Raw genomic sequence first — 57,671 nt, 5'->3', positions numbered from 1 at the left:
CGGTTTCGTCCGCTCTCTGTCGCCCACCAGCTTCTACCCCCTGCTGTGCGGCGCGGCGACCGCCGGTCAGGCGGAACATCTGCTGCGCCATCTCGGCGACGAAAGCACCTTTGCCGGCCCGTTCGGCCTGCCGAATGCGACCCGCGACGATCCCGCCTTTGCCGACAACGTCTACTGGCGAGGCCGCATCTGGCCGAATGTCAACTACATGGTCTGGCTTGGCCTGCGCCGCTACGGCTTCTTCGAACAGGCGAGCGCCCTTGCCCGGCAGAGCTACGATCTCTTCATGAAATCCTGGCGCACCGGGCGCATCGCGGCGGAAAACTACAATGCCGTCACCGGCGAGGCGATGGACCAGGGGGATACCGATCCCTTCTACATCTGGGCCGCGCTGTTGCCGATGATGGCGGTCGGCGAAATCTGCGATTTCGACCCTTGGCGCGGATGGAGCATAAGCAATTCCGGCGACGATGTCTCGCTGGGACCAATCCTCACCCCGGCGGGCGCCGCAACCGTGACCATACGGGACGGGCTGCTGACGCTGGCCCTCGACGGGAAGGATTTTCTGCGCACGCGCCTGCGCGGAAGATTGTCCGACATCGTCGTCGAAAAGGGCAGCGTCAGTCTCACACTATTGCCCGAGGCGGCGGGAGAGGGCGCGATAGAGCTGCCGTCGATCCCGGTTTCGGCCCTTGTCGCGAGCCGTCTGGGAGAGGCCGAACTGGCGGCAACCGACTGCCCGACGGGCGGCATTCGGTTTGAATTTGCCACGCAGGCGTCCGCCACCCGTCTCAGCGTGCATTTTTCAAATAAATCGGTCGAATCTTCGGGGATCCACCCGTTGACTTCCTGAAAGTCGCGCGCATAATAATTCGTACACAAACAATAATAAAAAACCGACCTGAGATCTGGGAACACGAAGGAGAATGAACCGAAAGTGTTGGCTGTTGCGTCCTCGCGCGGATATTGCGCGAGGGAGCCCCGTCATTTTCCTTCGATAAGCCAGTCGCGCCATGGGTTCGCACTCGCTGTAAAGACAAATGATGGATGAGCCGATTTTCTTTCGAAATGGAACATTCCTCATTCTCAAGCGACGGCGCTGGTCTCGCATAAAATAGTTTGTCTACAAATGAATATCTGGGTTCAAAAAACAGGAGGGTAACGCATGACCGATTTCACGAGGCGCGAAACATTTCGCCTGATATCCGCCGGGCTGATCGCCGGTGCCGGGCTTTCGATGCTGCCGCGCCAGGCCTTCTCGGCCGGCAAGATCACTGTTCTCAACTGGCAGGGTTACGGCACGGACGAGGCCTGGGCGGTGAAGGCCTTCACCGAAAAGACCGGCATCGAGGTGGTCCATGACTACTTCAGCTCCGAACCGGAGATGCTGACGAAGCTGAGGACCAATCCGGGCGCATATGACGTCGTCCTGATCAACAGCGCCCGCACGCAGCAGGCGGCCGTCGAGGGGCTGATCGCGCCGATCGACTTCTCCACAATCCCGAATGCCGCGGGGCTGTCGCCGGAATTGAAGGAGCATCCCAATCTCCTGTCGGATGGCAAGCCCTATGGCGCGGCCTGGGTATGGGGCATCACCTCGCTGGCGATTTCGGAAGGCTCGGCAAAGCCGGACAGCTATGCGGTGCTTGCGGATGCGGCCCACAAGGGCCGACTGGCTCTCTTCGACGACGCGGTGACCAACGTCGCGATCGGCGCATTGCTGTCGGGCCAGGACATCAACAATCCGACCGATCTCGCCGTCGTCACGGAAAAGCTCAAGGCGTTCAAGGAGAACGTCAAGCTGCTGTGGTCGAGCGAGGACCAGTGGAACAAGGCTTTCGCGGCCAAGGAATTCGACCTTTCGGTCTATTGGTCGGGTGCCGCGGTACGTTCCAAGCGCAACGCGAAGCTTCCGGTCGAGTTCGTCGTGCCGAAGGAGGGCGGCATCGGCTGGCTGGACAACCTGACGATCCCGAGCACCAGCACCAATCCCGAGGGCGGCCTTGCCTTCATCAACTACATGATCGATCCGGAATTCTATGTCGAATGGGCGACCAAGGTCGGCGCGCCGGCCTCGGCCAACGGAGCGGCCATGGAGAAATTGCCGGCTGACGACCTCAACCGCCTGGTGCACAAGCCCGAATATCTCAAGACCATGTCGTTCCAGTCCGCGCTGCCGGATGATCGGCGCGAGGCGTTCAACAACCTCTGGCAGGAGGTCAAGGCTTTCTATGCCGAATGACCAGACCATGAACCATGCAGTGCGCGGACCTTCGGGTCCGCGCGCAGGCTGGACGCCGCCGCAATGGGTCGCCACGATCGCCCTGCTGATGCCGACCTATGCGTGGCTCACGCTCGCGGTGCTCCTGCCTTTGCTGACCATGTTCTGCTTCAGCTTCCTGTCGGCGACGCCGATGGGCAAGGCGCCGCTGGTCTTCACCCTGAAGCAGTATCGCGCATTCATCGATCAGCCCTATCTGCTCAATATCGGCTGGACCTCACTGGTCATCGGCTTCTGGACGACGCTGCTCTGCGCCGTTTTCGGGTTCCTCGCGGCCGTGGCCCTTGCGAGGGCAACGTTTGGCCGCATGCGCGAGACTTTGCTCATCCTAATCCTGCTGCCGTTCTGGACCAACGGTCTTGTGCGCGTCTTCTCCTGGACGATGGTCTTGCGCGAGAACGGTTTTCTCGACAACCTTCTTCACCTGGTTGCGCCGGATGCAGGATCGATCTCCTTTCTCTACACGCGCTATGCGGTCGTGCTCGGTCTGGTGCACGGCTACCTGCCCTACATGATCCTGACCTGCTATATCGCCCTGATCACCATCGACGACGCGATCATCGAGGCGGCGGTCAGCCTTGGCGCGCGCTGGTGGACTGTACTGTTCAAGATCCTCATTCCGATGGCGGCGCCGGGCCTGATCTCGGGCTGCGTTCTGATCTTCGTTCCGGTGATCGGCTCGTTCATGGAGCCGCGCATTCTCGGCGGAAAGGTCGGCGTCACCATGGGCACGGTGATCGAGGATCAGTTTACCCAGGCCTTCAATTGGCCGCTGGGCGCTGCCCTGTCCTTCACCCTGCTTGCCGTCGTGCTTGCAATTTTCGCAACCTTTTCCGGCGTCCTGAAGCGCGGCGCCGCGGCGTGAGGGGGAGACAGACATGACGCATCTCGGACGCATCTATCTCTTTGTCATGCTTCTCTTCCTGTACACTCCGATCGTGGTGATGATGGCGATGGGCTTCAACGAATCCTCACTCTACGAGATGCCCTTCTCATTCTCGACGCGTTGGTACAAGGCGCTCTACGACAACACACCGCTGCTGACATCCGGCCTGAACAGCATCATCATCGCCGTGATCACGGCTGTGATCGCCACCAGTCTCGGCACGATGGCGGCGGTTGCGCTGGAGCGGCGCACGTTTCGCGGCAAAAGCCTGCTGCAGTTGCTGCTGCTGCCGCCGATCGCCATTCCATGGCTGATCACGGGCACGGCGATGCTGGTGTTCTTCTACTGGTCGGGTATCGGGCGGGGCATGCATGCCTTGCTGATCGGGCACGTGGCGCTGGCAATCCCCTATGTGGTGCTCGTCGTCGGCACGGGGTTCAAGACCATCCGCGTCGATCTGGAAGAGGCGGCGATGAGCCTCGGCTCGACTCCGGTGCATGCGTTCTTTTCCGTGACGCTGCCTCTGCTCTATCCCAGCATCATCGGCGCGGCGCTATTTGCCTTTGCCGTGTCGCTCGACCAGTTCGTCATCTCCTATTTCCTCGCGACGCCCGGCTACACGACGTTGCCCGTGCAGATCTATTCCGCCATCCGCAAGGGCTTCACGCCCGAAATCAACGCGATATCAACGCTGCTTCTTCTGGGGTCCATGGCTGCCATCCTGATATTCGCGCGGTTCGCTAAACCTGGAGACGTCAGTGACAAACGTTAATGTGAATTCAGTTGCAAAGACTTACGGCAGCGTTTCGGTCTTGCGCGATATCACGACGGAATTTCCGGAAGGTTCGTTCACCAGTCTTCTGGGGCCGTCCGGCTCCGGCAAGACGACCCTCCTGAGGATCGTCGCCGGCTTCATCAAGCCGGACGAGGGGGTGGTGATGATCGGCAATTCTGATGTGACCAACGTTCCCGTCTGGGGGCGCAACATCGGCATGATGTTCCAGTCCTACGCGCTTTTCCCGCATATGACCGTGGAACAGAACGTTGCTTTCGGGCTGGAACGCCGGGGCATCAAGGGTGCAGAGGCCAGAAAGCAGGCCAATCAGGCGCTGGAGATGGTTCACCTTCCGGACTTCGGCAAGCGTTATCCAAAACAGCTTTCAGGCGGGCAGCAGCAGCGCGTCGCGCTTGCCCGCGCGATGGTCATCAAGCCGAGCGTCCTGCTTTTGGATGAGCCGCTGTCGGCGCTGGACAGGCGTCTGCGCCAGGAAATGCAGGTCGAGCTTCTGCGCATCCAGCGCGAAAGCGGCCTGACGACGATCTTCGTCACGCATGACCAGGAGGAGGCGCTGACGCTCTCCGACAAGATCGCGATTCTGGACAAGGGTCGCATCGTCCAGATCGGCAAACCCGGCGAGGTTTACGAAAGGCCGCTGACACGCTTTGCGGCCGAGTTCCTCGGGGATTCGAACTTCCTGCATGGCAAGGTCGAGGGCGGCGCGGTCCGGCTGGCCGATGGTGCCGTGATCCGTGCTGCCGGTGCTCTTCCCGCCGATGGCGCGGACGTCACGCTGGCGGTCAGGCCCGAGAAAATGTCGGTCGTCTCCGCTCCCGATGCAGCGTCCAACAGCATTACGGCGCGGATAACCACGGTCATCTATGCGGGCCAAGCGCTTTCCTATCTGCTCGTCACGCCCGGCGGCCTGAACCTCAAGCTGTTTGCCCAGAACAGGGACGGGCGTGTGCTGAGCGAGGGCGAGGTCGTTACGCTGGCCTGGTCGCCCGACCATACCATTGCCGTTTCGGAATGATCCGATGCGTTTGGCCCCGCTCTCCCTAAATACGCTCCATGTGGTCATCGACATGCAGCGCATCTTTGCCGAGGAAACGGTCTGGCATACGCCCGTCATCGCCGGGATCGTCCCCAACGTCATCTCGCTCTGCGAAGCGCTGCCCGAAAGCACGCTCTTTGCGAAATTCATGCTCCCGCAATCGGCGGATGCTGCAAGCGGCTGCTGGAAGACCTATTACAAGCGTTGGACGGCGATGACACTGGATGTCATGCCCGCCGAAATGCAGGACGTGATCGACCCGTTGAAACGCTTCGCCAACGGTGGAAACGAATTCGAAAAGTTCACCTATTCCGCGTTCGGCTCTTCCTGGTTCGTAGCATATCTGAAAGAGCACGCGATCGACACGATCGTCTTCAGCGGGGTCGAGACCGATGTCTGCGTCTATGCCAGCGTGCTTGATGCCGTCGATGCCGGCTATCGTGTCGTCATCGCCGCCGATGCGGTCGGCAGCTCCGACATGGCGGCGCATCACGCGACCATGACCCACCTTGCTCCCCGCCTTTCCGATCAGGTCGATATTGTGCCGACTGCAAGCATCGTCAACGCATGGACGGAAGGCCGGAGAGAGCTCTAGAACATGACTAAGGACCCCGACAAGACAAATAGCTTATCTCCAGAAGAAGACGGGCCGCGTCGAGCGTCGGCCCAATATGCGCTGGGGGATCAGGTCGGCTTCTTTCTGCGGCAGGCAAACCAGCGTCACGTCGCCATATTCTCGAATCTGATCTCCGAAAAGCTGACGACAACCCAATGGGCAGCGCTGGCCAAGCTCAAAGACCTGCAGCCCTGCTCGCAAGGCAATCTGGGGCGCGAAATCGCGATGGATATGGCCACTATCAAGGGCGTCGTCGATCGTCTGGTCAAGCGCGGCCTCGTTCATAGCGAAGCGGATCCGGCCGACGGCCGCCGCCTGGTGTTGACGCTGACGGAATCCGGTCATGAAACAATTGAAAGAAATCTGCCGGCCGCTCTTAGCGTCTCGGAAGAGACTCTGAGCCCGCTGACTGTGGGCGAACGCATGATGCTGATGGAACTGTTACGGAAGATTTCCTGATCTGCGACCGCCAACATCGATTTTCGCGCCCAGCAGGCTATTTGTCTGAAACAGGATTGGTGAACCGACCGTGCTGAAAAATATCGATCCGGCTCTCAATGCCGATGTGCTGCACGCACTGCGCTCCATGGGGCATGGCGATACGCTCGTCATTTCGGACACGAATTTCCCCTCCGACTCCATTGCGCGGCATACATCCGTCGGGAAAGTTCTCAGGATCGATAATGTGCCGGCCGCAAGGGCGGTCAAGGCCATCCTATCGGTGATGCCGCTCGACACACCCCTCCAATCCTCCGCAGGCAGGATGGAATTGATGGGTGCACCTGGCGAAATACCGGCCGTTCAAAAGGAAGTCCAAGCGGAGATAGATCGCGCCAACGGCACGGTTGTTCCGATGTATGGAATAGAGCGCTTTGCGTTTTACGAGGAGGCGAAACGAGCCTACTGCGTTGTGACGACGGGAGAGACTCGTTTTTATGGGTGTTTCCTGTTCAGAAAGGGTGTCATCCCCCCAAATGATGACGACGCCCATTGAATGGCGGGAGCCGTTTTTCGATACTTGATATCGTCGTTGGAGATGTGGTGTTTCTTGCTGCGCATGCCAAATCGTGCCGAGGCGGTAAAGGGCAGTGGCTTTTCGATTGGTCCCGGCGGCAAGAGGTCGAACCAGGCCGCTGCGGCGGCAAGGGCCGGCGCAGATTTCGTACATTACCCCGCTCGGCCGAATGCCTTCTCCGACATGGCTGCGGGCACTCAAAGAAGAAGGCATTCACCTATTGTCACTCGGATGGAAAACTTTCTGAGAGGCGCGGCCTGCATCGTCGTCAACGACCGCGCGGGTAAAAACGCTATCATCGTTTGTCCCGGCGCGGGAGATGCGTTTGCGGGCGGGTGTGCCGCTGCGATGTTGAAGGGTGAAACCCCTCTGGACGCCGCTCATTTTGCTTGCGCAACCGCTCGCGTTGCGGTCGCGGACGCGGCACTCTCGCGACGATCCGCTCGTTTCCCGCCGGTTTCTTCGCGCACATCCTTCTGCCAAATGCCGTATGGCGCACCTGTCAGGTATGATGGGGTGGTATTTTAACGCACTCTCCGACGGAGCAGATATGCCCTGGGCGAAGCGATTGGTCGATGCGCTTGACCAACTATATGGCGATTCCGATGGAGCAGCAGTTTAATTCAGATATTGCCGTGCGGGATTTGACGGACGAAGAATTCGGTTCATTAATGGATGAGTTCGATACTCCATCGGGAGTCGAACGGGGAGGTGCGTCCACAAGGATCGCCGCCCTTTTTCGGCTTTTGGCGAAAGCCGAGCGCCAGTCTTCGAGTGGGCGTGAGGGTCGGCGACGGTTTTGTCCCACTGGAAAATGCCGGGCTTGAGCGGGTGCCGGCAGACGGATCGATCAACGTCGTGTTGAACCGCTTTCATTTGCGGAATCTGCCAAGTCAGCAGTGCCTTGCCCAATTGACATGGACAACTCCGACTGGTTCTCAAATTCAAGAAAGGAGCAGGTGTCGCACGCGACGGCTTGCCGTGCAGGAGAGCTCGGTACCGTGTCGGCCGTTGGCCTTCCCGTGTTCGGGAACCTTCGGACCAAGGATGGTATCGAACTCAGCATTGGCGTCTATGTGATGGCCAAGGAGAAGTAAGCATTCCGATATATTGCAAGTTCGCGTGGGAAGGCGGAGCACTATGAGATATACGAATGTGCCTATAAATCGGTTGAAACTCGGTTAGTTCACACCGCAATCAGATTCACGGACAGTGCCCATCACTTGTACAGTCTATAGCCGTAGTGCGGCGCGCTTTATAGCCTTTGTCGCAAATGACATCTTGCCTGTTGCCTGCACCTTGAAGCGATAAGCTCTCGCGGCACAACCGAAATGAAAGCTGCGACTAGTTCTGGGCAAAAGGCGGGATCTAAGATCTTTAATAACAGGTCCATCGTCCGCGCCGCTGCGCGAGATGCGACAATCGCTACTGCTCCTGCGTGGCCTCTCCGCCGAGGCGCTTTCGGATGGTTTCGAGTGCGGCAGCTGGGATCGATTCGGAATAGGCGAACTTGCCGCGCTTTTCCTGCCACATGCCGGCATAGCTCATGCCGATCACTTTTCCCGTCAAGAGATCGACGAAGGGCCCGCCGCCGGTGCCCGCCGTGGTGCTGATGTCGCTCGTGAATATCGATCGTCCTCCGAATGCCAGGATGCGTCCCGGCATCACACGCTTGACCCCGCCCACGTTCTGCAGGAGGCGGAAATTGAATTCGGCGGGCATGCGGAAATCAATGGCGGGATATCCCACGACGTAGGCATAACGGCCAATCACCGTGTTTGGCTCGATCGCCGTATCGGCGATTGGAACCGGCACGATCAGCGCGGGATCGTGCGCGCGAAGTTCGACCAGGGCCACGTTGGATCCATCGGAGCTGCCATCATAGACGATCTTTTCCATCGCCAGACTGTCCGCGCAGCGATCGTCAGCAAAACCCATGCATAGTTTCAGAACACCGGCCGGAGGCTCTTCTCCATCCTTCCCGATCATCGGGTCCAAGACATGTCTGGTCGTCACCATCAATCCGGGAGCAACAATGAAGCCGGTCGCAACATGTTTTCCGTCTGCATCGACGACCATTCCTGTCGCGGCCGAGATCGCAGCAATATCGGGCGATCGACGTACGAGCAGGCTGGTCCAGTTGGGCGGTACGTCGTGCGGTTTGCCGTCTTCCAGTCTGATTGCGGGCCTGGCCAGGGCAAGGGCGGCGATCCGTCTTTCTTCTTCAGGAAGCGTGCGCAGGGTTGGGCTCAGCATCGCGTAGCGCAGACGATCTTCCTGAGCATCGACAAGTTCTCCAGGCACCCGCTTCTCCTCCGGCAGGAGATCGAGCAGATCCGCGCGTAGGCGATAGATGTCAGGCAGCACTGTCTTGTCGGCATAATGCGATCGCAACACGGCGGCGTGACGGCGCACGATATTCGTCTGCGGATCGCCAAGCCCATCGACACTTGAGGCCATCTCTTCGAGCGCATAGAGATCGCCGAGCGCGGCCATGAAGTCGCAAAATTGCGCCCGTGGCGAAAGCTTCGCCAGGCCTTGTGGCTCTTGCGTCGCCTTTGCGAGTCTTCCATTGATCCACGAGCCCGCCAGCGCAAACGGACCCGTCCCGTCGCTACTTGCTCTTGCCCATGTGATGGAACAGGCGATATGGGCCGCGACGGCCTGTGCATTTCCGCGGTTCGGGGTGAGGAATCTTGCAATAGCCCCGTTGTCGCCGGCGATGTCGGGAGCGCCGGGCCAGTTCACCAGCGCCATGACGGACGACTCCTGTTGCGTGACCGAGCCGGTTATTTCATTCGGAGCAAGAAAGGCGCGGCGCACCGCTGTCAGAACTTGGCGCACATTGATTTCCTGGACCGTGATATCGATGCCACCCATCACCTCCGGCGGAAGCTGAAGTGGCGCGATGCCATCGACCCGGTAGGTCGTGTCGCTCAGAGCATCTCGTCGCGTTCCGTAATCCGTCAATTGCTGTACAAGAATGCTCTGCTGGGCAACGATCCGTTTCGCGAAGGCGTCGCTCTCTGCATCATCCTTGCCAAGCCCGGTGATCACGTCGAAGCGGCCGATGTAGACGCGCTTATCGAGCCAGACGAACCAGAGTTCACGAATCGCGACGGAGGTGATCCCGAGGAGCAGAACCGTGTAGATCACTTTGAAGAGCAAGCTCATTTTTCGTCTCCGTCATGACGTTCGTCGCGCCGCACCACCACCTGCTCGCCGTTCGGGCGAGCGGCCGAAATTGTGTCAGACACATGTCGTCGCGGAGGCGTTACGTCCGCGCCTACATATCTATCCTTCGAGAAATTCCGTGAGCGAGATCCGACGGAATCCTGGAGCGGGCCGGTCTCCGACGGCGATGCGCGGTGCTTCGCGGACTACGCTTTCGCGAATTATCGGGTCCTTGGCACGAGTCCAGTCGACCTCGAAGACATCGCGGTAATAGCCGGCGATTTCTGCATCGTCGAAGAGCAGGCTCGCATCGCGGTTGGACGTCACGCCGCCGCCGCTCCAGTTGTGGCTACCGACGAGGACGCGCCGACCATCGACGATCATGCCCTTCGTATGGGTTTTCGGAAGATGCTTGAGACATCTGTCGAGGTCGAGCCCCCGCGTCTTGAGGTCCTCGGCGCATAGGACCCAGCTGTCGAAGTCGGATCTAAGAATGATGCGCAGATCGGAAATCTGTTCTGACTTTCTGATCAGCGCGGTTACCAGCCTGTCGAGATTGCCCTTGGCGCTGGGCTTGTAGGAGTCGATATAGGGTATCTGAAACAGCAACTGGCTTCTGGCGGACTCGATGAGATCGACAACCGCATCGGTGTAGACCTTTCCGCGCTTGTCTGGTGTAAGCAGGGCGCGCACCTTCACACGGCGGTTGACCGGCTTCGGCTCAAACATCTGGCGCGCGGGCGCTTCGAGTTCGAAGGATTCCAGCAGGACGTCAGGGACATCGACGAATACGTCCCTGACGAATGCCTCGGCGGTTCCGCCATTGTTCTGCGAAAAATCCAGATCCGCCAATATGTGATTGCGGAAGCGGGTGGCCAGGGTCTTATTCTTGATCACCACATGCCATTCGCGATTGCCCTTCTTGGCCCGTATCTTAGCTGGGTTGTCGAGATCGGCAGCGGGGATGTCAGGCTGGCTCGAGCCTTTCCAATTACCACTGGAGAGCCAGAAACGGTCGGCATCATCGACCGTCACCTTGATGTGATACGAGTTGGCGATCAGACCGGTCGGGCCTTCCGGCACATAGATACGGCTGAAGTTGAAATCGTTCGCCCATCTTTCGAACACGTCGCGGCGGTTGAAGTCGCCCGGCTTTACGCCGCCTTCATCGACGCGCGTCGCATTGTCCATCACCAGGGACATGCTGACGCCTTTGACAAGCCGGTTTTCGATGGCCGCGGCGATATGCTCCGCGTGAAATTCGTAGATCGACGACACCATCCGGTTTTCGGCTTTGGCGATGAAGTCGGAGAGCACGGACCAACTCCGTTCCGGTCCTACATGGCAAAGCACTTCCATATCCTCATCGACAGGATCGAAACTGAAATCCGGCCCGGTCCGATCATCGTCGTTATAAGCGATCGAGTCGAAGGGCGCCTCGCTGGTCACACTAGGGGTGTCGAGCAACTCGCCAATGGTTGCAGGTCGGATTGTGACGGCGTGGCCAAGAAAGGTCTCTGGCATGCGAGCCCGCAGCTGAGCGAGTTTTTCCGGATGGATCACGACCTGAATGCAAGGGATGTCTGTAAACTTGCCAGCCTTGACGGCAAGTCCGCGGCGAACATCCAGGATTCCGTCGCCGCGATGTCCGTCGGCAAAGCGGCGCACCGCTTCGTCGATCTGAGCGGTTTCGGCGGTGGCGGCGATCGGGCTGCCGATCGAAATCGAGACCGTTATCGGCAGGTTGAAGGAAATTGACGCGCTCGTCGCGGCGGGGGCGGGCGTCGCGGTATTTTGCACGCCCGGCGAACTTGCGACGACATCGATGGATCGTTGCGCCACGGTTGTTTCCAGTTCCCAGGGGCGCTGTCCGAGATACTTTCGGATCGTCGAGGCCGGCACGGCATAATTTTCGAGCATGTATGCACCTGCAAAATGGAGCGCGACCGCCTTTCCAGTCTTGAGATCGATAACGGCAGAGCCTGAATTTCCCCCGAGCGTGGTGCAGTCGTGGGTCGCCCAACCGCGAGAGTTCGGCATGACGACACCAGGTGCGGCACGCTTGACGTCGTATTTTCCGCCGAACACCTGCTCCATCCATCGCTGATCCTGGATGATGTCCGAGCCCGCGCGCGCGGGATAGCCGATGACGGCGACCTGCGTACCAGCCGGCGCGTCTGTATCCGCAAGCAGCACGCGATCCTGGCGTGCACCATCGCTGGTACGGCGAATCCTGAGAAAGGCAATGTCGGCGACCTGCCGCGACTCTATGAACAGGATGCAATCCACCGGACTGGCTTCGCTTTCCAGGCTGTCCATTTCGCGCTTCCAGTTGACTGTGGTTTCGATCGCGTCGCCGAAGCGGCCGGGAAGAAAAGCATAGGTGCGACCATCGCGGCGTCCGATGAGTTCGGCGACATGGCTGTTGGTGACGACGATATCGGGCGCCACCTGCCAGGCTGTGCCGATGAAGCTGGCATTGCGCGGGAAATTGACGACGTCGATACGCCCCACCAGCGGGATCACTGGATTGAGCTTAGGCGCGGCGTCAAGCAAGCGCTGTGCCATGAGCTCGCCATCCGGCGGCTCAATGAAGGCGGGAGCGCGCGCGATCCGATCGGACCTGATGGGCAGTACCGGCCGTCCAGGCCGCACCATGGTTTCAAGCATCATCGGCAGGTCAGGCAGCGTGAGACCGTCGGCTTCCAGAACGGCAGCGCCTTCAGTCACGGCGGCACCTGTGCGGGTCGAGACGGCCGTGGCGAGTTCGGGGTCGAACCGGTTCAGATTCTGGAGCCAGTCCTGAATCTTTTTCGGCGTAAGATCGAGTGCAGAACCGTCAGCCACTGTCTTTCTCCCTAGCTTGGGCGTGAAAAATCTCGGTCATAAAAGCAAGGCGTGTGGGGGTAGACGCGGCACGTGCTCGATGCGCGCAAGACATGCCGCCGCCGGCAACTTGGCATTCCGGACGGACCTTCAAAAGCGGCCTCGCATCCATCACGGTCATCCCCCGGCTACACGAAATGCGGCGACGGCCTCGTCGATATTGCGCTGCCGGTTGGTCAGGATCGTCGTCCCGGCGTGGACATAATCGGTTCCGCCCAGAAATTCGTCGATAGGCTCGTCGTTGATAATGCCATTGAGGATGCTGTCGAACGGGACTCGGCGGCTGCGATAATTGCGGCTGACGAAATAGCCGTGAACGATCCCCGCCAGCAGGCGGGCACCGCGCTCCGGCATTCCGTCGATGCCTGGTGTCCGGAACAAATCGCGGTAAAGCTTTCGTCCTCCCACCGTGGCCACGGTCTTGTTGCGAATCTGCCCGAGATAAAGCGCGTAACTCTCTATATTGACTTCGATCAGCATTGGCCGGTTCCAGGCCGGAGCGCCCGGACCGATCCAGAAGCCGATGTTTTCGGGCAGGGGATAGAGGCCGATCTCACCGAGCGAGTGGCGGAAATTCGGATCGACGCCGCCGCTGCCGAGGCCGGCCTCGGCGAAGGTAATCACCCAGAGATCGAGTTCCGTAAGCGGCGAAAGATCGGGATAGACCGCGCCCTGTCGAGCCGCAACCTCGGCCAGAAGCCTACCAAGCTGGCTGCGATTGGCCGAGAGAAACCGCAGCTTGTTCAACCCGTGCCAGCTCAGCCCGTCGAACCATGGCCGCCCAGCCTCCGTCCGCGCAGCGGGACTGGACTGCAGCAGTGGCGCCGCCGATGCCGCGGGAAGATTTTCGACAGATCCGATGCTTTGCCCTTCGCCTCTGGCAAGAATGGCATCGAGCTTGGCGTCGAGCGCCTGTTCCGATTCCCTCTTGCCGTGTGCATCCAGCGCCAGCCTTAAAACGGCGGGCCGGTTGTCGGTCAGCTTCTGGACGAATTTCTCCATCTTGCGGTTTTTGATGACGCTGAAGAAATCCTGTTCGTTGCCGGTAAGGTCGAGATCGGCCATGACGAACACATTGCGGACAGGCGAGGACGGCGCGCGTAAATAGCTGATGGCGCTGCCGCGGCGCTGATCGACCGCGGCCGTGCATTGATACTGCCGGGCACGCAGCGCCTTGCAATCGAACTCGGCCAGTGGAGGCTCGATATCGCCGCCGATGACCCAATCACCCCGATCACCTTGCTCGATTGCCATCTCCATTGCGCGGACCAGCAGCTTGGATATGAGTCTTCGCCGAGTCTCGTCGCTTTTGACGGCCCGCAGGCCAAGCGGGACGATGTTGATCGTCCCCGTCGATTTCTCCGTGACCTTGTTCATCGCCACTCTGAACAGGCCGGGTGGGTGATGCCGTGAACCCGCTCCGTCCGGTGTTGCGATCACTTCACTCCAGGCAGCGGAGACGGTGCTTGGCCAGTCCGCGCGGGAACATGTCACCGTCGTCGGTCGCCAGATGATGGCAGTGGCGAACTGTCGTATCTGCGCGTCGGTTTCGGAGAACTGCAGCTCGAATTGCTCGCCGAACCTCTTGCCCAACTCTTGGACGATCGAGGCCGCAACTGCGGGCGTTACATCTGCAAGGCACCAGATATCCTGATTGAGATCCGTCATGGCGGTGACGACATCCTCGATCTTCACCGATACGCTGGTATTGTCGAACAGCCAGCGCAGGCTCCAGAAGCCGATATCCATGTCCTGCTCGGACCCGCCATAAATTGCGCGCACACGCGCAGCGTCGCTTTCATACTGGCTCTGCCGGCCGAGAGCGCCGAACACGCCCGTCAACGTGTCCGATCCTGCCATGCACTCGAGGATTTCCGCAGCACTTTCAGCATCCTTTTCCCCGGGGCGTATCCGCGATTCAAGGTCGATTGCGATGGCCGAGATCTTGATGCCTTCATTGCCGATCGTCACATCCCGGCCATCGGAAAGCTTCGGCTCAAAGTCTGGATAGACGCGCCTCAAATCCTCTACCTTCCAGGAGGCATGATGCAGTGCCACCAATTTGCCATTACGATTGATCACGCAGGCACCCGAGGAACCTCTATCGGTATCGGCGGCATAGAGAATATTCAGCGAGTTGACGGCGAGCAGTTCGGTGTCGTCCAACGAGACTTCCTTCAGCCGCCCTCGCGGATGGTGGATGACGAATGTCGGCTCGTATGTGCTGATCATGAACGAGCCGCGTTCCATGGGGATGACGCCGAACTGCTCCGACGCCTTCTCGGATATCCATACGAAGCTGTAGTCCAGACCGCCCCCGGTGGCCGGGCTGGTGACGAACAGGCGCGACGGTGACAGCTCGAACCGGACCACGGGGGGCTCGGTCGTATTGACATTGGCGAAAAGCTGATCGCGTGGCCACTCATAGCCGAATTCGACGGTTGCGGCTTCGGCCACGGCTACGCTGTTGAGCACATGGTGATTGGTTAGCAGAATGTTCGGCGCTACCAGGAAACCCGTGCCGTGCCAGCCGCCACGTATATTCTGATGATTTAACTGACCTTCCGGTACGACGATCCGCGCGACCGACCGCCGGTATCCGGCAAGAATATCGAGCAACGAGGCAGGCACGGTATTCCAGCCGCCAACCTCGGCTTCCAACTGCGGGCCGCCGAGGGCTTTCTGGCGGGTCGCGGTCCAGCCTTCCAGCATGCGCTCGGGATTGGTCACGCCCGCATTGGCAGGCATGTCGGCGAATGGCTTGAGGTCTCTCCAGTCGGATATGAACGGCACCTGTTGGGTGTCCGTCCAACCGGGCGGGTGGGAAGAATGTGATGATGAGGCCATGGTTCAGCTCCTGCCGGAGGGTGGTATCAACCGTTCCAGTCCCTGTTGACGCCCCTGGTATCCACGTGGATGAAGGTGCCGTAGCGGCCGACACCGCCGGAGAACTCGGAACTTAAACTCCGCACGGCCAGCGCCGCCCGGTGCCAGCTATCGACCGTCCCACTGTCGCAATGCCAGTCTATGGCGTTGAAGCGCATATGCAGGCTGGCGCTTTCGCCACCGATACATGTGTTGTAAGCGTTGTTGCGGTAGCACGAGAGGATGCGGATCGGTGCTCCCAGGCGCGCGCGGATCGCGTCAAGCATCCGCGCCGTCTTAGCGATGTTCGGCCAGAGATGTTCCGGCGGCAGACTGTTTCTGCCGGCGCATCGGGCTCCCGAAGCATTGCTGTTGCCAAGAAAAAGAAACTCGGCCGGTGAGAAATGGGCGAGCCGGAGCCCGCGTATGAACGCCTCATAGCGTGCCATGTCGAAGCCGGCACTCTCGACATTGGCGAAGACGGCTTCGAGCCGTCCCGTATCGGCGTCCACATCATATCCCAGATCGGACACGTTGAAGCCGGTGCCGACATCCATGCCGGCGAATTCGTTGAGATCCTCGGAGCCATTTTCCTCGAATGCCACGCGATCGCGCGCGAGGCTTTCTGCGATCTGGCGGGACAGGTCAGGGTGGGTACTGCTGGTCGTCCCGCCCAGTTCATGGCCGCCGACCCATGCCGCGGTTGACTCAAGGGAGCGATGGGCCGCATGGTCCGCCCCCGGTCCACCGCCCCCTTCGGCCGTCCCCATATAGACCCATAGGGTCTTTCCGGCGGCGGCTGCTGCGAGTTCGATAGCATCCCCGATCTCACCGGAATCGGCAGTCTCGAAATCGATGCTTTCCGTGGACGGCCGGAGATAGGATTTGATGCCGCGGGCAAGCGCATCCGCGATCCGATCGCGATAGGCATTGGTTTTTAGCCTTGCCTCTTCGTCGGCCCGGTCGAGAAAGCTGACCTCGAGCAGAACTGCGGCGGTACGTGGTGACTGGCTGGTGCGATCGATCACGCCGAACCCGCCCAGCTTGATGCCTCCCGCATGAGACTTGTTGCGATCGGAAAGGCCCAGTTCCGCTACCATCGCCGCCTGAACCGCCACACAGAGACGTCGCGACGCGTCGTTATGGCTGGTGTGAACGAATGTCTCGGTGCCCTGCGCGTTATGGTTGTCCGATGCATTGAAGTGGACCGAGACGAACACGGGGGCATCACGCCGTTTTGCCACCGCCGCCCTGTTGGCCAGCGACAGGTTGGTGTCGTCGCCCCGCGTCAGCAAAACTTCAAATCCATGAGCTTCAAGCTTTGCCTTGGCTCTCTTGACGACATCGAGTGTCAGAACCTTTTCGAGCGTGCCCGATGGACCGATCGCGTTGTTCCAGCTGGAGCCGCCGAGCTTGACGGGCGGTGCGGTTCCGCCATGACCGGGATCGAGCACGACGAGGGTGCGGCTTGCGGCCTCGAGACCGGGCAAATTACCTCCGGCCGTGGATTCGAGCGATGCGACCGCAGTTTCGACGTCGGCCGTGCTGTCGCTGATGGCGCTTTCGACAATGACCGACGATTCGGCCGCGAGAGCCAAAATTGCCTTGCGGAACTCCTGGGCGGCACGCGCGAAGCCTTCATTTTTTGGATGCAGTTCGTCGAACCAGCTCTCGCTCGTGGTACCGACCTTGCCGCGCAGATCTACGAGTTGGAAATTACCGAACTCGCCTTCGAGCGTCCGCAGGCCGGCTGCGAACCGGTCTAGCACCAGTTCGACGATCTTCCGGCCGATGGCGAGGGAAATGCCGCGGTCCTCGAGCGGCTTGCCGATCCACTTGCCGTCGCGTATCGGAAAGGGAAGATCATAGCCATGTCCGAGCACGCGGACTTGCGGGAAGTGCCGGCGCACATCGGTCAGGATGGTGCGATAGGCCGCCAGAACCCTGCGTAGCGCGGCTTCGAGCGCAGGCAGGTTGATGAGATCCTCAGCCTTCTTGCCTTTGGCGAAGGTGTGCAGTAGATCGGCAAACCGCCCGTCGCCGAGAATGTCGTTGCCGCCGCCGGAAAGAATGAAGACTTTTGCTGCGCTCTGCTTGAGCGCGGGGACATATTCCTTCCGCGCGGCCATGTCCTCGACCAGATCGCCCGCAGCGCCGAGCGAGAAAATCGCCTTGTCCGGATCCTTGTTGAGCTGGTCGACGATATCGTCGAGCAGAAGCGGATACTGTGTCCAGCTGTCGCCATCCTCGACGATATGCATTCCCTTGAAGCCGATCGCCGTCTTGGCCTTGTAGCTGACCAAGCGGCCGGCACGGGCGATCTTGTTGGCCCAGTTGAGGGCCGCATTGCTTTCGAGCGCGATCTCGGCCAGCTGCTGTCTTATTTCAGGCTTCAGCTGGATTGCTGCATCGAAAGGCTTGTCGGCACCCTCGGAAGCTTTGGACGGTTCGTAAAGTTCGCGAAGCAGGTCGTCGAGCGAGTCCTTGTCGCCGGTTGCAACCGCCGCATCGATCCGTTCCTGGATGGCTTCGGCAAGTGTCTGGCCTTCACGCAGATTCAAGGTTGCCATTGTCATTCCCTCCAACGAGCATGCCCTGCAACGAGCATGATTGAGCATTTGCGATGCATGTGCATTCTTGGGATCCGTTGCGCGGGTCGGTTTGATGCCTCTAATGGAAGCATCACCAGGAGCGCAGCGCGCGACGAGGCTTTCAACATACGGATTCTTGAAGTCGATCGGTGGCGCTGCTCTTTCTTGGCAACGCCCTGTGCGTTGAAGGGGTATCAGGGTGCCGTGAACTCAGCGTGAAGTCCGGTTTGCCGATCTCCGGGACGACTGGAAAATCGCGATGTCCTAGGCCAGGATCGGCAGATGCCGGCCGTCTGTTTGCAATCAAGTTATTTCCCGGACCCAGGTCATGATCGATCCATTTCAATTGTTTCGTTCCGCTGCGGATTTTCTTGAAGATGGCCCGTGGGGCTTCGATGACGCTCAGCGCGCAAGATTGACCCAGCTTCTCGACGGTGTCGGTCTGGGCGCGGAGGGTGAACATGCCGAATGGGAGTCTCGGCGTCTGGACACTGCACGACTGCTGCGGGCCACGGCCGAGCTGGACGGCGTCTTCCGGCTCCGCTCGCGGCAAGCGCCGGGGTTTGCCTTTTTCGGAGGGCTCATCACGCCGCGCGGGATCGACGGTTCGCCCCTGCTGGACATGTCCAGCAGCATCAGCGGTGCGGGCCTGTCCCCCGGTGATGCATTTCGGTCATGCATTGGCGAGGGTGTCGAATATGTCGCGCAGTTCAAGCGCCCGACCATCGGCCTGCGGCATGGGACCATGGATGAGGCCATTGCCTGGAACGGCGGCCCGCATACGGCGGCGATGATGCATTGGGTCGAGACCGATCGTGCCATCGACTGGATCCTTGCCGAACGGATCGTGGATGGCCGCCAGCTGTGGATACCAGCCTGTCTGACACTGCGCCCCACCGAGGGCGATCGATGGGCTGTGGGCAGCGGGTGCGCGGCCGGCTCGACAGCCTCCGTCGCTCTTAGAGGCGCGATGTTCGAGGTCATTGAACGAGACGCGGTCGCAATGTGGTGGCGCGGCGGGCGGCCGCTGGCGAGGATCACGCATGACCAGTGCGCCGCATTGGGTATAGATGAGCTGCTGCATCGGATAGGGGGAAACCAGCGGGATCGCGTGACGTTGCTCTACCAAATTCCGAGCGATTTTGGCCTTGCGTGTGTCGCCTCGATTTCTTTCGACAGAGATGGCGGCAATTTTGCCGGAGGCTACGCCTGTGACGACGATCCGTTCCGGGCATGCCAGTCGGCGATCCGGGAAATGTGCCAGATGGAGCTGGGCAACGAGATCGTCGCAAGCCGGATGGCCGGTTCCAAGCAATCTGCAAGTGATATGGACCGGTCGATCCACAATCGGATGAATACAGTAAGACAGGATGCTCAACAGTTTCGATGCGAACGAGTGGCCGACCTGTCACAGCCCGGCGCCAGGACGACTGAAGATGTGGCCTCCGGGCTGGCTGCTGCCGGTTACGAGGCGTATCGGGTCGATCTCACAATGGATCAGTTTGGTATACCTGTTGCGAAAATCATCGTTCCCGGCCTGCAACCTTACTCATCGAGTTATCAGACCCGGAGACTCTCGAATTCAATCTTGGAGCGATTGGATTCTGATCATGCATCGGAATTAGATTTGTTTTAGACTATCTCCGGTGTGTTGGGGAGCAGTCATGGTGGGAAGGCATTTGCAATCCGGTGCAACTAACCAGCCGGGCCTTGGGCGAGGTGAACTGGCCATAACGACCTGCGGAAAACCTACATTGGTATTTGGCGGGCAGGATATCCCCATAAACAATCGCAAGTCGATCGCCGTTCTCGCCTACCTGGCTAACACCGCGCATGGTTCGGAGTCGCGCGAGCGCCTCGCGGGCCTGTTGTGGAGCGAATCGAGTGAGCACAATGCACGCGCGTCCCTGCGCCAGACGATCGGCGACCTACGAGAAAGGCTTTCTTCTCTCAATCCTTCCCCTTTCAGAGCCGATCGGCTCAGCGCGAATCTCGATCTCGCCCAAATCGATTGCGATCTCATCAATATTCGGCAGGCGCTGGACAAGGGTACGGTCCACCCCATCCTTATGGAACGGCCACGCGTTTTCGAGGATTTTCTGGCGGGGTTCGACGATCTCGATCCGTCCTTTAGGACTTGGCTGATCGTGCAGCGCCAATGCCTGCATGACCACGCCGTCAGGCGGCTCGAGGAATTGATCGCCACGGAATCGAGCCTGCCATCTCTCAGGCAGATCGGCCTTGCTCTACTCAACCTCGATCCGACTCATGAGCTTGGTTGCCGGACGGCGATGGAGGCGATGGTCCGTCTGGGCGACACCGCCGGAGCACTTCGGCTTTACAAGGCGCTTTGGGACATCCTCAACGAGGAATTCGAACTTGAGCCATCGCAGAAAACACAGGATCTGGTCGTCGATATCAAGCTTGGCAAGATCGGCGCGTCGCCCAACATCGACATCAGCATGACTGGCCTCAACGCCCCGCTGCCGGCGCAATTGCTGACGCTTTTCGTCGGTTCGTTCGATGCGCAGGGCGTCAGGGGCGAGGCGCAGGCATTCATCCGCTTCTTCCGCCACGAGCTGGTCGTATCGCTGGTCCGCTTTCGCGACTGGACAATTCTAGAGCTGGATGAACGGGCGGTCCCGCGATCCAACCGGCCCTGCTTTCTCATCGAAGCAATCGTGTTCCGCGACGGCCAAGAGCTGCGTTATGCCCTGACGTTGAAGGACGTCGCCAGCGGCCGTTTCGTCTGGAGCGAGCAATTCTCGATCGGATTGAGCGACTGGTATCAGACCCAGCAGCGCATCATCCGCCGCATCGCCGTCGCGCTGGATGTCAACATGTCGTCGGAACGGCTGATGCAGATGGCAGCCTTGCCGGAGCTGTCGCTCAATCAGTTCGACAAGTGGCTCAAGGCGCGAGAACTCATCTTCAGATGGCGACCGCAGGACGACGCAAGGGCTGAAGAGCTGTTTCGCTCTATTATCGCTGAGGCACCGCATTTCGCTCCCGCCTATTCCGGCATTGCCGGCATTTTGAATTCGCGCCATCTCATCTTTCCCGGAGTCTTCCGGTCTCCCGACATACAGGCGGAAGCACTCCGGCTGGCCAAGCAGGCCGTGCAAATTGATCCGATCGACTCTCGCACCCAGCTGCACCTCGGCTGGTCATTCGCCATGAACGGGCAGCCGGACAAGGCCGCAATGAATTTTCTGCTGGCATGTGAGCTCAATGGCAACGATCCTTGGGCGCTCGTATCCGCATCGCTCGGCCTTGCCTATTGCGATGACGCCGACAACGCCGAACGTCTGTCACGCAGCGCCCTCGATATCGGCCTCGGTGTGTCGAAGCTTCACTGGGGCTATCAGGCGAGCATTCGATTCATTGCCGGAGACTTCAGGGGATGCGTTGAGGCCGCAGATCAGGCGGAAGACGCCGCCTTCTATGTCGGAGCATGGAAAGCCGCAGCACTCGCACTGGAAGGCGATATCGCGGCCGCCCGCATCGAAGCGCGGCGCTTCGCCCAACTTATCCGCTCAAACTGGTTTGGCCAGGACAATCCGGAGGACACGAGGATTGCAAGCTGGGTGCTGCATTGCTTCCCGATCGTCAACGCAGCCGTCAGATTCAATCTCCAGCAGGGACTGGAACTTGCGGGGCTGGGGCCGGCCCCGACCGACCGCCAGCTGATCGCGGCTGCCTTACCGGCAACCGCGGATCGTGTAGTCGGCTATCCGTGAATAAAAGAAGGGCTCGCGCTTGAATTCGTCGGGCTTGAGAATTGCGTCGAAGTAGAAATCCGGTACGCCGTACTGGCTGAGGTCGTCGGTTTCGTCCAGGAGCTGCTTCTGCGAATGCGTCACCTGATTGTTAGGCGGCAGGCGCAGGAAAAAGACATGATCATAACCCTGCATGATCTGTATTTCCTTGAACCGTTCCGGCACCTCGACCAGCCCGGCAAGCTGTTCTTTGAATTCCGCGAGATCGCGTGGACGCGAACTCGGATCCTGTGCCCATTGGACGACCTTCTGGCCCGCCTTCTCGAAATCGAGGATCTTCATTGGCTCCGGAAAAACGTCGAGATTATCAGACATGTTTACTCTCCCTTACTTTGGCTTCGAAACGGTTGTTGCGAATGCCGGCATGACGTCATGCAGCTTCAGCATCTGTGCGATGAAAAGGATGACGGCGGGCATGGTCGATGGCAGTGCACCCTGAAAGATGTCTTCCGCCAATCGGGCGGTCGTCGCCGCTGCTGCCTCGTCCTCGTCGTCGAGATCGATCAGACGCGCCATGAACACGTCTCCGACGAGGACCGAGCCGAGTGTCCCGAGCGACTGACCGTTCGTTTCGAAGGCCGCCTCGCAGAGCAGCCATAACAGAAGGGGAGGATTGGCGGACAGATGCGCCAGTTCCGTCGGCGTGAAGCCGACATCGAACGCACGAAGCCACGCATTCAGCCGGTCCTTGCGCTCCATGGGATTCGACAGGAGGCTACTCTTGCCGACTACATTATCAGGCAATCGCGCGATCAGTCCATCGAGCGTCTGCAATCCGCCTACGACGCCGCGGATCAGGTCCGAAAGCAGCAGGCCCGAAATATCGGCCGCAGGGAACTGCTTGGCATCCTCGGTCGAGGGCACGACGCCCGGTACGCTTCCAATATACGTGTTGCCGAACATGCCGTTGGAGAGAAGAATGTCGTTGTAGCTCGGTCCGATGCGGCGGCCTGGCTGCGGGGACTTTCCGCCGAGGTCGAAGAAATGGGACCAGTCGGCGATCCAGTTCTTGGACACGGGGAACTTGTAGGAGCGCACGGCCGAGCGCTGCCGCAGCGCATCGCGGATACCTTCGCCCATCGGGACTTCGTCGTTGAAGACATAGGACATGCGCACCATGGAATGACCCAATCTGTAAGCCGCATGGGAGAATTCAACCGGTACGCCATCCGGCGATCGATCGACCAAAGGCATAAAACCATTGCCGGAATAGAGCGTCCATACGTCGTCACTGAGCAGCCGTTTGAGCAGGTCGTCGCGAATGACGCGACGGTAGACAAGCGTCGTGATGCGGCGTGCATGAAGGAAAAGATGCAGGCCTCTCGGCGCTGCATCCGCGACGGCCTCCGGCAATGCGGTCGTGATCGCGCGCAGCGCCGTGACGACTGCATTGTGCAGGTGATGGAACAGCGCCGTGATCTGCGCGACCATCGCATTGTCGTCATTGCGGGAATCCGGGATCAGGATATCAGGCCGGCCTCTTTGCGGTCGCCCGCTCAGGTCGTTTTGCCCAAAGCGCGGGATGTCGCGGAACCCGAAGGGGCATTTTCCCTCTTTTTCATAGCCCGCAACTTGCACACCATCCATCGAGCTCATTCGAAGCGTGGCGCGTGCTCCTTCGCCCGGTGCCGCCGGCTCGTAGAGTGCAGGCTCCATCTGGGGCCCGCGCCCGTAAAGCGCATCGAGACAGAGCGGCCGTTCCCGAAGATTGCGGTGACTGACCTCGACCGAACCGAGCTCGGGCAACAGCGACGAATTGCGGATGATGTCATGCGCGACGAACTGCCCGAGATAGGTGTAGCCGGCCGGGATCCGGGGATTGAAATTCTTGTCGACCGCCGACGTCACGCCATCGCCGAACGTAAAAGGCCCGGCCATTCTTCGCATCAGTTTCGCGAACATGACCTGCGTTTCCCAGGCAGTATCGAGACCACGATAAATCTGGTCGGCGGACTCGCCCTCGGCGACGCCGAAATTTCGAAAAGCGTGCCGTGATGTCGCGGACGCTGCCATCTCCGTCGACAGGTTGAAATTCTCGGTCCGCATCCCTGCCGTCGAATCCAGACTCGATTTCACCGTCTCGACGGGACTGCGAATCTCCAGGCTTGCCGGTTTGGCTCCCCCATGTGCGCTCATGCTGCCTACCCCTTGACATCACCTGCCGCAACAAGACGAAATCTACTTTACCGAGAAAATATTCCAGCAATAATTACAGGATGCAATAGAAATTCGCCCGTCCTGTCCGCTTGCGCCCCAACCGGGCCGGGCACGAGTGGAACAAAGCATCTTGCCGTGAACCCAGCGTGAACTGGCCGCTCGCCTCGTCCGCCACGGTCCAATCACGCTGAGTTCACGATGGAAGTGGAAGCTTCTCTCCGCATCAGTTCAGCGGTGAGGACGAGGCTGTGCAAAACGGGCGAACCAACGTCACCTTCCTTCTGCCTAGCGGGCTGGAACCACGCCAGTACCAGGATCTTGCACGCGCTCTGGTCGATCACGTCGCCCGGCATTCACCGGTCAGTGAAGCCGCTTCAGGGACCGGCGACGGCTATGTCAAACTCTCCGAATTGAACCAGGCGCCGCCCGAGGATGTTCCCATCCTCAACGACTCCACCTGGACACTCAGCATATCCGTACCTGACGGCACCGATGTCCAGAAGCTGGTCGCGGAGGCAAAACGCCTGCCCGACGGCGGCGGCATCGAGATCGAGGCGGCCGCGCAGTATCGCACATCAAACCCTGAAGCCTGATCTCGCGGGAATGGTCCCGCGTGAACAGTCGTCAGCATTGCCAGGAGTCTGACATGTCAAGAACAGGAATGTCCCGTGCGCAGGATCAGATCAACATCTTGCTTAAGTTTCCGCTTGAGCAGCAGCTCGGCAGCGACGTCGTGGCGGCCCTCGAAAGCGCTGACCGGCACATGCGGCGCGACGCGCTTCGAGATATCGAAGCCCATGAATCCGATCATCGACCGCAGGGAGAAGACGTGGTGCGCCGCGTCTGCGCGCGGATCAGCGCCAAGGCGCCGACTATGGCGGTTGCCAGCGAGGAGACGGGACTGCACTTCATTTCGATAGACGATCTGGACCCTGGTGTCGGACCGCCGGAGGGTGTGCCGATCTACAACCCCTATACCGGCGTGCTTTCCGTCTATCCCGAAAGCAATGTCAGCGAAGAGGACGCGGTGTCAGGCATCCGGGAAGCCGTGTCGAACGACGACGCGGTGGACGGTGTCGAACCGATTGCGATCTATAGGGCGCTCGCAGCGCTGGACGCCACATTCGATGCCGAACCCGAAATGGTCTTCGTGAATGAAGCGCCCGGCGGTTACTATGCCCAAGGCGATATCTGGACCGAGGCAACGCTCGAGGCTGCCGACACGGGCGAAATGATCCCGTGGGGCCTGAACCGGATCGGCGCTCGTGCGGCCTGGCGGCGCGGATATCAGGGGCAGGGGATCACGGTCGCGGTCATCGACACGGGCCTTGGCCCCCACATCGATCTTCCGGCACCGCTACGTGGGGCCACCTTCATCCCCGGCAGCATCTCGTTCAACGATGACCATGGCCACGGCACCCATGTCGCAGGCACCATTGCCGCGCGGCGTGGCAACGGTGTCGGCGTGGTTGGCCTCGCACCCCAGGCCCAGTTGCTCGCCGTCAAGGTACTGGCACGCGACGGCTATTCACGCGGCGATTCCGTCGCGCTCGGCGTCACCTGGGCGGCGAACAACGGCGCCCGTATCATCAACATGAGTCTCGGCAGCCCGCAATCGACCGACTCCATGCGCCGCGCGGTCCTTTATGCGCGGTCGCGCGCGGTGATCGTGTGTGCCGCAGCGGGCAACGATTACGGCGGACGCGTGGCCTATCCGGCGGCGTTCGACGATGCGTGCCTTGCCGTGGCGGCGACGGATCAGGCGGATCGCCGCGCGGTCTTCAGCAATCGTGGACCGCAGCTCGACCTATGCGCGCCCGGCGTGTCGATCCGCTCGACATATCTCGCCAATGGCTACCGCGAACTGAACGGCACAAGCATGGCGACACCCCATGTTGCTGGCGCCTGCGCAATTCTATTGTCCCGGTATCCCGGCCTGCTGCCGCTTGCCGTCCAGCGGCACCTTGAAACAACGGCGACGCCGCTCGGCTCTCCCGATCAATATGGTCGGGGGCTCGTCCATGCGGACCGCGCGATCGCCACGGCACTGCGCTCGGGACCTCCCGCACCCATCTCGGCGCCCGCCGCTCAGTCTTCGGCCGCGGTAGCCGCCAAGACCGAAAAAGCGCCCGTTGCCAAGCGGCGGCGCGGCACGCGCTGAAGGAGGGTACGGATATGACCAACTATCGGCTGTTCATTACCAAGGCGCCGGGCATCATGGAAAAGCTGATGCGGGACTTGAGTTTCAGCACCGTCCAAGCCGCTGCGATCCTCGGCAATCTCGGGCATGAGTGCAACGGGTTCCTCTCCATGCAGGAGAAACGTCCTATCGCCGGTCGTGGCGGTTACGGATGGAGTCAATGGACAGGCCCTCGCCGTCGAGCCTTCGAAGCCTGGTGCGATAACCACGGGCTCGATATCGATTCCGACGAAGCCAACTATGGCTTCCTCAAGCTCGAACTGTCGACTAGCCACCGGAACGCGAGGAATGCCTTGCTCCGGGAAACGGATCTGGTTCGCGCGGTGCGCGTCTTCGAGCGAACGTTCCTGATCGCCGGCATTCCGCACTATCCCAGCCGTGAACGCTACGCCCAATTGGCGCTGGAAGCCTATCGTGGCGGCGAGTCGCATTCGATCATGCTCGAGTCGGCGGTAGAAACCGGCAAGGACGACGACTATCTTGATGCAGGGCTGGAAATGCTAGCGGGCGACGCGATGGTGCGGTCACGCCCGGCCTCGGCCAGACACGTCAGGCACGATGCGGATTGTGGCTGCTCCGGAAACCGGCAAGCATCGACCCGCTTCTGGGCAGAATCGGCTCCGATATCCAGGTTCGACGTCGGGACCGGGCTTGAAGCGGGCGCTCTCGCGGCCGGGCCTGCGATTCACGGCACCGCCTCGTGGGGTGCGCGTCCGCCGAAAGCCGCCATCACGCTCCTGAACCACAAGCCGAAAGGTATCGTCATCCACCATACAGCAAGCGCCAATGTCTCGGATATATCGCTTGCCCACGCCAAAGATCTCGCCCGCACCATCCAGGACTTCCATATGGGCCCGAAGCGCAAATGGAACGATACGGGCCAGCATTTCACTGTCAGCCGGGGCGGGCACATCCTCGAAGGTCGGCACCGCAGCCTAGAAGCGGCCAAGGCAGGGCGCCAGCATGTTCTCGGCGCCCATGCCGACACCGCCTGCAACAATGATTATGTCGGCATCGAGAACGAAGGCACCTACATGACCGGGCTGCCGCCGGCCACGCAATGGCGGGCGCTCGTCGAGCTCTGCGCGTGGCTCTGCAACCAGTATGACATGAGTACCGATGACATTATCGGGCACCGGCAGTGCAAGAGCACCCTTTGCCCAGGCGACCGGTTCTTCGCGCAGCTGGGGACGCTGCGCCACGATGTGGCGAATGCCCTCTGATTGGGACAACCGGTATCGGACCATATCTGTCAACGGCCGCCGTACCTCCATGGGCGGCCTAATGCCGGTGGGTCGCCGTTTTCCTGCGTCGCGGCCCACCGGCTCTGCAAAGACTTCCCTATGCCGGACTGCAGCAGATGCTGCGTCCGATCTTGATGAAGACTTGGAAACCGACGGAGGACAATGTGATGGAAGTTAAATCTGTGAACAGTCCGGTCCGTGCTGCGGGCCGCGAGGGCGATCCGCTGCCGGCCAAGCCATCGCAGGTGGCGGAAAAGACCGTGATCACGCCCGCGGCGGCGCAGCCGCCGGCGCTTTCGACCATGGTGCTGCGGCGGGTGGTCGTCGGCAAGTCCGCAACGCCGCTGGTCACGCCGGAGCAGACAGGTCTCGAATCCGTGCTTGACGTCGATGAGAGGACTCGGATCGTCAACACCATGGAATCACCCTGGCGCATGATTTGCTCGCTCTCCATCGAGTCCGATTGGGGCACCTATGTCGGCACGGGTTGGCTGGTCGCACCAACAACCGTCATAACCGCCGGTCATTGCGTCTTCGACAAGAACCAGATGAACGGCTGGGCGAAGGAGATCACCGTCATTCCCGGCCGCGAACGAGAGATCAGACCTTACGACAAGGCCGTCGCGACCCGGTTCTCGACGGTGGACCGCTGGATATCCGCGCAGGACCCGGATTTCGACATCGCGGCAATTCATCTCGACGCACCGTTTGATATCGGTCCTGACAGCGTCTTCAGGGTCGGCGCCTTCACCGACGATGAACTGGTCGGATATCTGGTCAATGTCGGCGGATATCCGGCCACGCCAGGAGGCGGCCGGGAGCTTTACTGGGCGAAGAACCGGATCCGCGCCGTCACGCCACAACGGATTTTCTACGATGTCGATACATCGGGTGGACAGAGCGGCGGTCCGGCTTTCATTTTCCGCGAGGGCGAAACCCAGCCGATCGTGGTCGGCATCCATGCCTATGGATTCGGCGGAACGCCTGCGAGCATGAACATGCGCGTGAACTCGGCGCCGCGGATCATTCCCGCCGTCGTCGAACAGATCGAGAAATGGTGTACGGTCGGGCACGGAGGCGGCAACGGAGGGTAACCTGTGATGGTCACGGCCGTACGTCGGGTGCTGCATACGGGGCGCGTATCCCACGGCGACGGCCGGCCGGCGGGTGGCGCCTTGGTGTGGGTGTCGTCTGGGACAGCACCGACGCCGGAGATCGCCGTGGTCTGCGACGACGATGGGCAGTTCCGGCTTTCCCTGCCGCCGGGCCAGTTCGTGATCAAAGCGCGGTCGAGCGACGGAATGGAGGGCAGGATCGATGAGGATCTCGGCGCCGAACCGGCGCAGCTTGAGATCAGGCTCGATGAAGGCGTGCAGAAATAGTCGGGAATATTCGGCGGTAGGGATGCCCATGAAACGGAAGAGCCGAGCATCCCAATGAACATGCGAGAAGCGGAAGGGGCACGAGGTGCTGAAAGACGGCGGTCGGCTGTCAAATCCCATGATTGCAGGGCCGATCTTGCAGCTCGCGGCCCGGTCGGTCTGCGCCATCGTTTCGGGTGCTCATCACGGCACCGGCGTGCTGATCGGCGCAGACCTGGTCCTGACGGCTCATCATGTCGTCGCTCATCTTATCGGTGCGGCGCCACCCAACGATACGGTCTGCATCTTCGACTATGCCGAGACCGAAGCGGGAAAACCCGCACAAATTGGAATGGAAGCAGGGGTACAGTGTGTTGTGGACCGCTGCTTCAGCCCCCCATCGCCAGGCGATATCCAAGGCCAGCCCCGCGTCTTCTACAAGGATCATCTCGATTATGCGATCCTGCAGCTCAACACTCCCATGGGCCGGCGCCCCGCGAGTGATGGCGCTCTGCGTGGCTGGATCGCTCTGCCGCGCTATCCGACCCGGTCCGACAAGGGAGAAGAGATCTATCTTTTCCAGCATCCTCAAGGCACCAACTTTCAACACCGGCCGCAGCCTCTGCGCTGCGGAACGGGCGAGATCGTGGAAATTCTAGGGCAGAACGATCGGTTCGTTCACACCGCCCGAAGCGCGCGGGGGTCGTCCGGAGGGCCGTGTTTCAACCTCACTCGGGAATTTGCTTTTGTCGGGCTGCACAATGCAGGCCACACGGAAGACGACACGGTCCAGAAGCGCTTCGTGCCACTCGACCGGATCGTCGATCACATCAGGCTTGCCTTGCAGGATGACGGCTTCGTCAACGCGCTGTTCACGGAGCCTCCGCCCGCCAATTCCGCAAGCATCGCGAACAAGGTTGACGTGGCTCGCCGGCGGGACATCGTGCTGTGTCTGATGGACCGCAAGATCGAAGAGATCAAATTCCGGAAGGCAGCAGAGGCCAAACCAGTTGATGGCCGGACTGCCGTGCCGAAGGTGCATGTGATCGTCTGCCGCGAAGACGACAAGCCGGAGCTCTTCGCGACGCGACTGGAATATCTGTCTCTGCATCCCACGGACAGTAAACGCGAGGGCGAGGTCCGCAGAGGTCTGTCGAAGGGCGAACTACCCCGCACCTTCAACAGCCGTACGGAGTCGTGGCCGGCCGTCGATCATGCGAAGCGGCGGGAGAACGAAATCGACACGATCGTATCCGACATCGACACGGACGGCAGCCAGCTCATCGTCTTCATGGGAGGTTATGAAGAGGGCATGGACGTCAATTCCGAGCGGGCTCTGGTTGAGCACCTGGTCAGCGCGCTCGGTGCTCGGTTCCGAGACACCTCCGGCATGGTGCAGTGTCTGATCTGCCTTACCGTTCCAGAAATGCCGTCGGCGCAGGCCATAATCGATAGCTTCACCGGCCTTTGGCCGGAAACCGCGCCCCCACCGGGTTTCGGCGTCTGCATCGAGCTGTCGGACATCGCCAAGAGCGATCTGGCGCCCTGGTGCAAGATTCTCAGGGAAACATGGGGCGAGAACGAGAGGTTCAGCAGCGAGATGGACAAGCTTTTTCAAAGCAGCCGCCGTCAGCGGATGGCGCTACTTGTGAACGAACTCCGCGACGACATCGATCAACTGATACGGGACGCGGATCCTGATATCATGAGGAGAGGATCATGAAATTCGGCCGACTGGAAATGGCGTGGAAAGACAGCGGCACCGCGGCGGGTGCGGGGCGGCTGTTGGAAAATGGGCGAGAGACCGAGAAGGGCAGATCCTATCAATTCACCAGCGACATGGTTGCGGCCGTCGACGTGGCCATCGAGCTCGGCCGGCCGCTGCTCGTGTCCGGCGAACCGGGCTGTGGCAAGACCGAACTCGGCTATGCCATCGCCCGCAAGCTGGACATCGACAATGTCCATCTTTTCACCAGCAAGTCGAACTCCGAAGCCGGCGAGCTCTTCTACGTCTATGATGCATTGAAGCGCTTTCGCGACGCCCAGCTTGCTGTCCGGCAGGCGCAAGCGGCGCCCGGTGCGCCGCTGCCGGTTGAGCTCGACGTCGGCGATTACGTCGAATTCCAGGCGCTTGGCCGGGCCATTCTCGATGCACATGAATATTCGGATATTGCCCATCTGCTGCGTGGCAGGAACGCGGGCTCTCGTAAGCCGGGTTCGGCGCCGTCAGCCTCGGTCGTGGTCATCGACGAAATCGACAAGGCACCGCGCGACTTTCCCAACGATCTGTTGCAGGAAATCGAAGCGATGAGCTTTCGCGTCCGGGAATTTCCTTCCGATCCCAAGGACCCGGAGACACCGCCCAGCGATCTCATCCTTCGCTCCATTCGGCCTATCGTGGTGATCACCTCCAACGAGGAGCGGCAATTGCCGGATGCCTTCCTTCGGCGCTGCGTCTTTTTCGAAATACCGTTTCCGGATGAGACGATGCTGAGGCGCATCGTCGACAGCGGCCTCCATGCGCGCTTGATCCGCATGGGTCTCGTCCCGACGGACCACAGCCTTAGCGACAAGAGACGCGATGCGCTTGTCGAGCTTGTGCTGAACTTTCGCAAGCTCGAACCCGACAAGCGCCCCGGCATATCGGAACTTCTAGACGCTGCGGCGATCATGGCGGTACGGGGCGGCGGCGATATTGCCCAGACCCGCCCCGCATTGGCGAAGCTGAAGCGCGACAAGGACTTGTTCGGTCATCTGGTGAGCGGCACCTCCGCGTGAAGGGAACGGACTATGGCCGATAAGGTTCTCGATCGATCAAGCCTCGAACGGTTGATTCTGACTTATGAGACCATTCGTATCCGTCGCGGTCTCGGGACGGCGTTCGGCCGTGTAACGCCCGGACAGCGGCTCGATGCGCTGCATATCTGCATCGCGGTCACGGCGGCGGGAATTTCACAAGACGAAGAGACACGGCGTTTCTGGCTCAGCCGACTGGCGCCTGTTCTGGCCGAGACGAGCGAACTGGCCTCGGCGCTTGGCGAGGCTTACGACCTGACTTTCCCTCCGCCGACAATTGGCCGCACCTGGAAGGCGCGTCTGACGACGCTTGTCGACAAACCGCTTCGACGTCTCGGATCGATGCCAACTCTGGTCATGATGGGGTTGATGGTGCTGGCGGTGGGCGTCACCCTGGCTGTGCTTCCCCGCAACACGACGCCTCCGATCGTCGACACCGACGCATGGCCGGAAACCACCTTGACGCGCATCGGCTCCGATCTCGGACAGCCGACGCCAACGCAATCGGCACTGGCTCGCGCCTATGGGGATGCGTTGACGATCGCCGTCGCGACCCTGCGCGAGCATCCAGGCACTGCCTCGCCAAAAACCCTTGCGCGCACCTTCGCGGCTAGTTTTCGCCAGGTTGGTTCCCCAGCTCATCTTCTTGCGGAGATGATCCGCCGCTTTCCGCTCGCTGCAGATCAGCCGGTCCCTACGACTGCAGAGGGTGGTCTTGCCGTTCGTCACTACGCCCTAGTCGTCGCCGAGCGGCTTGCGCCCGGATCGGGAGACGACATGTCGACGCTGCTGAGTGACGACGCCGCAAACACGCCGCCCGGTCTGTCGGAGTTCCTGGCGAACTTCGAATCGCGTGGTTTCGCAACCGTTCCCGACGTGTCAAATGTGGTTGCGCGAGAGTTCAGCGCCTACCGCCTTCTGCCGATTCTGATCCTGTTGCCGGGGCTGTTTTGGGTTTGGCGGGCCCGAAATGCCCTTCCGCTCGCATCCGCTCTCGCACGCACGCGCGAGGAAACGATCGCCAGACGCGATGCGCGGCGGGCGGCAGCAGGGTCCTGGGCGGAGGTGCATGTCATGCAGATCGGCACCGCAGGCCTGCCGCCACTGCCCTCGGCTTCGCTGATCGCGCGCAGACTGGTGGGTTTCCGGGAGCCGCGGCCCGGCAATCGGCTCGATGCCGCCCGCAGCATACGGGCGACGCTGCAGTCCGCCGGCGATTTCGTCACGGTCATGCGGCCGAGAAGCCGGGCGGTCGAGTTCGTCTTTCTCATTCGCCGCCGCCACCGCCACGACCATGAGCGGGCGAGGGCGCTTCGGCTGGTGAACGCCTTCGGCAATACCGGCCTGTCGGTCACCGCCTATGACTACAGCCCCGATCCACGATTTTTGACCGCGACCGGGCGTGTCGGTATCGGCAAACCGCGATCGACGACCACGCTCGACCTGAGGGGGCTGGCCGAACGGCATTTCGGGGCCGTCCTTGTCCTGCTCACTGACGGCGACGAATTGCTCGAGCCGTTGACCGCGACGCCGCTCGATTATCTGCAGCGCGAGCTCGCGGCCTGGCCGCGCCGGATGATACTCACGCCGACGCCTATCGGCGCCTGGGGAAGTCGGGAATATCGGCTTGCCGCCTCGCTTGATGCGCCGGTGGGCCGCGCGACGCTGGCGGGGTTGGGCGATCTGGCGCTCGTCTTCGATCTCGATGCCCCGGACGCGAAGGGCCGCCGACCGTTGGCGGAGGCGCGAAAGCTCGCGGCTTGGAACGATCGTGTGGCCTGCTGGCGTAAGGTGATGACATCGATGCTGACGGAGGAGTCGCTACCGGTTCCGCCACCGCTGCTCGTTACCGAGAATATCGCCCTGACGTCCGATCAGAAGCCGTCGCCAGACATGGTCGAGGACTTGATATTCTCACTCAAACTGTGGCTCGGGCACGGTTACGCCTGGTTTGTCGCCGCCGCGATACATCCGCATATGCGGTTCGATCTGACGCTGTGGCTCGGGGTACAGCTGAAACGCAAAGCGATGCCGAATGCGGAGGTGGTGCCGTCCGAGGCCGTTGCCGTTCAGATGCCGCTTTTCTCCGAGAGCCTGCTAGATCGGCTGTGCCTGCTGCCTTGGTTCCGACAAGGTCGCATGCCCGCCTGGCTGCGGGTGGCGGTGTTCGAAAATGCGCGCTCGCATGACAGGGAGGCCGCCCGTGCGGCCATCGAACGATTGTTGGAGCGCACGATGCCGGGTGGCGACGACAGCGCCTTGCTACCGGTCTGGCTTGCGGACTGGCGAGGCCAGAAGCTTGCCGCCGATGACACCATGATCGGCTTCAGGGCCGGCATGCCTCCGGAGGTCGAAGCGCTTCGCTCGGTGCCCCAGGACTTCAGGCGATGGATTGCCCTGGCTGTCGGGCGAATGGCCGTCCTTGTTGTCTGGGCCAGCGTCGCTTTCTGGCTTATTCCTGCCGCCGACGCGCCACAACCGAACGGCGCCTGGTTTCCTGCGCTTGTTTTCGTCGTGACGAGCGCAGGCCTTGCTACTCTCATGATGTTCCCGGCTGTGCGGGCGCTTCCCGGCCGTGCCTATCGCTGGTTCGCGCGCCGAATCCGCGACACCCGAATACCGGTCGAGAAGGCTTCGTCATGAGCGCCCATGATCCCGACCAGAAAGGCGAAACCGCCAAGTCCGCGTCGCGCGATCGGGCATTCAGTAGTACGGCCACGTCTTCCTCCACCTCGACACAACCCCTCGATATGGAAAGCCCCGGCACCGAAGATCGTCAACAGCGCGATCGATTCTCGTTAGTCAGGGAAGCGGCGGCATATTTCGCCCGGCTCCTTTCGTCCTTTGAGGGTGTTTCACCCGTCCTGTTCGGAGGTCTGGCAGCCGTTGCCTTGTCCGGACTGGTTGCCGTTTGGACGTCCCACTGGTTCGACGACATTCAGATCGAGGTTCCCGACAGCCTGACGATTCTTGACGGCGGGTCAGGTTATGTGACGACAATGGCCTGGACCAGCACTGACGCCGGCCCGCTCGTCGTCGGCACGTCCGAAGGCTTCCTCGTCAATGTACGGCGCGATGGAACGCTCGTCGTTTCGTCCGACACGATCCCGGAGCGTTATGCTCCCGGTCGGATCGTGGAGATATTTCCCTCCGATACCAACCTCAGTTCCGAGGCCGTCTGGGCGTCCATGACACATGGCTATGCCGGCTATCGGTTGCAGACGGGCGCCGCCTACCGGGGCCTTGCCTTCCGGGTGGCCGACGTGCTTCACCCCGTCCGGCCCGGTTCCGACAGCTTGGGCGGGAACGTGTCTTTCGTCCCCCTGTTCCGTGCGGGCGTGAGACTTCAATCTGTACGGCCGGCGGCCGGCGCGCTATCGCGGTTGACCGCAATCCAGAGCTTTATGATCAGCGGGCAGCCTTATGTCGTCACCGGGTATGACAGCGGCGCGGTTCTAGCGTTCCGTTTTGCGTCCGAGGTCGGTTCGTTACAGCCGCAGAGCAAGGAGCCTGCTATCACGTTGCATTCCGGTCCCATCCTTGCAATCGCCAGTCAGGCTTATCGGGCAAATACAAGCGTCACGTTCGCGACCGCGGCAGCGGATGGAACCGTGGTCGTCCATCGGCTGCGAGCAGACCCTCCCTCCTCGACCGCGCGGAGCGTCCTTTTCATGGCGGGGGGCACCAGTGCGCAATCAGTCTTATACGGCCCGATTGCCCGGCGAGAAGGGTTGATGATGGATCGTGCCGGGCGTGTGCTTCTGCTGTGGGACCAGGGCGGTGGCATATCCGTTTCGCGGCTCGACGCAAACGACCAGCCGTATTTCCGTACCTATAATCTCGCCGGTATCCCGCGGTCCGTGCACCGTTTCTCAATACTGGCCGCACAGACCAGACTGCAGGCTCTTGGCCTGTATGATGGGAATCTGGATGGGGTAATGGGGGCCAGAACATCGGCGGCATTCGCTGCCTACCGAACGCGTGCGGGCCTGACCTGGATCGCACCAAATGACACGGATCGCCTGCTGTCCTACTTGCTGCCTTCGCACTGGGCCACATCCGCAGTGGCATTGTCGCCGCGCGGCGATCTCTTCGCCTATTCGGGAATAGATAGTGTGGTGCGCGTCGTGCGGCTGACATCCGGCAGTGCGGCTACATCGTCGACCTCCCCTATCGCGCTGCTGGGCCATCGTGAGCTCGTCACGCGGCTCTCGATTTCCCCCGATGGACGCATGCTGGCATCGCTCGATACGTCGGGACGGCTGCTGATGACGGATCTGGATCGCCTGCTTGGCATATCGTCGTTTCCGCTTGCCATGTTCAGCACGGCGCCTCTTCCGGAGCCTCTCAACCCGATGCTCATCGATGTCACGGGCTTTACGGCACAGTAGGTCGAATGGTGTCTCGATCCCACCGAGGGGCGTGCCCTTTTCCACCTGAAAGAAGTTCATGGCCGCCACGTTCATCCATGCCCGAAGTTGCTCTCCGCGGCATCGACACCTCCCAAAAAAAGCGAAAAGTGTAATCCATGCCTCCGTTACCAAGCGTTACCTATCTCTCAGGATGGAATCAAAACAGATAAGTTCAAAATTCTGGCCCCTTCAACTGCAAATTGTCTCGGTGTGTCTTATTCTTGGCGGGAGGAGTGGTGCACCTTTCACTTGCCGGAGCTCAGGACAAGCTCACGGTCATTGTGCAAGGCGACGCTATCGGGCTGGCTAGGGGCGGGTGGCCGACGACCCATATTCTCAAGCCGGTCATCCAAGGTCTGGAAGGAACTGTCGAGAACGAGCTATTCTGCTTGCGTCTCGGCGGTCGCCTGAACCTGCCGGTGCCCGCTGTGGAAATGCGATGGAGTGGAGCGACGGCATTCCTACTCATCGAGCGCTATGACCGGGCGCGCACACGCGACGGGCGCATTGACCGATTGCATCAGGAAGACTTCTGCCAGGCACTGAACATACCGCCAGAGCTCAAATATGAGGAGGAGGGCGGTTCTGGCGCCGATTGATCAACCTCATAATTCGCGCCTGTGGTCGCTTGCCGCGGGCGCTCTCCCACTCTGTTCAGGATTTTCGCCGCCAGCGCGGCTTTATCTTGAGGCAGGAAACGCCCGTAGTGCTGGGCAACCATATCCGGCGTGTCCTGAATGGCGTAGCTTGCCTGTTCATAGGATCCGGTTTGCTTCAGGATATGGGTCGTAAGCACATCCCGGACACGTTATGCAGTCCATGCTGAAACAAGCGCCTGATCACGCTGCAGCGGGTGTGTGGGTTGAAGATGCCATAGTGCTGAATGGCCAGCTTCCAGGCCTCGTAAAGGGTCGTCTGATTGTAGGCGGCATGCTTGCTTGATGTCTTCAGCGATCGGCTATTTCGACGCCTCATTCTTCAGGCTTATGAAGAACGATGTGTGATCACACGCCTCAAGCTCATCGACGGCGGCGGGCGCAGAGGTGGAGGCTGCCCACATCAAGCCTACCGAGGCGAACAGACCTGAAATCCTCACTAATAGCATCGCGTTATCAGGCGCGGCCCATTGGATGTTTGATCTAGGGCTGATCAGTCTCTCCGACGATCTCGATATCTTAGTCTCGCGGTAGGCCAATGATGCCGACAGCATTCGCGGCCTCATCAATCCGACCGTTAGGGCTATCGTACCTTTCAGGTTATTTGAGAGACCGCATCAGCAGTCTCTTTATTGGCGTCGGGAAAAATGCTTCAAGCACTGAATATTACCCTGTGCACCGGAGGGTTCTGCCGTTCGAATCCCGTCAAGAGCGCTGAGAATGCGCCAAGTGTTCCGTTAATAATCTCCCGCAATTGTGGATAGGTATAATGCAATCAACATGCATAGCTTTTATAGCCTAGACCGAGAATTTCGTTAACGTCAGATTTATTCACCAGGGCAACGAAAACGTCTTGACGTTGGTAAAACTCTTCATCGCCTCGATGACGCCTTCCTTGTAGCCGTTGCCGGAATCCTTGATGCCGCCGAAGGGGCTCATCTCGATGCGGTAGCCGGGCACTTCCCAGATGTTGACGGTGCCGACTTCGAGGCCGGCGATGTATTTCTGCATGCGGCGGAAATCGTTGGTGCAGACACCGGAGGAAAGGCCGAAGGCGGTGGAGTTGGAAAGCGCGATCAGGGCGTCGTCGTCATCCGGCGCGCGGATGATCGGGATGATCGGGCCGAAGGTTTCTTCCATGACGAGTTCCGAGCCGTGCGGCACACGGTCGACGACGATTGGCGGGAGCAGGGCGCCCTTGCGGCCGGGATCGTAGAGCACGTCGGCGCCCTGTTCGGCGGCCATGTAGACCCGCTTTTCGAAGAGGGCGGCGGCCTTTTCGTGCACGACTGTGCCGAGCTGCGTGGCGCGGTCCATCGGATCGCCGAAGGTGATCGCCTTCGCCCGCTCCAGCACCATCGGCACGAATCGATCGGCGACGCTCTCCTGGCAGAGGATGCGCTTGACGGCGGTGCAGCGCTGGCCGGAATTCTTCGTGGCCCCGGCCACCGCGAGGTCAGCGGCTCTCGCGAGATCGTCGTCCGACAGGTCGTTGAGGATGATCAGCGGATCGTTGCCGCCGAGTTCCAGCACCTGGCGCTTGTAGCCCGCCTTCGAGGCGATCAGCTTGCCGACCGGCACGCCGCCGGTGAAGGTGATCAGGTCGATATGGGGATTGGTGATCATCTCGTCGCCAATCGCCTGCGGCCAACCGGTGACGACGGAGAGCATTTCGGGCGGCAGGCCGGCCTCGTACAGGATATCCGCCAGCACCAGCGCCGTCATCGGCGTCAGTTCCGTCGGCTTGACGACAATGCAGTTGTTGGTGGCGATCGCCGGCGCGATCTTGTGCGATACCATGTTGAGTGGATGGTTGAATGGCGTGATCGCCGAGATCGCCTTCAGCGGCTCGCGCGTGGTGAAGATCTTGCGCTGCTTGCCGTGGGGCGTGAGGTCGCAGGAGAAAATCTGGCCGTCGTCATGGATGCACATCTGCCCCGACAGCGTGAAGACATCGAAAGCGCGGCCGACCTCGTAGAGCGAATCCTGCTTGGAAATGCCGAGTTCGAGCGTGACGAGATCGGAAATCTCTTGCCTGCGGGCATTCAGCAATTCCGCCGTGCGCAACAGGATCTTCTGGCGGTCGTAGCGTGTCAGCTTCGACTTGTAGTTTGCGGCAATCTCGAAGGCCTGGCGCGCATGTTCGGCCGTGCCGGCCGGCACGGTGCCCACCACCGCGTCGGTATAGGGATAGTGCACGTTGACGACACCGTCGGCATCGACAGTCTTGCCGGCGATGCGCATTGGTTCATGGCGGACTTTGATGGATGTCTCGGGGCGGGTCATGGCTGTCTTCCTCTCCATCGATTTCCGGCTTAGGCCTTCTTGCCGGCCTGGGCCGCGGCCATGACCGCGTAGTAGAAGGCGTCGAAATTGCGCAGTGCCGGGGCATCCGGCTGGTCGGGCAGGACCCGGTTGGTGATGAAGGGCACGGCCTGTTCGGTGAGCCCGCCATGGGAGCGCAGCGGTTCGTTGAGAGCTGCTAAGTCGTGGCGATGCTCGCTGGTGCCCATCGTCTTGTTTTCGGTGGAGAGCATGACGATGTCGCCGATGCGGTCTTCCGGCAGCTCGAAGCGGTGGCAGGCGTCTTCCCGGCCGAGCACGAGATCGATGCCCTCGACCTTGCGCAGCCGATCCATCAGGGCGGCGCGGTCGGCGCCTTCCGGCAGATAAGCGGTGGCGAAGGAGCCGAGCGCGCCGTGATGCACGACGTAGGGATCGGTAATCGGCAGGATGACGCGGGCGGCGTTCTTGCCGAGCCATTCGTCGAAGAGGTCCTGGGCGTAGACGACATCCGGCGAGCCATCGGCCTTGTGCTTCGGCTTCATGCCATGGTCTGCGGTCACCACGATTGCGGCGCCGAGCGCGTCGAGTTCGGCGAGGTATTTGTCGAACATCTCGTAGAAGTCGTTCGCCTGCTTCACGCCGGGCGCATATTTGTGCTGCACGTAGTCGGTGGTGGTGAGATACATCACGTCGGGGCGGAACTCCTTCAGGAGCTTGACGCCGGCAGCGAAGACGAATTCCGACAGCTCGGCCGAATAGACTTCCGGCACGGCGCGGCCGAGCCATTGCGAGGCATTGTCGATGCCATTCGCCGCCTTGGTGGTGGTGTCGGCCTTTTCCGACGAGAAGCAGATTGCGCGGTCCTCGTCATAGGCAAGGCCATGGCCGAGCAGGGCGCGCAGCTTGTCCTTGGCGGTGATGACGGCGACGCGGGCGCCGGCATCGTAGAAGGCCTTGAAGACGGTCGGCGCGCGCAGGAATTTCGGGTCGTTCATCATCACCTCTTCGCCCGTCGCGGGATTGTAGAGGTAGTTGCCGCAGATGCCGTGCACGGCCGGCGGACGGCCGGTGGCGATCGACAGGTTGTTCGGGTTGGTGAAGCTCGGAATGACGCTATGGGCGGTGCGCACGGTGCCGGTCTTGCGTATGCGCTCTAGCGCCGGCATCAGCCCGGCCTCGATCGCCGCGTCGAGATAGGCCGGCTCGCAGCCGTCGAGGCAGATGGCGATGGCTGGAACCTTCGGCCACTGATAGTCGCGTCCGTTGGCGGTGACGGTGATGGGTGACATCTGGTTCATGACGGGGTTCCTTCCTCAGAGCGGAGCCGGGGCAGCGCGCCGGTCCGCGTATGTTTCCCGATCTATCTGCCGCAAAAGCATCCATCTGAAAAATTGCAATTCTGAATTCGATCGATAGATTCTTGCTATGGGTTGGAGTTGGCGAGGCGGCTCGTGAGAAGATCGCCGCTGCGGGTGAGGATCGGGTAGGCGACGGTGACGAGGAGCGAATTGATCTCCTTCAGGCCGCGCGCGATCTCGATATGCATGCCGCTCGTCTCAATGCTTTCGGGCGTGCCGGATTGCAAGCGGCGCAGATGCCGGTCGTGGGTGTAGCGCGCCATTTCCCGCATCTTCTCCTTTTCCAGCACGAGCTGGCGCGCCGAGGGCGGATCCTGCGAGATGAGGACGTTGAGGGAGAGATGCATGTTCTCGACGACCTGGGCATGCAGGTCGATCAGCTCGGCCCAGCCTTCGCTGGAAAAGCGCCAGTTCTTGTCCGCTCGCTCCTCGGCAAGGACCAGCAGGTTCTTCGCGATGATATCGCCGGCATGTTCGAGATTGATGGCAAAGTCGGTGAGCTCGATGCTGCGCGAAGCCTCTTCCGTGGTCATGGTGCCGCGGTTCACCTCGGCGAGATAGAGCTTGATGTCGGTGTGGGCTTGGTTGACCGCATTGTCGATGTCGCGCACGCGGGTGATCTCGACGCGTTCTCCTGCACGCAGCAGATCCATGACCGGACGGACCATCACCTCGACGAGTTCGCCCATTCGCAGGAGCTCGCGTGTCGCGCTGGCAAGCGCCAGCCGCGGGGTGGTGATCACCGAGCGGTCGAGTGCGGTGACGCGGTTTTGCAGCGGATCGTCGCTGGCAGGCTTGGTCTCCGCATCGGGCAGCAGCCGGCCGACGAGGCGTGTCATCACGGCAACGAAGGGCAGGCCCGCCAGCACGAGGGCGGCGTTGAAGAGCACATGGAAGTTCACGAGCGCATCCGCCGGCCCGGAGCCAAGCGCGGCAATCGGCGGCGCCGCCATTTCTACGAGAGCGAGGGCGGCGAGCGAGGCGGTCGCGCGGAAGAAGAGGTTGCCGACGGGGATGCGCTGGGCGGCCGGCGGCATGCCACGCGACAGCCAGAAGGCGATCAGGCCGCCGCCGAGATTGGCGCCGAGCACCAGTGGCACGGCGGCTTCCAGCGGCACCAGCCCCTGTCCGGCAAAGGTCGCGACCATCAGGATCGCCGCCACGCTGGAATGCACGAGCCAGGTGAAGAGCGCACCGACCAGGAAGGCCGTCAGATAGTCCTCGGCGAGATAGCCGGACAGCGAGGGCAGCATGGCGCCATCGCGCAGTGGCGCCGTCGCCGTACCGATCAGCCGCAGCGACAGCAGCACGAAGCCGACGCCGAGCACCATGCGGCCGATCTCGCGCGTGCGCCGCGCGGAAAATTTCAGATGCAGCACGCCGCCGGCAAAGAGACAGACCGGAACCAGCCAGCCGAGATCGAAGGACAGCACCCGCACGACGAGCGCCGAGCCGAGATCGGCGCCAAGCAGCAGGGCAAGCCCGGTCGGAACGGCAAGAATGCCGTTTGCGGCAAAGCCGCAGGCGAGCATGGCGACAGCGGTCGAGCTTTGCAGCAGGATGGCCATGGCTGTTCCCCCGGCCGCGGCCTTGGCGTGGCCCTGCCGCGCGGCGCCCAGCATCGTTCGCAGGCCGCCGCCAAAGGCATTCTCCATGCCGCTTCGCACCATATGCACGGCGAAGAGCAGCAGCATGGTGGCACCGGCCAGGTGCAGGAGGACGGCGGAGAGGTGCATCGGCTCATTCCCTGTCTGTTGAACACATCCCTATGTGTTGAACGCAGGAGAGTCGGTCGAATGCAGCCTATTAGTCAATTTTAAAGTTTCGATAGATGTATAGGCTGAATCTATAGGTGTACGCCTGCGATCACGGCGCCAGCACGGATTTCAGGAAGGCTTCGATCTTCGGCGAGCCCCGCCGCTCCATCAAGCAGGAGAGGCGGTATTCGGTCTGGATCCGGGCATCGGAAAAGCGGATCGTGCCGAGGCGGGGATGCGCGACGAATTCGAAATCTGCGACGACACCGATGCCGAGCCCGCGCTCGACGGCCTTCCAAACCCCCTCGCGGCTGCCGATTTCGAGCAGCGGCTTGATGGGCACGTCCGCCTCCAGCGCCGCCTGTTCCAGCGCGCGCCGCGTCGTCGAACCCACCTCGCGCAGGATCAGCGGCTGGTCGGCAAGTTCGGCAATGGAAACCTCCTCGCGGCCATACCAGGGATGGTCGACATTGACGAAGACGACCACGTCATGGGTGCTGAACGGCACGGAGGAGATGCGCGGATCGTCTACCGCATGCGCCAGGATCGCAACGTCGGATTCGAGATCGAGCACGCGCTGCAAGGTCTGGTCGGAATTGCCGAGCAGCATGCTGACCTTGATTGCGGGATATTTCGCCAGGAAGCGCGCCACCATCTCGGTCGCATGGAAGGGACCGACGGCAGCAAGACGCAACTGGCCGGTTTCGAGCTTGCCGCTGCTCAGCAGAAGCTCCTCGGCCTCCTCGTGCATGCTCATGATGCGCTTGGTGACGTCGAACAGGGCAACGCCCGTTTCCGATAGCTCGACGCGGCGCCCCCGGCGCACGAACAGCTCGACGCCGTAGCGGTCTTCCAGCTCTTTCACCTGGGTCGTCACCGTGGGCTGGCTGATGTTCAGCGCCTGGGCCGCGGACGTGAAGCCGCGGTTTTCGGCGACCGCATGGAAGGACCGAAGATGGGTGAATACTATAGCCATAGTCTATGATAATCGGCAGAGATTTGTATTAGTCAATAGATTGCGCGTTTGCCAGAGTGTTCCTGCCTATCATTTTTGCAGAACAGGAATTTCCTCGTGTGGTCCTATCGCAACCCCGTTGACGTCCGTTTCGGCCCCGGCAGCTTTGCACGATTGGCCGATGCCATCGCCGGTCGCAGCTACGCCCTCGTCACCTATGGCGACGCCTTCTTCCGCGGCCTCGCCGCCCGTCTCGAGGCGGACGCCGGCGCGCCGGTCCTCGTCATCGACGACATCGCCCCCAACCCGGATATCGCCCTTCTGGAAGTCCAGACCGGCCGCTTTGCCGGGCTCTCCCGCCAACCGGAGGTCATCGTCGCGCTCGGCGGCGGCTCGGTCATCGATTCGGCCAAGGTCTTTGCCGCCGCCCGCGGCGATTTCGCTGCCATGGATGCCTATCTCAAGAAGCGAGCCGGCGCCGGTACCCTTTCGCCCTGGGCGCTGATCGCGGTGCCGACGACGGCCGGCACGGGCAGCGAAGTCACCTGCTGGGGAACCGTCTGGGACAATGCGGGCGGCGTCAAATTCTCGCTCGCCCATCCCGGCCTCTATCCGGAATATTCGATCGTCGACCCCGAACTGATGATCGGCAAGCCGAAGGACCTGACCGTCCAGACCGGCCTCGACGCCCTGTCGCATTCGCTGGAAAGCCTGTGGAACCGGAGCGCAAACCCCGTCTCCATGGCCCATGCGATCGCCGCGGCCCGCGGGGTGCTGTCCACCCTGCCATTGCTCGTCAACGATCTCAGGAATGTCGAGCTTCGGGGCCGCATGGCGCGCGCCGCCACTCTTGCGGGTTTCGCCTTCTCCAACACCAAGACGGCCATCGCCCATTCGCTGTCCTACCCGATCACGCTGCGCCATGGCGTGCCGCACGGCATCGCCTGCTCGTTCTCGCTTCCCATGATCATCCGCAGCGTCGCCGGGGAGGGCGGTATCTGCGCGGAGGGTCTGCAGGCGGTCTTCGGGACCGATGCGCCGAAGGCGGCCGAGCAGTTGGAGGCATTCCTGAACGGGTTGGGCGTCGCCACGGACTACCGCCATTACGGCATCGGCGACCAGGAATGGCGCGAACTCATCGCCGACGCCTTCGAGGGCGAGCGGGGACAGAACTTCATCGGCAAACGGGAGGCGCTTCTGGCCGTTGCCGGCGGTGATGGAAGGAAACAGATGGCAGTGGCTTGATCGAAACAGGAGGCCGCGACACCGGATGATCCGGCATATCGGCAGCAATCACTTTTTGGGAGGAAAGAATGACTGTTCTGAAACGTACTGTGGCCGGCCTGGCAACCCTGGGTGCGGTGATCGCCTATACGACGTCGGGTGCCCTTGCAGAGGAGTGCAAGAACCCCGACACGCTGGTCTTCTCCATCATTCCGACGGAGGAGACGACGCAGGAGCTCGACATCTACAAGCCCCTGCTCGACAAGCTGAAGGAAAAGACCGGCAAGTCCGTCGAGTTCTTCATGCCGACCTCCTATGCCTCGGTCATCGAGGGCATGGTCAATGGCTGGGTGCAGATCGGCGTGCACGGGCCGAACTCCTATGTGCTCGCCAGGGAGAAGGACCCGAACCTCGAGGTCTTCGCCACCTATACCAAGACCAAGGGACACTTCCAGGAGGAAGGGCCGGGCTACCGCGCGGTGCTCGTCGTGCCGGCCGGCTCGAAGTTTGACAGCATCGAATCCCTCAAGGGCTCCGTCGTCGGCCTTGCCGACCCGGCGAGCACGTCGGGCAATCTCCTGCCGCGCATGGTGTTCGGCGAGAAGATCGGCACGGGGCCGGAGCTGGAGAACTACTTCTCCAAGGTCGTCTATACCGGCGGGCACGACCAGTCGGCTTTGGCGGTCAAGGAGGGCCGCGTCGACGATGCCTTCGTCGCCACGCACCGCCTTGACAACGTCATCGACCGCGGGCTCGCCAAGAAGGAGGACTTCCGGGTGCTCTGGCAGTCGGATATCATTCCGCAGGACCCGATGGTCTATCGCAGCGATCTCTGTGAGCCGCTGAAGGCCTCCATCCGCGAAGCGTTCCTGACGCTGCACGAGGACCCGGCGGCAAAACCGTTCTTCGATGGCATCGCCTCGACGAAATTCGTCGCCATGAAGGACAGTGACTACGACATCATCCGTAAGCTCGTCGCAGCCGAAAAGGCGGCGAGCCAGTGAGACACGAAAAGCACATTGTCGAGAGCCGCGCGTCGCGCGGCTCCATGGCTGAAACGGTGGCGTCCATGTCGATCCTGCAAGTGCGCAACCTGAAAGTCAGCTATGCGGCCAATGGCCCGCAGATCCTCAAGGGGATCGATTTTGCTGTCGATGGCGACGATTTCTGCGCCGTCATCGGACCGAGCGGCGCCGGCAAGTCGACGCTGATCCGCTGTATCAACCGGCTCGTCGAGCCGACGGAGGGCGACATCTTCCTGTTCGGCCAGTCGGTGCGGCCGCTGCGCGGGGCGGAACTGCGGCACCTGCGCCGGCGCATCGGCATGATCTTCCAGGAGTTCAACCTGGTGAACCGCATGTCGGTCATGGACAATGTGCTGTCGGGCAGGCTCGGCTATACCGGCGCCTTCCGCAGCTTCTTCAAGGCCTTCCCGCGCGAGGATATCGACCGGGCACTGCACCTGCTCGAAAAGGTCGGTTTGCAGGACCATATCGACAAACGCGCGGATGCGCTTTCCGGCGGCCAGCGCCAGCGCGTCGGCATTGCCCGCGCGCTGATGCAGAAGCCGGAAATCCTGCTGCTCGACGAGCCGACCTCCGCACTCGACCCGAAGATTTCGCGCGATGTGATGCGGTTGATCCACGAGCTGGCGACGGAGTTCAAGGTCCCCGTGCTCTGCAACATCCACGACGTGCAGCTGGCACTCGAAAGCTGCAACCGCATCATCGGCATGCAGGACGGCTACAAGAAATTCGACGGGCCGTCGAAGGGCATGCGCAAGCAGGACCTTGACGAGATCTACGCGATGGAGGTGCTGTGATGAGCCTGGCGTCCGCTTCCGTCTCCGAGCACGGTTTCGATGCCTGGCTCGCCCACAAGCGCAGCCGCCGCACGACGAACTGGCTGATCGTGGCCGCAACTGTCGCCGTGCTCGCCTGGTGCTTCTGGGACACGATCATGTTCGATACCGACTGGGCGCGCATGGGCGGCGCGCTCGGCATCGCCGGCACGCTCGAACGCTTCTTCTGGGTCGATTGGTCGCTCGCGTCGAAGCTCCTGGTGCCGGCACTCGAAACGCTGATGATGGCAACGCTCGGCACCATCCTCGGCTGCGTGTTGTCGCTGCCCGTCGCCTGGTTCGGTGCGGCGAACGTCACGCCGAGCCGCTACATCCTCTATCCGGTGGGCCGCTTCCTGATGGTGCTGTCCCGCTCGATCCACGAGATCATATGGGCGCTGCTCTTCGTCGGCGCTGTCGGTCTCGGTGCCTTGCCCGGCATCCTCGCCGTCGCGATGCGCTCCATCGGCTTCATCTCGAAGATCACGGCGGAGGCGATCGAGAACATCGATCCGAAGCCCGTCGAGGCGATCCGCGCCGTCGGTGGCAACCAATTCCAGGTGATGTATTACGGCATCGTGCCGCAGATCCTGCCGGTCATCATCGGCACCATCATCTTCGAGTGGGACATCAATATCCGCCGCTCCGCCATCATGGGCCTGGTCGGCGCCGGTGGTCTCGGCCTCGTCTTCTTCCGCCAGATGGCAATGTTCAACTATGGCGGCGTGACGCTGGTGGTCCTTGCGGTTCTCGCCCTCATCGCGCTCGGCGAGGTGGTCTCCCACTTCGCCCGCAAGGCAGTCATCTAGAGCATTTCCGGCGAAATACGCGATCACCTGAAATGCTCTATCTATTTGTTTTTCATCAATTCCGGACGCAAAACCGCTGCGCACTTTTGCTGGAGTTGATCTAGGAGGCGGCAATGGCACTCGCATCGACACAACCCATCCCGACCGCGCCGCGCCGCTGGTCGCGTTATCGCCACCCGCAATCGACGATCCGCTTCGCCGTGCTGCTGGCTATCCTGACGTTCCTCGCCTGGTCCGTCGCCTTCCTCAACATCGACCTGGCGCGCATTCTCGGCGCCTTCCCGCGGTTGGCGGAGATCCTCGCCACCCGCTATTTTCCGCCGGACATGGACTATGTTTCCGACGCGGATTTCATCCGCTCGGTCATCCGCACGCTGGAAATGTCACTGCTCGGCGGGTTCTTCGGCGTGGTATTCGCCATACCGCTCGCCTGGCTCGCCGCGCGCAACATCACCATCAGCCGGCGTTTCGCCTATCCCTTCGGCCGCTTCGCCATCATGGGCAGCCGTTCCATCCACGAGACGATCTGGACCATCCTCTTCGTCACCTTGTTCGGCTTCGGCATGCTGGCAGGCACGCTGGCGCTCACCGTCTTCTGCATCGGCTTTGCCGGAAAGCTCTTTTCCGACGAGATGGAGGCGATCGACATGGGACCGGTCGATGCCATGCGCTCGGTCGGCGCCGGCCCGCTCCAGGTCTTCCAATATGCGGTCGTGCCGCAGGTGCGCGTCGCCTTCACCGGCGTCGCGATCTACACCTGGGACGTCGCCTTCCGCGCCGCGACCGTCGTCGGCTTCTTCGGAGGTGGCGGCATGGGCTGGTATCTGAAGCGAACGACACAACAACTCGAATCCACCCGGGTGGCGGCGATCCTGTTGGTGATCATCGCTCTTGTCCTGTTGGCCGAAATTGGATCCGGTTGGCTGCGCCGACGGATTTCCAGGATGCGCTAATGCAAGTAGCCGTTTGCTTCACGATCGCCCCCACATTCTCACCTATCCGTGGCTAAGCATGGCTTATACATCGCGCTGTCCGATTGCCATTCGGTAATCCTCCCGCCGCTCAGCTTTCAACCGCCAAGCCGCCTGCCCAGCTCAAGGACATGGGGCATGGCCGTGGCTCTCAATTCGTTGAGTTTAGCCAGATCGAAGCGACTGCTCGGTCCGGAGATTGCCACCCCGCCGGGAACCTGGCCGCCTCTTTCGAACACCGGTATCGCGAGGCAGCGCATGTCGTCGGAAAACTCCAAGTCGTCATAGGCATAGCCTTGGGCGCGGATGTGGACGAGTTCGCGCCGAAGCTCTTCCGGGTCGGTGATCGTCTTGGGCGCCACTTTCGGCAGGCCGCGGGCGATGATTTTTTCGGAGAAGCGGGCGTCGCCATAGGCGAGCAACACTTTGCCGATCGAGGTGCAGGGCAGGGGCGAACGGTCGCCGATCTGGAAATCGACGCTTACCCGCTGGATGCCCTTCACCCGGAAGACCAGAACGGCGCAATCGTTGTCGAGCGCCGAATAATGGACCGTCTCGCCCGTCTCCTCCGATATCTGCCGCAGGCAGCCCAGGATCTGCAGGCTGCGCTCGTCGTCGCTGACGAGATAGCGCGCGAGCGACAGCACCTTGAAGCTCAGCCGATAGGTCTTGTCCTCGCGCACGACATATCCGGCATGCACGAGCGTCATCAGCATGCGGTAGGCGGTGGCGCGGTCGGCGCCGATGCCTTCCGCCACCTCCTGCACTGAGAGAGGGCGCCGCTGCTCGCCGATGAAATCCAGGACCGCCAGGGCCTTGAGGGCCGTTGCGCTGATGTTGCCGTCGATATCCGCCATGTCGCCTCCATGTTCAATATTCGTATATTCAAGATAATAAATGTTTTCAAGTTCAATTATCGTTGACGTTATTCAATATTTGATCTAGCTCTTTGGACCGAAGAGGAGACCACCATGCTTATGCTGATCGACGGCGGCTGGACGAAAGCTGCCGATGGCTCTGCCGATCCCATTCTCAATCCGGTGAACAACGAGCAGATCGGCGAAGTGCCGCGCGCAGGCGAAGGCGATGTCGCCCGTGCCGTTCAGGCAGCGCAGGCCGGCCGCGCGCGAATGGCGGCACTGCCGGCGCATCGTCGCTATGAAATTCTGGAATCGGTTGCCCGCCGTATCGAGGCGAACCAGGAGGAACTCGGCCGTCTTCTCTGCCGGGAAAATGGCAAGCGGCTGGCCGAAACGACGAGCGAGGTCGGCGTTGCGGCCCGCATCTTCCGCGGCTATGCGGAGGAGGCGAAGCGCCTGTTCGGCAAGAGCGTGCCGCTCGATTCCATTCCCGGCCGCGAGCATTCTCTGGCGATCACCCGCTATGAACCGCTCGGCGTCATCGCCGCCATCGTGCCGTTCAACTATCCGGTCGAATTGTGGAGCCACAAGGTCGCGGGCGGCCTGGCGGCCGGCAATGCCGTCATCACCAAGACGCCGGAGGATTGCCCGCTCGCGGTGATCGAGATCAGTCGCTATCTCGAAGAAGCCGGCCTGCCGCAGGCCGCCCATCAGGTGCTGACCGGCGGGCGCGAGACCGGCGAGGCGCTGGTGCGGGCCGAAGGCGTGCAGATGATCGCCATGACCGGAAGCACCGCTGCCGGCAAGCGCATCCTCGAAGTCGCGGCCCAGACGCTGAAGAAGGTGCATCTGGAACTCGGCGGCAACGATGCCACCATCGTCTGCGAGGATGCCGACATCGACCAGGTGGCCGATGCCCTGATCGCCGGCCGCTTCACCAGCGGCAACGGCCAGATCTGCTGCGCCGTCAAGCGCGTGCTGGTGCACCGCTCGATCTTCGAGCCGCTGCTTGCGTCGGTCACCGAACGGACTGCGACCTTGAAAATCGGCGATCCGCTCGATGCGGCGACGAATGTGGGGCCGCTTATCAATACCCGTGCAGCGGAACGCGTGGAGGCGCAGGTGCGTCAGGCCGTTGCCGACGGCGCGAAAATTGTCACGGGCGGCAGGCGCAACGGCAATTTCTACGAGCCGACCATTCTCACCGGCGTTGCGCCGGGCACGCCCGCTTTTGCGGAAGAGACCTTCGGACCCGTTCTGCCGCTCATCCCCTATGACGATTTCGAAGCGGCGCTCGAGCTCGCCAATGACAGCCCCTTCGGCCTGCAGGCGGCGATTTTTACGCGCGACCTGCGCAAGATCATGCGCGCCTATGAGCGGCTCGACGTCGGCACGGTCGTCGTCAACCACACGACGGCGGTTCGGGTGGAATCCCTTCCCTTCGGCGGCAACAAGGCGAGCGGCAACGGCCGCGAGGGTATCCACGAGACCTTGCTGCACATGAGCAAGGAAAAGACCCTGCTTTTGACCGATGTCTTCGGGGCGGGGGTGTGACATGCCGGCGCTGACCGTAAGCAAGATCGCCAAGAGCTATGACGGCAACCCGGCCGTGCGCGAGATTTCGTTCACCGTCGGGGAGGGCAAGGTGCTGGCGCTCTGCGGCGAAAACGGTGCCGGAAAATCGACGCTGATGAAGATGCTCTCCGGCGCGGTCCTGCCCGACAGCGGCACGATCTCGCTCGATGGACGGCAGGTGCAGATCGCCAATCCCGCCGATGCCATGGGGCTCGGCATCCAGACCGTCTATCAGGAACTGAGCCTGCTACCGCACCTGAGCGTCGCGGAAAACATGCTGATGGGACGCATGCCCTGCCGTCGGCTGTCCTGGGTGATCGACTGGGCGGCGGCAAACCGCATCGCGTCCGAAGTGCTGGCCGAGTTCGGCTTCTCCGATATCGATCCCGCGATGCTGGTCAGCGACCTGTCGGTTGCCCGCCAGCAGATCGTCGAGATCGCCAAGGCGCTGGTCGCGCAGCCTCGCATCCTGATCCTCGACGAGCCGACGGCCGTGCTTTCGGCGCTGGAAACGGAAAAACTGTTCGACAAGGTGCGCAAGCTCGCCGCCGCCGGCACCACGATCCTCTACATCTCCCATCGCATGGAGGAGATTTTCCGCATTGCCGAGGAATTCGTCGTGCTGAAGGACGGGCGCAGCGTGCTCTCCGGCCGTCTTGACGGCGTCGGGCAGGGCAAGCTGATCGAGGCCATGGTCGGGCGGCCGCTGGAGGCGATCTTTCCGGAACGCAACCGGACGGCAGGCCCCGTCGTGCTGGAGGTCGAGCATCTCACCCGGCCGGGCGTTTTCCGCGATATCGATTTCAAGGTGCGGGCAGGCGAGATCGTCGGCATGTTCGGCCTCGTTGGTTCCGGCCGCACGGAGGTGGCGAAAGCCATTTTTGGAGCGGAACCGGCCGGGCACGGCACGGTGAGGTTTTCCGGCCGCGATGCGAACTACACGTCTCCGCGCCAGGCCGTGCGCGACGGCATCGCCATGATCACTGAAGATCGCAAGGGCGACGGACTGGCGCTCGATGCGAGCGTCATGGACAACGCATCGCTTGCGAGCTTCGGCCGCATGTCGCGCTTCGGCGTCATCGATGGCGACGCGCGAAAACACCTGGTCGACGGGCAGGTTTCAGGCCTTTCGATCCGGCCCAAGGGCACGGATCGGCCGGTGCGCCAGCTTTCGGGCGGCAACCAGCAGAAGGTGGTGCTGGCAAAGTGGCTGCTGGTCGAGGGCGTCAAGCTCTTCATCTTCGACGAGCCGACGCGCGGCGTCGATATCGCCACCAAGGTCGATATCTACAGGATGATCGCCGAGCTTGCGACGGAGGGCGCGGCGGTGCTGCTCATCTCGTCGGAAATGCCCGAGGTGATCGGCCTTTCCGACCGGCTGCTGGTGATGCGCGAGGGCACGATCGTCGCCGAGCTGACGCCCGACGAATTCAGCATGGAGGTGCTGTTCATGCACGCCGCCGGCCTTGAGGCCACGACACGACCGGAGCAGTTGCATTGACCGACGCCGTGACCCCTAGCGAGCCCAAGATGGCCTTTCTCAACCGCTTCAGCCGCGCCGACCTGATCTTTGCGGCGGCGATCCTCGCGCTGGTCGTGTTTGCCGCCTTCGCGTCGGATTCGTTCCTGACCCAGCGCAACATCGTCAACATCTCGCGCCAGATCGTCACCAACGGCTTCCTGAGCCTCGGCCTGCTGATCGTCATCCGCACCGCCGGCATCGATCTATCGGTCGGCTCGGTGCTGGCCTTTGCCGGCCTGCTCGCGACCGGCCTTCAGGAGCAGATGCATTTCTCCGGGGCAATCGCGATTGCGCTTGCCATGGGGGCCGCGGTCGGCGGGGTGAACGGCTGGCTGACGGCGCGCTTCAACCTGCAGCCCTTCATCGTGACGCTGGCGACGATGGGCAGCCTGCGCGGCCTGCTCTACGTTTACGCCGATACGCCGCGCTATCCGGCGGACGATATGTTCCGCTCGCTGATCGGCGGGGCGTTTCTCGGGCCGATCCCGGTGAACTTCATCCTGTTCGCTCTCGCCGTGCCCGCAGTTTGGTTCTATCTCGAACACACGGTCTCGGGGCGCGCGGCTTATGCGCTGGGTGTCAACAAGGAGGCGGTGCGGCTTGCGGGCGTCGACGTGCGCAAGCACCTCATCGGGGCCTATGTCATCTGCGGCCTGTTTGCCGCGATTGCCGGCGTGCTTCTGGCCAGCCGCCTCGGCATCGCCCAGCCGAGCGTTGGTGTGGGCTACGAACTGGATGCGATCGCGGCCGTGGTCATCGGCGGCGGCCTGCTGGGCGGCGGGGGCGGGAAGACCTCCGGTGTGCTCGGCGGCGTGCTGGCGCTCGCCGTCGTCGACAACGTGCTCAACCTCTTCAATGTCGACTCCTATTACCAGCAGTTGCTGAAGGGGGCGATTATTCTCGTCGCCGTGCTTGCCCGGCGCAAGAAGGCATGAAAGCCGCGCCTTGCGCGCACGTTATCAAAGGGAGGAAAAAAGATGACGCTACTGAAAAAACTGAGGACTTTCGGCATCACCACCATGGCGGTCGCCGCCATGGCCACGGGTGCGGCCAAGGCTGCGGAGGATGAAATCAAGATCGGCATGGTCAACCTGTCGCTCTGCTGCGCCTATTTCGTCGGCATGGACGAGGCGGTGAAGGACGAGGCCAAGCCCTATTCCAACATCAGGATCCTCTCGACCGACGCCGGCGGCGACGTCGCCAAGCTGACGGCCGATGTCGAGGACCTCTTGAACCAGAACGTCAAGGGGCTGATCGTCTCCGGTGCCTTCATCGAGGCAGCCCCCGCAGCCCTCGACGCGATCCAGCAGGCCGGGGTGCCGGTGGTCATGGTCGACCGGCTCCTAAAGGGCGGCGACTATACGAGCTGGGTTGGCCCGGATAACCGCGTCATTGGCGAGGGTATCGGCGATTACATCGTCAGGCGCCTGGGCGGCAAGGGCAAGGTGGTGATCATCCGCGGTGGCCCGGCCGACAATACGATCGGCTCGGACCGTTCGGACGGCGTCAAGGCCAAGTTGGCCGAAGCGAAGATGGACGCCGTCGTCGCCCCGGGCTGGGGCGGCTGGAGCGCCGATGGCGGCTTCAAGCAGATGGAGGACATGCTTGCCAAGGAGAAGGACATCAACGCCGTCTTCTGCGAGAACGACTCGATGTGCCTCGGCGCGCAAAAAGCCATCCATGACGCCGGCCGCGACAGCGACATCTTCGTCGCTGCCGTCGATGGCGAAATGGGCGCGCTGCAGGAGATCAACCGCGACGGCAGCAATTACGGTGCGACCGGCCTCAACAGCTCCGACCAGATCGGCCGCGCCGGCTTCAACCGTCTGATGGCAATCCTCGCCGGTGCCGCCGTCCCTCAAAAGACAGCACTCGCCTCGCCGATCATCACCAAGGACAATGCGATCAAGTTCATCAACGAAGACAGCAAATTCTAAATGATGGAGCAAGGCTTCGCCCAAGGTGCTTGTCGTCCTGGGCGGGGCTGATGTTTTGGAAGAGAGGCGGAGCGCCTTGGCTCTGTTGATCAGAGCGCAGGATCCGTCCGGCGCGGTAAATCCAGCGGATTTTCATCCAGAAGCTCCGTCGCGAGAAGCTTCGACGGAAACGACTGATATGAAACCGGCCGAAGGAAGCGTGCTATCGCAAGGCTTCCGACGGAGGTCGTCCGGGAATCCGAGGTTGCAGGAAAGGGGCCGCCGTGAACCATGGCATGGCAAACCTCGACGCCCGTTCCAAACCCGTTGAGGATCAGGCGGCCTGCTTTCCGCTCGAACAGCGGAATGAAGCGGCGGGCTTCCTCATAGTCGCCTTCGTCCGCATGCATGGAGATCGTAAGCTGGCCTTCGAGCGCAGAAACGACGGCCCGCAATTCTCCAACAGTCGCGCACCGCACCACAAGCGTGGCTGCTCCGAAGACCTCTTCGTGCAGTTCCTTATGGGCGAGGAAGTTTGCGGCATCCGTCTCAAAGGCGGCCGCCTGGCCCTGGAAATTGTTGCCGGGAACACCCTTGGCGATCGTTTTGACAGAAGGGTTCGCTTCCAGCGCTTCGATGCCGTCGCGATAGCTCTTGCAAATCCCGGGCGTCAGCATTGTTGCAGCTTGCGACTGCTTCAGCGTGTCCGCCAGAGATGCCGTGAACGCGGCATAGCCGCTGTCCTCCAATACGATGACGAGGCCTGGATTGGTGCAGAACTGGCCTGCGCCCAGCGTTAGGGCGGCCACCAGGTCCCGGCCGATCTCGCGCCCTCGCGCTGCGAGCGCTTCCGGGAAAATAACAACGGGGTTGATGGAGCTCATTTCCGCGTAGACTGGAATGGGCTCTGGTCTCGACGCCGCGATTTGCATGAATGCGGTTCCGGCCCGTCGCGAGCCAGTGAAGCCCACGGCCTTGATGCGATGATCGGCGACCAGTGCCTGCGAAATCTGTCGGCCGGAATCGAATAGCAGGGAGAAGACGCCTTCCGGCAAGCCGCAGTCTCGAACGGCGTTCTGGACGGCGCGGCCGACCAGCTCGGATGTGCCGGGATGGGCGGAGTGGGCTTTTACAATGACCGGGCAACCTGCGGCCAGCGCGGAGGCCGTATCGCCGCCCGCGACCGAAAAGGCCAAAGGAAAGTTTGAGGCACCGAACACAGCCACCGGACCGAGCCCGATATGCCGAAGACGGATATCGGCACGGGGCGCCGGCGTGCGTTCTGGAAGCGCCTTGTCGATGCGGATGTCGAGGTATCTGCCGTCGCGGAGTACAGAAGCAAAAAGCCTTAGCTGTCCGACCGTTCTGCCGCGTTCGCCTTCCACTCTCGCCCGCGGCAGGCCGCTTTCTGCCATGCAGCGCTCTACCAGCTCGTTGCCGATGGCAAGAATGTTATCTGCGATCCGTTCCAGGAAGCAGGCACGCTTCTCCAGGGTCGTCTGCCGATAGGCATCGAAAGACGATTCGGCCAATGCGCAGGCATCGTCCAGATCGCTGAGTTCGGCACCACCAAACCCTGGTTGAAGCCGCTCGCCGGAGGCGGCTTCGACGCCCCAGAGTTGGCTGTTTGCGCCGCGACGGTTCTCAAGCCCGATCAGAAGCTCACCGGTGATGGTCATGTAGTCTCCAGATGTTCGGCAATATCGCGCAGGATAAATCCACGCGTAAACCCTCGCCCGGCATATGGCGGGCGAGGGGCGTTTGCTCGGATGAAATCAAGCGGCCTGCTTGGCGCGACCCGCGAGAACGGCGATTGCATGTTTCACAGTCGAGACAACGAAATCACGCTCGGCGCCGACGAGCGGCAGTCGGGGAGCGCGGGTCCATTCCGGAGCGCCGTAGACGAGGTTTTCGGCAAGCTTGATGTATTGCACAAGCTTGACATGCGTATCGAGATGGAACGACGGCGTCAGGATCCTGTAAAGGGCGCGCGCTTCGGCATAACGGTCTTCAGCGCAAAGGTTGAATAGCTCGACACATTCGGCGGGCCAGACATTCGTCATGCCGGAAACCCAGCCGGTCACGCCAAGCGCCGAGCTTTCGACGATCAGGTCGTCGACACCACAGAAGATGCTGAAACGATCGCCGAAAGCCACATACATGTCGGTGACGCGGCGGATGTCGCCTGTCTCTTCCTTGATGCACACGATCTCCGGCACATCGACCAGATCCTTGAGAACATCGACGGTGCAGTCAACGCCGTACGCGATCGGGTTGTTGTAGATCATGATCGGCAGCGACGAGGCGCTGGCGATGCCCTTGTACCATTCGACGGTCTCACGGTTGTCCGTCTTGTAGCCAAGGCTCGGGAATACCATGAGGCCCTGCGCTCCGAAGGTTTCGTAGAGCTTCGCGTTCTTCTTCGCATTTTCCAGCGTGATTTCGGCGAGGCCGGAAAGGACGGGAACACGACCTTTCACCACATCGACGGCGGCCCGAATGACGGCTTCGCGTTCTTCCATGCTCATCGATGCATTTTCACCGAGCATCGGGAGAACGATAACGCCCGAAACGCCTGATTTCACGAGGCGGTCGATGCTTGCCTTGGTTTGCTCGATATCGACCTTGCCGTCCTGTGTCAGCTTTGTCGTCACTGCCGGAAAAACGCCTGTCCACTTCGCCATAGTCTAACCATCCTGTCCTGTTGGTCTTGAAAGAAAGATTGGATCCAATCTACAATCAAACAATCATGCTGTCCACTCCGCCCTTGAAACTTTTTTGGCCCGTCAGATTTCAGGTTGACCATACCAATTATTGGATCCAATCTACATTATATCCATGGCTCTGTTGAGAACCCATGTCTAGTGCTGACGCGAGGGAATAGTGCCGTCAAAAAAGGTCGCAGTTGTTGGAGCAGGGATAGTCGGTCTCTCGGTGGCATATGCGTTGGTCCAGATAGGAGCGAGCGTTACCGTCATCGATCGCGACGCAAATGGCGGTAACGCATCCTCGGGCAATGCGGGCGGGGTTGCCGTTACCGAGGTGATGCCGGCGTCGATCCCGGGTCTTTGGAAGAAAGTTCCCGGATGGCTCCTGGATCCTCTCGGTCCTCTGGCGGTACGCCCAGGTCATGCGCTTCGGTTGCTTCCATGGCTGGCCGCCTTCGTGCGTGCCGGCCGTTCTGAGGCATTGCCACGGATTTCCGGGGCATTGGCTTCGATCAATGGGCGTGCCTATGACGATCTCGCCGCTCTGCTTCGCGATGTAGGAATGGCGCAACACATCAGCCGCACCGGCGCGCTTACCGTCTATGAAAAGCCCGATGGTCTGGCGCGCGATCGGCTGGAGTGGGAGACGAAGCGAGGATGTGGAATCGAGGTAATCGAACTCTCGGCCTCCGAAGTTCGGGAACTCGAACCTGCTCTCGGCCCGCTCGCGGCAAGTGGTGTCCTTACGCCTCAATGGGGGCAGATATCCGATCCGAAAGTGATTTTGGATGGGCTGCGCGCGTGGCTGATATCCCAAGGCGTGACGTTTCTATGCGAGAACATCGAACGTGTTATCCCCGAGAAAACCCGTGTTGTTGCCCACACGGCCAGCAGAGGCCTTCAATTCGAGACGCTCGTTATTGCTGCGGGTGCCTGGTCGGCTCAGCTTCTTGGATATCTTGGCGATCGTGTCCTTCTGGAAAGCGAGCGCGGCTACAACACCACCATCAAGGATGCTCCGGTCACGCTAAGGCGTGAGATCATCTTTGCGGACAGGAAGTTCGTGGCGACGCCCTTGAGCAGCGGCCTGCGACTTGGAGGTGCTGCCGAATTCGGCGGGCTTCGTGCCAAACCGAACA

The 57,671-nt window shown here is 61.4% G+C and carries 43 protein-coding genes and 2 pseudogenes (2 of these 45 running past the window's edge); 31 read left to right on the top strand and 14 right to left on the bottom strand.

Features of this window, described 5'->3' with window-relative positions; genetic code table 11:
- The 8 genes from AC1RWL_RS07255 to AC1RWL_RS07220 form a co-directional block, all read left to right on the top strand.
- Nucleotides 1-853 carry the final stretch of an MGH1-like glycoside hydrolase domain-containing protein gene (locus tag AC1RWL_RS07255; RefSeq protein ID WP_493094073.1) on the top strand. It extends 1,418 nt beyond the left edge of the window, so only the last 853 of its 2,271 coding nucleotides appear in the window; the start codon falls outside the window, past its left edge; the stop codon is at nt 851-853.
- A gap of 312 nt (nt 854-1,165) precedes the next feature.
- Nucleotides 1,166-2,242 carry an ABC transporter substrate-binding protein gene (locus tag AC1RWL_RS07250; RefSeq protein ID WP_439619018.1) on the top strand — a complete coding sequence of 359 codons (1,077 nt, stop codon included), beginning with the start codon at nt 1,166-1,168 and terminating at the stop codon, nt 2,240-2,242.
- A gap of 7 nt (nt 2,243-2,249) precedes the next feature.
- Complete coding sequence (locus tag AC1RWL_RS07245; protein WP_493158301.1) at nt 2,250-3,146, top strand: ABC transporter permease; 897 nt, start codon at nt 2,250-2,252, stop codon at nt 3,144-3,146.
- Nucleotides 3,147-3,159: 13 nt separating this feature from the next.
- Nucleotides 3,160-3,939 (top strand): ABC transporter permease, encoded by a 780-nt coding sequence (locus AC1RWL_RS07240; protein WP_493094071.1) that lies wholly within the window; start codon nt 3,160-3,162, stop codon nt 3,937-3,939.
- On the top strand, nt 3,926-4,978 hold the full coding sequence (locus AC1RWL_RS07235) for an ABC transporter ATP-binding protein (protein ID WP_493094070.1): 1,053 nt from the start codon (nt 3,926-3,928) through the stop codon (nt 4,976-4,978). Before AC1RWL_RS07240 ends, AC1RWL_RS07235 begins: the two co-directional genes overlap by 14 nt.
- Nucleotides 4,979-4,982: 4 nt before the next feature.
- Nucleotides 4,983-5,594 carry a cysteine hydrolase family protein gene (locus tag AC1RWL_RS07230; RefSeq protein WP_493094069.1) on the top strand — a complete coding sequence of 204 codons (612 nt, stop codon included), beginning with the start codon at nt 4,983-4,985 and terminating at the stop codon, nt 5,592-5,594.
- A 3-nt stretch (nt 5,595-5,597) separates the two neighbouring features.
- Nucleotides 5,598-6,074: a MarR family winged helix-turn-helix transcriptional regulator gene (locus AC1RWL_RS07225; protein ID WP_493094068.1), complete on the top strand. Its 477-nt coding sequence runs from the start codon at nt 5,598-5,600 to the stop codon at nt 6,072-6,074.
- Nucleotides 6,075-6,144: 70 nt separating this feature from the next.
- Nucleotides 6,145-6,609 (top strand): RbsD/FucU family protein, encoded by a 465-nt coding sequence (locus AC1RWL_RS07220; RefSeq protein WP_493094067.1) that lies wholly within the window; start codon nt 6,145-6,147, stop codon nt 6,607-6,609.
- Between the two features lie 1,446 nt (nt 6,610-8,055).
- On the opposite strand, the gene AC1RWL_RS07215 is transcribed toward AC1RWL_RS07220, so the two are convergent.
- The 4 genes from AC1RWL_RS07215 to AC1RWL_RS07200 form a co-directional block, all read right to left on the bottom strand.
- The gene (locus AC1RWL_RS07215) at nt 8,056-9,804 is read right to left on the bottom strand and encodes a S1 family peptidase (RefSeq protein ID WP_493094066.1); all 1,749 of its coding nucleotides are present in this window, start codon (nt 9,802-9,804) and stop codon (nt 8,056-8,058) included.
- A 120-nt stretch (nt 9,805-9,924) separates the two neighbouring features.
- Nucleotides 9,925-12,651 carry a phospholipase D-like domain-containing protein gene (locus tag AC1RWL_RS07210; RefSeq protein ID WP_493094065.1) on the bottom strand — a complete coding sequence of 909 codons (2,727 nt, stop codon included), beginning with the start codon at nt 12,649-12,651 and terminating at the stop codon, nt 9,925-9,927.
- Between the two features lie 156 nt (nt 12,652-12,807).
- Entirely contained in the window at nt 12,808-15,537 is a 2,730-nt protein-coding gene (locus tag AC1RWL_RS07205) for a trypsin-like serine peptidase (RefSeq protein WP_493094064.1), read from the bottom strand.
- A gap of 26 nt (nt 15,538-15,563) precedes the next feature.
- Entirely contained in the window at nt 15,564-18,125 is a 2,562-nt protein-coding gene (locus AC1RWL_RS07200) for an N-acetylmuramoyl-L-alanine amidase (RefSeq protein WP_493094063.1), read from the bottom strand.
- Between the two features lie 349 nt (nt 18,126-18,474).
- Between AC1RWL_RS07200 and AC1RWL_RS07195 the strand changes: the two genes are divergently transcribed.
- Both AC1RWL_RS07195 and AC1RWL_RS07190 read left to right on the top strand, forming a co-directional pair.
- The gene (locus AC1RWL_RS07195) at nt 18,475-19,782 is read left to right on the top strand and encodes a YcaO-like family protein (RefSeq protein WP_493094062.1); all 1,308 of its coding nucleotides are present in this window, start codon (nt 18,475-18,477) and stop codon (nt 19,780-19,782) included.
- A 28-nt stretch (nt 19,783-19,810) separates the two neighbouring features.
- Nucleotides 19,811-21,886, top strand: a complete 2,076-nt coding sequence (locus tag AC1RWL_RS07190) for an AfsR/SARP family transcriptional regulator (RefSeq protein ID WP_493094061.1) — start codon at nt 19,811-19,813, stop codon at nt 21,884-21,886.
- On the opposite strand, the gene AC1RWL_RS07185 is transcribed toward AC1RWL_RS07190, so the two are convergent.
- Entirely contained in the window at nt 21,848-22,207 is a 360-nt protein-coding gene (locus tag AC1RWL_RS07185; RefSeq protein WP_493094060.1) for a hypothetical protein, read from the bottom strand. The genes AC1RWL_RS07190 and AC1RWL_RS07185 overlap by 39 nt on opposite strands.
- A 45-nt stretch (nt 22,208-22,252) precedes the next feature.
- Nucleotides 22,253-24,061: a peroxidase family protein gene (locus AC1RWL_RS07180; RefSeq protein WP_493094059.1), complete on the bottom strand. Its 1,809-nt coding sequence runs from the start codon at nt 24,059-24,061 to the stop codon at nt 22,253-22,255.
- Between the two features lie 269 nt (nt 24,062-24,330).
- Between AC1RWL_RS07180 and AC1RWL_RS07175 the strand changes: the two genes are divergently transcribed.
- The 10 genes from AC1RWL_RS07175 to AC1RWL_RS07130 all read left to right on the top strand — a co-directional run bounded on the left by AC1RWL_RS07175 (nt 24,331) and on the right by AC1RWL_RS07130 (nt 36,694).
- The gene (locus AC1RWL_RS07175) at nt 24,331-24,675 is read left to right on the top strand and encodes a hypothetical protein (RefSeq protein ID WP_493094058.1); all 345 of its coding nucleotides are present in this window, start codon (nt 24,331-24,333) and stop codon (nt 24,673-24,675) included.
- 68 nt (nt 24,676-24,743) lie between these two features.
- On the top strand, nt 24,744-26,243 hold the full coding sequence (locus AC1RWL_RS07170) for a S8 family peptidase (RefSeq protein WP_493094057.1): 1,500 nt from the start codon (nt 24,744-24,746) through the stop codon (nt 26,241-26,243).
- A 14-nt stretch (nt 26,244-26,257) separates the two neighbouring features.
- Nucleotides 26,258-27,505, top strand: coding sequence for a phage tail tip lysozyme (locus AC1RWL_RS07165; RefSeq protein WP_493094056.1), 1,248 nt, complete (start codon nt 26,258-26,260; stop codon nt 27,503-27,505).
- 137 nt (nt 27,506-27,642) lie between these two features.
- A complete protein-coding gene (locus tag AC1RWL_RS07160; protein WP_493094055.1) occupies nt 27,643-28,620 on the top strand; it encodes a trypsin-like serine peptidase in 978 nt (325 codons plus the stop codon).
- A 6-nt stretch (nt 28,621-28,626) separates the two neighbouring features.
- Complete coding sequence (locus AC1RWL_RS07155) at nt 28,627-28,908, top strand: carboxypeptidase-like regulatory domain-containing protein (protein WP_493094054.1); 282 nt, start codon at nt 28,627-28,629, stop codon at nt 28,906-28,908.
- A gap of 85 nt (nt 28,909-28,993) precedes the next feature.
- Nucleotides 28,994-30,610 (top strand): trypsin-like serine peptidase, encoded by a 1,617-nt coding sequence (locus AC1RWL_RS07150; protein ID WP_493094053.1) that lies wholly within the window; start codon nt 28,994-28,996, stop codon nt 30,608-30,610.
- Nucleotides 30,607-31,665, top strand: a complete 1,059-nt coding sequence (locus tag AC1RWL_RS07145; protein WP_493094052.1) for an AAA family ATPase — start codon at nt 30,607-30,609, stop codon at nt 31,663-31,665. Before AC1RWL_RS07150 ends, AC1RWL_RS07145 begins: the two co-directional genes overlap by 4 nt.
- A 12-nt stretch (nt 31,666-31,677) precedes the next feature.
- Nucleotides 31,678-34,326, top strand: coding sequence for a hypothetical protein (locus tag AC1RWL_RS07140; protein WP_493094051.1), 2,649 nt, complete (start codon nt 31,678-31,680; stop codon nt 34,324-34,326).
- Nucleotides 34,323-36,074 carry a peptidoglycan-binding domain-containing protein gene (locus AC1RWL_RS07135; protein WP_493094050.1) on the top strand — a complete coding sequence of 584 codons (1,752 nt, stop codon included), beginning with the start codon at nt 34,323-34,325 and terminating at the stop codon, nt 36,072-36,074. The genes AC1RWL_RS07140 and AC1RWL_RS07135 overlap by 4 nt, the downstream gene beginning before the upstream one ends.
- A gap of 257 nt (nt 36,075-36,331) precedes the next feature.
- Entirely contained in the window at nt 36,332-36,694 is a 363-nt protein-coding gene (locus AC1RWL_RS07130; protein WP_493094049.1) for a HipA domain-containing protein, read from the top strand.
- Nucleotides 36,695-36,735: 41 nt separating this feature from the next.
- On the opposite strand, the pseudogene AC1RWL_RS07125 reads toward AC1RWL_RS07130, so the two are convergent.
- Nucleotides 36,736-37,052, bottom strand: a pseudogene (locus tag AC1RWL_RS07125) (hypothetical protein); the annotation flags it as partial.
- Here AC1RWL_RS07125 and AC1RWL_RS07120 point away from each other — a divergent pair.
- Nucleotides 37,039-37,414: pseudogene (locus AC1RWL_RS07120) on the top strand (HNH endonuclease); the annotation flags it as partial. The pseudogenes AC1RWL_RS07125 and AC1RWL_RS07120 sit on opposite strands and share 14 nt — an antisense overlap.
- Before the next feature lie 168 nt (nt 37,415-37,582).
- Here the strand turns inward: AC1RWL_RS07120 and phnY are convergent.
- The 4 genes from phnY to AC1RWL_RS07100 form a co-directional block, all read right to left on the bottom strand.
- Nucleotides 37,583-39,037, bottom strand: coding sequence for a phosphonoacetaldehyde dehydrogenase (phnY, locus tag AC1RWL_RS07115; protein WP_493094048.1), 1,455 nt, complete (start codon nt 39,035-39,037; stop codon nt 37,583-37,585).
- Between the two features lie 29 nt (nt 39,038-39,066).
- Nucleotides 39,067-40,335: a phosphonoacetate hydrolase gene (phnA, locus tag AC1RWL_RS07110; RefSeq protein ID WP_493094047.1), complete on the bottom strand. Its 1,269-nt coding sequence runs from the start codon at nt 40,333-40,335 to the stop codon at nt 39,067-39,069.
- Nucleotides 40,336-40,460: 125 nt separating this feature from the next.
- On the bottom strand, nt 40,461-42,131 hold the full coding sequence (locus AC1RWL_RS07105; protein ID WP_493094046.1) for a Na/Pi cotransporter family protein: 1,671 nt from the start codon (nt 42,129-42,131) through the stop codon (nt 40,461-40,463).
- Nucleotides 42,132-42,261: 130 nt separating this feature from the next.
- Entirely contained in the window at nt 42,262-43,128 is an 867-nt protein-coding gene (locus tag AC1RWL_RS07100) for a LysR substrate-binding domain-containing protein (RefSeq protein ID WP_493094045.1), read from the bottom strand.
- 96 nt (nt 43,129-43,224) lie between these two features.
- On the opposite strand from AC1RWL_RS07100, the gene psrA reads away from it, so the two are divergent.
- From psrA to phnE (AC1RWL_RS07075), 5 genes are all read left to right on the top strand, one after another.
- Nucleotides 43,225-44,352 carry an iron-containing alcohol dehydrogenase PsrA gene (psrA, locus tag AC1RWL_RS07095; RefSeq protein WP_493094044.1) on the top strand — a complete coding sequence of 376 codons (1,128 nt, stop codon included), beginning with the start codon at nt 43,225-43,227 and terminating at the stop codon, nt 44,350-44,352.
- Between the two features lie 68 nt (nt 44,353-44,420).
- Nucleotides 44,421-45,335, top strand: coding sequence for a phosphate/phosphite/phosphonate ABC transporter substrate-binding protein (locus AC1RWL_RS07090; protein ID WP_493094043.1), 915 nt, complete (start codon nt 44,421-44,423; stop codon nt 45,333-45,335).
- On the top strand, nt 45,332-46,153 hold the full coding sequence (phnC, locus tag AC1RWL_RS07085; RefSeq protein ID WP_493094042.1) for a phosphonate ABC transporter ATP-binding protein: 822 nt from the start codon (nt 45,332-45,334) through the stop codon (nt 46,151-46,153). The genes AC1RWL_RS07090 and phnC overlap by 4 nt, the downstream gene beginning before the upstream one ends.
- Nucleotides 46,153-46,980, top strand: a complete 828-nt coding sequence (phnE, locus tag AC1RWL_RS07080) for a phosphonate ABC transporter, permease protein PhnE (RefSeq protein WP_493094041.1) — start codon at nt 46,153-46,155, stop codon at nt 46,978-46,980. The genes phnC and phnE (AC1RWL_RS07080) overlap by 1 nt, the downstream gene beginning before the upstream one ends.
- Before the next feature lie 113 nt (nt 46,981-47,093).
- Nucleotides 47,094-47,933 (top strand): phosphonate ABC transporter, permease protein PhnE, encoded by an 840-nt coding sequence (phnE, locus tag AC1RWL_RS07075; RefSeq protein WP_493094040.1) that lies wholly within the window; start codon nt 47,094-47,096, stop codon nt 47,931-47,933.
- Between the two features lie 116 nt (nt 47,934-48,049).
- On the opposite strand, the gene AC1RWL_RS07070 is transcribed toward phnE (AC1RWL_RS07075), so the two are convergent.
- Nucleotides 48,050-48,808, bottom strand: a complete 759-nt coding sequence (locus AC1RWL_RS07070; RefSeq protein ID WP_439627073.1) for an IclR family transcriptional regulator — start codon at nt 48,806-48,808, stop codon at nt 48,050-48,052.
- A 114-nt stretch (nt 48,809-48,922) separates the two neighbouring features.
- On the opposite strand from AC1RWL_RS07070, the gene AC1RWL_RS07065 reads away from it, so the two are divergent.
- From AC1RWL_RS07065 to AC1RWL_RS07050, 4 genes are read left to right on the top strand one after another with little or no spacing between them, the layout of a single operon-like run.
- Entirely contained in the window at nt 48,923-50,365 is a 1,443-nt protein-coding gene (locus AC1RWL_RS07065; RefSeq protein WP_493094039.1) for an aldehyde dehydrogenase family protein, read from the top strand.
- A 1-nt stretch (nt 50,366) separates the two neighbouring features.
- Complete coding sequence (locus tag AC1RWL_RS07060; RefSeq protein ID WP_493094038.1) at nt 50,367-51,887, top strand: sugar ABC transporter ATP-binding protein; 1,521 nt, start codon at nt 50,367-50,369, stop codon at nt 51,885-51,887.
- 29 nt (nt 51,888-51,916) lie between these two features.
- A complete protein-coding gene (locus AC1RWL_RS07055; protein ID WP_493094037.1) occupies nt 51,917-52,843 on the top strand; it encodes an ABC transporter permease in 927 nt (308 codons plus the stop codon).
- 42 nt (nt 52,844-52,885) lie between these two features.
- Entirely contained in the window at nt 52,886-53,845 is a 960-nt protein-coding gene (locus tag AC1RWL_RS07050; protein WP_493094036.1) for a substrate-binding domain-containing protein, read from the top strand.
- Between the two features lie 89 nt (nt 53,846-53,934).
- Here AC1RWL_RS07050 and AC1RWL_RS07045 read toward each other — a convergent pair whose 3' ends face one another.
- Complete coding sequence (locus AC1RWL_RS07045) at nt 53,935-55,503, bottom strand: aldehyde dehydrogenase (NADP(+)) (protein WP_493094035.1); 1,569 nt, start codon at nt 55,501-55,503, stop codon at nt 53,935-53,937.
- Nucleotides 55,504-55,599: 96 nt separating this feature from the next.
- On the bottom strand, nt 55,600-56,508 hold the full coding sequence (locus AC1RWL_RS07040; protein ID WP_493094034.1) for a dihydrodipicolinate synthase family protein: 909 nt from the start codon (nt 56,506-56,508) through the stop codon (nt 55,600-55,602).
- A 199-nt stretch (nt 56,509-56,707) separates the two neighbouring features.
- On the opposite strand from AC1RWL_RS07040, the gene AC1RWL_RS07035 reads away from it, so the two are divergent.
- Nucleotides 56,708-57,671, top strand: the 5' portion of a protein-coding gene (locus tag AC1RWL_RS07035) for an NAD(P)/FAD-dependent oxidoreductase (protein ID WP_493094033.1). It continues 326 nt past the right edge of the window; 964 of the gene's 1,290 nt are visible here — the first part of the coding sequence; its start codon is at nt 56,708-56,710; its stop codon lies beyond the right edge, outside the window.

This window comes from Shinella sp. GW821-FHT10F02 (assembly GCF_058809275.1).
This window is presented reverse-complemented; position numbering and strand designations above follow the sequence as displayed.

What these genes read in the sequence shown, in the direction of transcription:
- AC1RWL_RS07060 (WP_493094038.1), top strand. Translation starts at nt 50,367, where the DNA reads ATGCCGGCGCTGACCGTAAGCAAGATCGCCAAGAGCTATGACGGCAAC.
- AC1RWL_RS07135 (WP_493094050.1), top strand. Translation starts at nt 34,323, where the DNA reads ATGAGCGCCCATGATCCCGACCAGAAAGGCGAAACCGCCAAGTCCGCG.
- AC1RWL_RS07245 (WP_493158301.1), top strand. Translation starts at nt 2,250, where the DNA reads ATGAACCATGCAGTGCGCGGACCTTCGGGTCCGCGCGCAGGCTGGACG.
- AC1RWL_RS07215 (WP_493094066.1), bottom strand. Translation starts at nt 9,804, where the DNA reads ATGAGCTTGCTCTTCAAAGTGATCTACACGGTTCTGCTCCTCGGGATC.
- AC1RWL_RS07140 (WP_493094051.1), top strand. Translation starts at nt 31,678, where the DNA reads ATGGCCGATAAGGTTCTCGATCGATCAAGCCTCGAACGGTTGATTCTG.
- AC1RWL_RS07205 (WP_493094064.1), bottom strand. Translation starts at nt 15,537, where the DNA reads ATGGCCTCATCATCACATTCTTCCCACCCGCCCGGTTGGACGGACACC.
- AC1RWL_RS07100 (WP_493094045.1), bottom strand. Translation starts at nt 43,128, where the DNA reads ATGGCTATAGTATTCACCCATCTTCGGTCCTTCCATGCGGTCGCCGAA.
- AC1RWL_RS07200 (WP_493094063.1), bottom strand. Translation starts at nt 18,125, where the DNA reads ATGGCAACCTTGAATCTGCGTGAAGGCCAGACACTTGCCGAAGCCATC.
- phnE (WP_493094041.1), top strand. Translation starts at nt 46,153, where the DNA reads ATGAGCCTGGCGTCCGCTTCCGTCTCCGAGCACGGTTTCGATGCCTGG.
- AC1RWL_RS07105 (WP_493094046.1), bottom strand. Translation starts at nt 42,131, where the DNA reads ATGCACCTCTCCGCCGTCCTCCTGCACCTGGCCGGTGCCACCATGCTG.
- AC1RWL_RS07185 (WP_493094060.1), bottom strand. Translation starts at nt 22,207, where the DNA reads ATGAAGATCCTCGATTTCGAGAAGGCGGGCCAGAAGGTCGTCCAATGG.
- AC1RWL_RS07145 (WP_493094052.1), top strand. Translation starts at nt 30,607, where the DNA reads ATGAAATTCGGCCGACTGGAAATGGCGTGGAAAGACAGCGGCACCGCG.
- AC1RWL_RS07165 (WP_493094056.1), top strand. Translation starts at nt 26,258, where the DNA reads ATGACCAACTATCGGCTGTTCATTACCAAGGCGCCGGGCATCATGGAA.
- AC1RWL_RS07180 (WP_493094059.1), bottom strand. Translation starts at nt 24,061, where the DNA reads ATGAGCGCACATGGGGGAGCCAAACCGGCAAGCCTGGAGATTCGCAGT.
- phnY (WP_493094048.1), bottom strand. Translation starts at nt 39,037, where the DNA reads ATGACCCGCCCCGAGACATCCATCAAAGTCCGCCATGAACCAATGCGC.
- AC1RWL_RS07040 (WP_493094034.1), bottom strand. Translation starts at nt 56,508, where the DNA reads ATGGCGAAGTGGACAGGCGTTTTTCCGGCAGTGACGACAAAGCTGACA.
- AC1RWL_RS07240 (WP_493094071.1), top strand. Translation starts at nt 3,160, where the DNA reads ATGACGCATCTCGGACGCATCTATCTCTTTGTCATGCTTCTCTTCCTG.
- AC1RWL_RS07045 (WP_493094035.1), bottom strand. Translation starts at nt 55,503, where the DNA reads ATGACCATCACCGGTGAGCTTCTGATCGGGCTTGAGAACCGTCGCGGC.
- AC1RWL_RS07050 (WP_493094036.1), top strand. Translation starts at nt 52,886, where the DNA reads ATGACGCTACTGAAAAAACTGAGGACTTTCGGCATCACCACCATGGCG.
- AC1RWL_RS07070 (WP_439627073.1), bottom strand. Translation starts at nt 48,808, where the DNA reads ATGGCGGATATCGACGGCAACATCAGCGCAACGGCCCTCAAGGCCCTG.
- AC1RWL_RS07230 (WP_493094069.1), top strand. Translation starts at nt 4,983, where the DNA reads ATGCGTTTGGCCCCGCTCTCCCTAAATACGCTCCATGTGGTCATCGAC.
- AC1RWL_RS07170 (WP_493094057.1), top strand. Translation starts at nt 24,744, where the DNA reads ATGTCCCGTGCGCAGGATCAGATCAACATCTTGCTTAAGTTTCCGCTT.
- AC1RWL_RS07090 (WP_493094043.1), top strand. Translation starts at nt 44,421, where the DNA reads ATGACTGTTCTGAAACGTACTGTGGCCGGCCTGGCAACCCTGGGTGCG.
- phnE (WP_493094040.1), top strand. Translation starts at nt 47,094, where the DNA reads ATGGCACTCGCATCGACACAACCCATCCCGACCGCGCCGCGCCGCTGG.
- AC1RWL_RS07065 (WP_493094039.1), top strand. Translation starts at nt 48,923, where the DNA reads ATGCTTATGCTGATCGACGGCGGCTGGACGAAAGCTGCCGATGGCTCT.
- AC1RWL_RS07155 (WP_493094054.1), top strand. Translation starts at nt 28,627, where the DNA reads ATGGTCACGGCCGTACGTCGGGTGCTGCATACGGGGCGCGTATCCCAC.
- AC1RWL_RS07055 (WP_493094037.1), top strand. Translation starts at nt 51,917, where the DNA reads ATGGCCTTTCTCAACCGCTTCAGCCGCGCCGACCTGATCTTTGCGGCG.
- AC1RWL_RS07195 (WP_493094062.1), top strand. Translation starts at nt 18,475, where the DNA reads ATGATCGATCCATTTCAATTGTTTCGTTCCGCTGCGGATTTTCTTGAA.
- phnA (WP_493094047.1), bottom strand. Translation starts at nt 40,335, where the DNA reads ATGAACCAGATGTCACCCATCACCGTCACCGCCAACGGACGCGACTAT.
- AC1RWL_RS07190 (WP_493094061.1), top strand. Translation starts at nt 19,811, where the DNA reads ATGGTGGGAAGGCATTTGCAATCCGGTGCAACTAACCAGCCGGGCCTT.
- AC1RWL_RS07225 (WP_493094068.1), top strand. Translation starts at nt 5,598, where the DNA reads ATGACTAAGGACCCCGACAAGACAAATAGCTTATCTCCAGAAGAAGAC.
- AC1RWL_RS07250 (WP_439619018.1), top strand. Translation starts at nt 1,166, where the DNA reads ATGACCGATTTCACGAGGCGCGAAACATTTCGCCTGATATCCGCCGGG.
- AC1RWL_RS07160 (WP_493094055.1), top strand. Translation starts at nt 27,643, where the DNA reads ATGCTGCGTCCGATCTTGATGAAGACTTGGAAACCGACGGAGGACAAT.